This is a genomic window from Desulfomicrobium salsuginis, from assembly GCF_054657795.1.
Map to the genome: position 1 here is coordinate 846,981 of NZ_BAAHYA010000002.1, position 57,671 is coordinate 904,651.

At 58.9% G+C, this 57,671-nt stretch carries 39 protein-coding genes, 2 tRNA genes and 2 pseudogenes (2 of these 43 cut by a window edge); 21 read left to right on the forward strand and 22 right to left on the reverse strand.

Annotation, left to right across the window (positions count from 1 at the left end):
* Nucleotides 1–205: the 5' portion of a colicin Z C-terminal domain-related protein gene (locus tag ACYQ3G_RS11045; RefSeq protein WP_459825834.1), read on the reverse strand. It extends 128 nt beyond the left edge of the window; the window shows 205 of its 333 coding nt (coding positions 1–205); it begins with the start codon at nucleotides 203–205; its stop codon lies off the left edge, out of view.
* A 620-nt stretch (nucleotides 206–825) separates the two neighbouring features.
* Between ACYQ3G_RS11045 and ACYQ3G_RS11050 the strand changes: the two are divergent.
* Nucleotides 826–1,986: pseudogene (locus tag ACYQ3G_RS11050) on the forward strand (transposase); the annotation flags it as partial.
* A gap of 137 nt (nucleotides 1,987–2,123) precedes the next feature.
* Nucleotides 2,124–3,794, forward strand: coding sequence for an IS1634 family transposase (locus tag ACYQ3G_RS11055; RefSeq protein ID WP_459825835.1), 1,671 nt, complete (start codon nucleotides 2,124–2,126; stop codon nucleotides 3,792–3,794).
* A 392-nt stretch (nucleotides 3,795–4,186) separates the two neighbouring features.
* On the opposite strand, the gene ACYQ3G_RS11060 is transcribed toward ACYQ3G_RS11055, so the two are convergent.
* The 8 genes and pseudogenes from ACYQ3G_RS11060 to ACYQ3G_RS18165 form a co-directional block, all read right to left on the reverse strand.
* Complete coding sequence (locus ACYQ3G_RS11060) at nucleotides 4,187–5,803, reverse strand: ATP-dependent nuclease (RefSeq protein WP_459825837.1); 1,617 nt, start codon at nucleotides 5,801–5,803, stop codon at nucleotides 4,187–4,189.
* Nucleotides 5,804–5,921: 118 nt separating this feature from the next.
* Entirely contained in the window at nucleotides 5,922–6,770 is an 849-nt protein-coding gene (locus tag ACYQ3G_RS11065; protein WP_459825839.1) for a toll/interleukin-1 receptor domain-containing protein, read from the reverse strand.
* Nucleotides 6,742–7,965, reverse strand: a complete 1,224-nt coding sequence (locus tag ACYQ3G_RS11070; RefSeq protein ID WP_459825841.1) for an AlbA family DNA-binding domain-containing protein — start codon at nucleotides 7,963–7,965, stop codon at nucleotides 6,742–6,744. Before ACYQ3G_RS11070 ends, ACYQ3G_RS11065 begins: the two co-directional genes overlap by 29 nt.
* A 143-nt stretch (nucleotides 7,966–8,108) precedes the next feature.
* On the reverse strand, nucleotides 8,109–8,780 hold the full coding sequence (locus ACYQ3G_RS11075) for a YEATS-associated helix-containing protein (protein ID WP_459825843.1): 672 nt from the start codon (nucleotides 8,778–8,780) through the stop codon (nucleotides 8,109–8,111).
* Nucleotides 8,781–9,063: 283 nt separating this feature from the next.
* Complete coding sequence (locus ACYQ3G_RS11080; protein ID WP_459825844.1) at nucleotides 9,064–9,330, reverse strand: hypothetical protein; 267 nt, start codon at nucleotides 9,328–9,330, stop codon at nucleotides 9,064–9,066.
* Complete coding sequence (locus ACYQ3G_RS11085; protein WP_459825846.1) at nucleotides 9,314–11,641, reverse strand: PHP domain-containing protein; 2,328 nt, start codon at nucleotides 11,639–11,641, stop codon at nucleotides 9,314–9,316. The genes ACYQ3G_RS11080 and ACYQ3G_RS11085 overlap by 17 nt, the downstream gene beginning before the upstream one ends.
* Before the next feature lie 302 nt (nucleotides 11,642–11,943).
* The gene (proA, locus tag ACYQ3G_RS11090) at nucleotides 11,944–17,823 is read right to left on the reverse strand and encodes an anti-phage protein ProA (protein ID WP_459825848.1); all 5,880 of its coding nucleotides are present in this window, start codon (nucleotides 17,821–17,823) and stop codon (nucleotides 11,944–11,946) included.
* 539 nt (nucleotides 17,824–18,362) lie between these two features.
* Nucleotides 18,363–18,587, reverse strand: a pseudogene (locus ACYQ3G_RS18165) (DUF4143 domain-containing protein); the annotation flags it as partial.
* Nucleotides 18,588–18,811: 224 nt separating this feature from the next.
* Here ACYQ3G_RS18165 and ACYQ3G_RS11095 point away from each other — a divergent pair.
* Nucleotides 18,812–19,195: a DUF6973 domain-containing protein gene (locus tag ACYQ3G_RS11095; RefSeq protein ID WP_459825850.1), complete on the forward strand. Its 384-nt coding sequence runs from the start codon at nucleotides 18,812–18,814 to the stop codon at nucleotides 19,193–19,195.
* A gap of 40 nt (nucleotides 19,196–19,235) precedes the next feature.
* On the forward strand, nucleotides 19,236–19,580 hold the full coding sequence (locus ACYQ3G_RS11100; protein ID WP_459825852.1) for a hypothetical protein: 345 nt from the start codon (nucleotides 19,236–19,238) through the stop codon (nucleotides 19,578–19,580).
* A gap of 285 nt (nucleotides 19,581–19,865) precedes the next feature.
* Here ACYQ3G_RS11100 and ACYQ3G_RS11105 read toward each other — a convergent pair.
* The 6 genes from ACYQ3G_RS11105 to ACYQ3G_RS11130 all read right to left on the reverse strand — a co-directional run bounded on the left by ACYQ3G_RS11105 (nucleotide 19,866) and on the right by ACYQ3G_RS11130 (nucleotide 25,561).
* A tRNA-Asp gene (locus ACYQ3G_RS11105) sits at nucleotides 19,866–19,942 on the reverse strand.
* A gap of 12 nt (nucleotides 19,943–19,954) precedes the next feature.
* Nucleotides 19,955–20,030: transfer RNA gene (locus ACYQ3G_RS11110), tRNA-Val, on the reverse strand.
* A 115-nt stretch (nucleotides 20,031–20,145) separates the two neighbouring features.
* The gene (locus ACYQ3G_RS11115; protein WP_459825854.1) at nucleotides 20,146–20,571 is read right to left on the reverse strand and encodes a PGPGW domain-containing protein; all 426 of its coding nucleotides are present in this window, start codon (nucleotides 20,569–20,571) and stop codon (nucleotides 20,146–20,148) included.
* A gap of 31 nt (nucleotides 20,572–20,602) precedes the next feature.
* Nucleotides 20,603–21,601 carry an adenosine kinase gene (locus ACYQ3G_RS11120; protein ID WP_459825856.1) on the reverse strand — a complete coding sequence of 333 codons (999 nt, stop codon included), beginning with the start codon at nucleotides 21,599–21,601 and terminating at the stop codon, nucleotides 20,603–20,605.
* A 61-nt stretch (nucleotides 21,602–21,662) separates the two neighbouring features.
* Nucleotides 21,663–22,727, reverse strand: a complete 1,065-nt coding sequence (locus tag ACYQ3G_RS11125) for an AI-2E family transporter (protein ID WP_459825858.1) — start codon at nucleotides 22,725–22,727, stop codon at nucleotides 21,663–21,665.
* Nucleotides 22,728–23,377: 650 nt separating this feature from the next.
* Nucleotides 23,378–25,561, reverse strand: a complete 2,184-nt coding sequence (locus ACYQ3G_RS11130) for a glutamine synthetase III family protein (RefSeq protein WP_459825860.1) — start codon at nucleotides 25,559–25,561, stop codon at nucleotides 23,378–23,380.
* A 417-nt stretch (nucleotides 25,562–25,978) separates the two neighbouring features.
* Here ACYQ3G_RS11130 and ACYQ3G_RS11135 point away from each other — a divergent pair, with 417 nt between their 5' ends.
* Nucleotides 25,979–27,223, forward strand: a complete 1,245-nt coding sequence (locus ACYQ3G_RS11135; RefSeq protein ID WP_459825862.1) for an EAL and HDOD domain-containing protein — start codon at nucleotides 25,979–25,981, stop codon at nucleotides 27,221–27,223.
* 4 nt (nucleotides 27,224–27,227) lie between these two features.
* Here the strand turns inward: ACYQ3G_RS11135 and ACYQ3G_RS11140 are convergent, their stop codons facing one another.
* Nucleotides 27,228–29,678 carry a glycogen/starch/alpha-glucan phosphorylase gene (locus tag ACYQ3G_RS11140; RefSeq protein ID WP_459825864.1) on the reverse strand — a complete coding sequence of 817 codons (2,451 nt, stop codon included), beginning with the start codon at nucleotides 29,676–29,678 and terminating at the stop codon, nucleotides 27,228–27,230.
* 209 nt (nucleotides 29,679–29,887) lie between these two features.
* On the opposite strand from ACYQ3G_RS11140, the gene msrB reads away from it, so the two are divergent.
* Entirely contained in the window at nucleotides 29,888–30,289 is a 402-nt protein-coding gene (msrB, locus tag ACYQ3G_RS11145; RefSeq protein ID WP_028577560.1) for a peptide-methionine (R)-S-oxide reductase MsrB, read from the forward strand.
* Between the two features lie 221 nt (nucleotides 30,290–30,510).
* Complete coding sequence (locus ACYQ3G_RS11150) at nucleotides 30,511–30,993, forward strand: 3D domain-containing protein (RefSeq protein WP_051307102.1); 483 nt, start codon at nucleotides 30,511–30,513, stop codon at nucleotides 30,991–30,993.
* 61 nt (nucleotides 30,994–31,054) lie between these two features.
* Here ACYQ3G_RS11150 and ACYQ3G_RS11155 read toward each other — a convergent pair whose 3' ends face one another.
* Genes ACYQ3G_RS11155 through ACYQ3G_RS11165 form a run of 3 tightly spaced genes read right to left on the reverse strand, consistent with a single transcriptional unit; the run spans nucleotide 31,055 to nucleotide 33,294 of the window.
* Nucleotides 31,055–31,357 carry a Dabb family protein gene (locus ACYQ3G_RS11155; RefSeq protein WP_459825867.1) on the reverse strand — a complete coding sequence of 101 codons (303 nt, stop codon included), beginning with the start codon at nucleotides 31,355–31,357 and terminating at the stop codon, nucleotides 31,055–31,057.
* Nucleotides 31,358–31,367: 10 nt separating this feature from the next.
* Nucleotides 31,368–32,042 (reverse strand): nicotinate-nicotinamide nucleotide adenylyltransferase, encoded by a 675-nt coding sequence (locus tag ACYQ3G_RS11160; RefSeq protein WP_459825868.1) that lies wholly within the window; start codon nucleotides 32,040–32,042, stop codon nucleotides 31,368–31,370.
* Nucleotides 32,035–33,294, reverse strand: coding sequence for a glutamate-5-semialdehyde dehydrogenase (locus ACYQ3G_RS11165; RefSeq protein WP_459825870.1), 1,260 nt, complete (start codon nucleotides 33,292–33,294; stop codon nucleotides 32,035–32,037). The genes ACYQ3G_RS11160 and ACYQ3G_RS11165 overlap by 8 nt, the downstream gene beginning before the upstream one ends.
* A gap of 238 nt (nucleotides 33,295–33,532) precedes the next feature.
* Here ACYQ3G_RS11165 and ACYQ3G_RS11170 point away from each other — a divergent pair, with 238 nt between their 5' ends.
* The 8 genes from ACYQ3G_RS11170 to ACYQ3G_RS11205 all read left to right on the forward strand — a co-directional run bounded on the left by ACYQ3G_RS11170 (nucleotide 33,533) and on the right by ACYQ3G_RS11205 (nucleotide 46,657).
* Nucleotides 33,533–34,186, forward strand: coding sequence for a tetratricopeptide repeat protein (locus ACYQ3G_RS11170; protein ID WP_459825872.1), 654 nt, complete (start codon nucleotides 33,533–33,535; stop codon nucleotides 34,184–34,186).
* 82 nt (nucleotides 34,187–34,268) lie between these two features.
* Nucleotides 34,269–35,837: a sigma 54-interacting transcriptional regulator gene (locus ACYQ3G_RS11175; RefSeq protein ID WP_459825874.1), complete on the forward strand. Its 1,569-nt coding sequence runs from the start codon at nucleotides 34,269–34,271 to the stop codon at nucleotides 35,835–35,837.
* Between the two features lie 64 nt (nucleotides 35,838–35,901).
* On the forward strand, nucleotides 35,902–37,209 hold the full coding sequence (locus tag ACYQ3G_RS11180; protein WP_459825876.1) for a sensor histidine kinase: 1,308 nt from the start codon (nucleotides 35,902–35,904) through the stop codon (nucleotides 37,207–37,209).
* 25 nt (nucleotides 37,210–37,234) lie between these two features.
* On the forward strand, nucleotides 37,235–38,647 hold the full coding sequence (locus ACYQ3G_RS11185) for a response regulator (RefSeq protein ID WP_459825878.1): 1,413 nt from the start codon (nucleotides 37,235–37,237) through the stop codon (nucleotides 38,645–38,647).
* A 193-nt stretch (nucleotides 38,648–38,840) separates the two neighbouring features.
* Nucleotides 38,841–40,289, forward strand: coding sequence for a UTP--glucose-1-phosphate uridylyltransferase (locus ACYQ3G_RS11190; RefSeq protein ID WP_459825880.1), 1,449 nt, complete (start codon nucleotides 38,841–38,843; stop codon nucleotides 40,287–40,289).
* Nucleotides 40,282–42,825, forward strand: a complete 2,544-nt coding sequence (locus ACYQ3G_RS11195) for a diguanylate cyclase domain-containing protein (RefSeq protein ID WP_459825882.1) — start codon at nucleotides 40,282–40,284, stop codon at nucleotides 42,823–42,825. Before ACYQ3G_RS11190 ends, ACYQ3G_RS11195 begins: the two co-directional genes overlap by 8 nt.
* A gap of 126 nt (nucleotides 42,826–42,951) precedes the next feature.
* On the forward strand, nucleotides 42,952–44,676 hold the full coding sequence (locus ACYQ3G_RS11200; protein ID WP_459825884.1) for a methyl-accepting chemotaxis protein: 1,725 nt from the start codon (nucleotides 42,952–42,954) through the stop codon (nucleotides 44,674–44,676).
* A gap of 256 nt (nucleotides 44,677–44,932) precedes the next feature.
* The gene (locus ACYQ3G_RS11205; RefSeq protein ID WP_459825886.1) at nucleotides 44,933–46,657 is read left to right on the forward strand and encodes a methyl-accepting chemotaxis protein; all 1,725 of its coding nucleotides are present in this window, start codon (nucleotides 44,933–44,935) and stop codon (nucleotides 46,655–46,657) included.
* Nucleotides 46,658–46,754: 97 nt separating this feature from the next.
* Here ACYQ3G_RS11205 and ACYQ3G_RS11210 read toward each other — a convergent pair whose 3' ends face one another.
* Nucleotides 46,755–49,883 (reverse strand): EAL domain-containing protein, encoded by a 3,129-nt coding sequence (locus ACYQ3G_RS11210; protein ID WP_459825888.1) that lies wholly within the window; start codon nucleotides 49,881–49,883, stop codon nucleotides 46,755–46,757.
* Between the two features lie 205 nt (nucleotides 49,884–50,088).
* Here ACYQ3G_RS11210 and ACYQ3G_RS11215 point away from each other — a divergent pair, with 205 nt between their 5' ends.
* Both ACYQ3G_RS11215 and ACYQ3G_RS11220 read left to right on the forward strand, forming a co-directional pair.
* Complete coding sequence (locus ACYQ3G_RS11215) at nucleotides 50,089–50,550, forward strand: YehS family protein (RefSeq protein WP_459825890.1); 462 nt, start codon at nucleotides 50,089–50,091, stop codon at nucleotides 50,548–50,550.
* Nucleotides 50,547–51,380 carry a CvfB family protein gene (locus ACYQ3G_RS11220; RefSeq protein ID WP_459825892.1) on the forward strand — a complete coding sequence of 278 codons (834 nt, stop codon included), beginning with the start codon at nucleotides 50,547–50,549 and terminating at the stop codon, nucleotides 51,378–51,380. The genes ACYQ3G_RS11215 and ACYQ3G_RS11220 overlap by 4 nt, the downstream gene beginning before the upstream one ends.
* Nucleotides 51,381–51,604: 224 nt before the next feature.
* On the opposite strand, the gene ACYQ3G_RS11225 is transcribed toward ACYQ3G_RS11220, so the two are convergent.
* Nucleotides 51,605–52,144 (reverse strand): hypothetical protein, encoded by a 540-nt coding sequence (locus tag ACYQ3G_RS11225; RefSeq protein ID WP_459825894.1) that lies wholly within the window; start codon nucleotides 52,142–52,144, stop codon nucleotides 51,605–51,607.
* Between the two features lie 157 nt (nucleotides 52,145–52,301).
* Between ACYQ3G_RS11225 and gcvH the strand changes: the two genes are divergently transcribed.
* The 4 genes from gcvH to ACYQ3G_RS11245 all read left to right on the forward strand — a co-directional run bounded on the left by gcvH (nucleotide 52,302) and on the right by ACYQ3G_RS11245 (nucleotide 56,993).
* A complete protein-coding gene (gcvH, locus tag ACYQ3G_RS11230) occupies nucleotides 52,302–52,682 on the forward strand; it encodes a glycine cleavage system protein GcvH (protein WP_459825896.1) in 381 nt (126 codons plus the stop codon).
* Between the two features lie 102 nt (nucleotides 52,683–52,784).
* Nucleotides 52,785–54,113 (forward strand): aminomethyl-transferring glycine dehydrogenase subunit GcvPA, encoded by a 1,329-nt coding sequence (gene gcvPA / locus ACYQ3G_RS11235; protein WP_459825898.1) that lies wholly within the window; start codon nucleotides 52,785–52,787, stop codon nucleotides 54,111–54,113.
* Nucleotides 54,110–55,561 (forward strand): aminomethyl-transferring glycine dehydrogenase subunit GcvPB, encoded by a 1,452-nt coding sequence (gene gcvPB, locus ACYQ3G_RS11240; RefSeq protein WP_459825900.1) that lies wholly within the window; start codon nucleotides 54,110–54,112, stop codon nucleotides 55,559–55,561. The genes gcvPA and gcvPB overlap by 4 nt, the downstream gene beginning before the upstream one ends.
* 481 nt (nucleotides 55,562–56,042) lie before the next feature.
* A complete protein-coding gene (locus ACYQ3G_RS11245) occupies nucleotides 56,043–56,993 on the forward strand; it encodes an HDOD domain-containing protein (protein ID WP_459825902.1) in 951 nt (316 codons plus the stop codon).
* On the opposite strand, the gene ACYQ3G_RS11250 is transcribed toward ACYQ3G_RS11245, so the two are convergent.
* Nucleotides 56,990–57,671: the 3' portion of a DUF3999 domain-containing protein gene (locus tag ACYQ3G_RS11250; RefSeq protein WP_459825904.1), read on the reverse strand. The gene runs 584 nt beyond the window's last position; 682 of the gene's 1,266 nt are visible here — the last part of the coding sequence; its start codon lies beyond the right edge, outside the window; the stop codon is at nucleotides 56,990–56,992. The two genes, ACYQ3G_RS11245 and ACYQ3G_RS11250, sit on opposite strands and share 4 nt — an antisense overlap.

Below are 57,671 nucleotides of genomic sequence, written 5' to 3' on the forward strand. Positions count from 1 at the left end.
GCGATGGTCCCTTCCAGTATTGAATTTCGGCATCAAACGTCGAAGGTGCGCTTGATATGGTATCAAAATCAACTCGATACGTAAGCGGCCCACCCGTCAACTTAGCTAATTCAACCCATGGCCCCCACACTCTTGCAGGTGGTGCCCAACCTTCAAAACTTCGCATCGTCTGGTCCTCCATATGATTTTGGTTGAATAAAAACATGAAGGACTCATTTAGCAATATGCGGCGACACGTCATATTCGGATTGGACTGTATTTGTAAAAAATTGAATACTTATTTCTTGATTCACGACCGCCGGAGATGAATCAGAAATATGAGAACTCTCCATAGAGAAGCATAGAGAGACGAGGCTCAGCGCGCGAATCATATTCAGCGTCAGCTTTCTTTTCCAGCCAGCACCTCGGAAACTTTACTTTTTGAACCAAGAAACGGGACAAGGTCTTTTTGTTTCAGACCCCGCAGGTCCATGGCAAATTCAATAGCCTCAAGTGGGGTCGGCGACGGAACAGGATAATTCTCATTTTCATATGCATTAGGCGGGTTGACTTACAGCGGGCACTCCGTCTTGGAGCTGAATGATGAAATATGAAGGAACGTAGCGCGAGTTTTTGTTTGTAATAGCAGGTTATTAGATGAAGAATATGGCTGATTTTGAGCAGGAGAGGCGATTCTAAGGCTGAAAAATGAGCCTTTTTAAAGAAAAAATATCAGAAAATTAGACTGTTATTGGTCTCAGAGACCCTGGATCTTGTCAAGGCAGCTTAGCTGACTGTTGAAAAATTATCAGAAATATAGAAGGTTGCCATAAACAAGGAGTTGTTATGGGGCTTGGCAACCAGGGTGATGATCAGGGTCAGGTATTTGTCATGTGTGCGGATTTACCGCGTTCACCTGGCCACATTTTTTATGATCGATTGCAGTCCGTCTTGATCAAGAGTGGCTTTGACCGCTTTGTCGAAAAGCTCTGCGAGCCGTATTATGCGTCTGGTCCTGGCAGGAAATCCATTCCTCCGGGGCGATATTTCAGGATGCACCTGGTTGGTTATTTCGAAGGCATCGAGAGTGAGCGCGGACTTGAGTGGCGATGTTCCGACTCCTTGTCGTTGCGAAAGTTCCTGCGGCTCTCCCTGACCCAGCGGGTGCCGGATCACTCCAGTCTGAGCAGGATCAGGCAGCGACTACCCTTGGAAGTCCATCAGGACGTGTTCAGTTGGGTGTTGCAGGCACTGAGCAAGTCCGGCTTGGTAGTTGGAGAACGCCTCGGCATTGATGGCTCGACCATGGAAGCCAACGCGGCCATGCGCTCGATTGTGCGTCGGGATACGGGCGAAACGTATCAGCAGATGCTTGAGCGTATCGCCAAGGACAGCGGGATCAAGACGCCAACCCGTGAAGAACTGGCCCGCATGGATCGAAAGCGCAAAGGGAAAAAGCTTTCGAACAAGGACTGGAAGTCGGAGAGCGACGAGGACGCGCGGATCACCAAGATGAAGGACGGCCGCACCCACCTTGCCTACAAGCCCGAGCACGCCGTGGACCTGGACACCGGAGCGATTGTCTCCGCCGATATCCACAAGGCCGACCAAGGGGACACGACGACGATCGGCAAGACGCTGGAATCCGCCCGGAAGAATCTATCCGACGTTGGATGCACGCCGATAACCACGGCTCCGACGGAGGTCATTGCGGACAAAGGCTACCATTCTCGGGAAGTAGTGAAAGAATTGGATGGCGGATTCTGGAAGACAAGGATCGCTGAGCCGAAGGCGAACGGGCTGTACAACTGGAAGGGTGACCACGAGGCACGGCGGGCCGTTTACAACAACCGCGCTCGGTTGAAGTCAGCAAAAGGGCGCGAACTGGCAAAGCGACGAACGGAATTGGTCGAGCGAAGTTTCCAGCATGTGCTTGATCGTGGAGGCATGCGCCGAACGCACCTTCGAGGGCAGGAAAACGTCCACAAACGATACCTGCTGTGCGTGGCCGCCCAAGTTTGACAGCGACTTGAAGCCAACTACTCGTACTTATGGCCTTTATTTGTTTTCCACACCCAATTTGTAGTACGTACAAAATCTATAAAATTATTGCTATTCATAAATAATCCAGTTATTAGTAGTTTATGTTTGTACGAATAGCTAAGCAGAAACGAGGCGACAAAGTCTACCGCCATCTCCAGATCGCGGAATCTTTCCGTGATCCCGAGAAAGGCGGATCTCCGCGTACACGGATTCTGGCTCATCTCGGCACTATCGAGAGTTTAGGCGAAGACCAGGTCGAGCGACTCATCGCCGGCTTCCAGAAAGCTCTCGGTCGAGATCCGGCTCAGGCCGGCCCGCCACTCCTCACGTTTGCACGTGATTTCGGACATGTTCACGCGGTCCAACATCTTTGGGAAATTTTGGGGCTCTCCAAAACCCTGGCCCGCGCAGGGGTAAAGACTGGGGCTGGGTTGGATTATGCTGAACTGATCAAGTTGCTGGTCGTCAATCGCCTCTGCGATCCGTGCTCCAAACTGGCGCTGCTGGAGTGGCTGGACGGCGTCTGGCTTTCTGGATTTGAGCAACACCGCCCGGCCTATCACCATCTCTTGCGCGCCATGGACAGGTTACTGGACGCAAAGGAAGCCTTGGAGCCTTTGATAGCCAAGCGCTTCATGCCCAAGGCGCAGTGGGAAGGCGATCTGCTTTTCTATGACATCACGTCCACATGGTTCGACGGGGATCGGTCGTTGGCGGAGGATGACATTCGGCGCTTCGGATACAGTCGCGATGGCCGGTTTGATCGGCGCCAAATCACCATCGGCGTGGTTATGGGCAAGGAAGGCATACCGCTTTGCCACCATGTCTTTCCGGGGAACACCGTGGATAAGACCACTGTGGTCGAGGTGGTGAAGGATCTGAAGACTCGTTTCAAGTTGCGTAGTGTGGTGTTTGTCGGGGACAGGGGAATGCTCTCGGACCAAAATCTGGAGACATTGCTGGCCGAGGAGTTCGGCTTCATCGTGGCGCATCCATTGCGGCGTGGAGAGGAGGCGCGGAGCGTGATCGAAGCTCTGCGTCTAAAGATCTCGTTTGACGGGCAGGACGAGGAGATTGTCGAGGAAGTTCGCAGCGGGGTCCGGTTCGTTATGGCCCATTCCCCGAAGATCGCAGCCGAAACCAGGGCGAACCGCCAGGAGCGCCTTGCCAAGGCCGACGCCAAGATCCAGGAAATACTTGCTCCACGATCAGGCAAGGGGCGCAAGCCAAGCCCACAGGGTCAATACGACCGCATCAGGGATTACCTGCGTGACAAGGGCTTGCTCTCATTGTTCCAGGTTGCGCTCACCCAGGATCAGGTCATCGTCAAGGCGGACAAGAAACGCAGGGCTTGGGAAGAAAAGATAGATGGCGTCTTGCTCCTCGAAACCACCGATATGAATGCGCCATGCGCAGATATTATCAAACATTACAAAGAGCTTGCAGAAATTGAACGAGGCTGGAGAGCGCTCAAAAGCACCTTGGAACTACGCCCTGTGTATCACTGGACCGAGGAGCGAATCCGGGCGCATGTGTTTGTTTGCGTAATTGCATTGCAGTTGGAGCGTTGGATGCGAAACAGGCTCAAGGAAATGGCTGTGACTGTGCCGACAGCCATTCGTCTTCTGCGTCAGATCAAGATGGGGGAGATCATGGTCGGAGAACAGAAGCTGATGACTCCCAGTCGTCCCGCGGACGCACAAAAAAAGATCCTACGCGCCTTGGGCGCCCCACCGATCCCGACCAATGGGGAACAAGCAAATGTAGTGTAAACTCAGGGTGTCGCTGAAGGACTAATGTCCTAATTTAAAAAGAATAAGCTCGATATTGCTGTCAAACTTGAGTGGCCGGGTTCAATCTCGGCCTGCTGATGCGCCAGTTGATAGGTTTCGGGACCCCGAAGGGGTATTTTTACCTCAATTCAGCGCAGATTATTGTTTTTGCTTGGGGACGGATGGTCGTTTTGATGATTTTGGTCGAGATGAAGAGCGAGATCGGCGAAAAATTCGTCGGAGCGCAGATTACCGTAGAACGGTGTTGATCATGAATTAATCAACGGGCTGTTAGCCGATGCCGGATACATGACTGCATTCGATCTCTAAGCCATGAGAACATCCTTGACATCGGGGCGGGTCCATACATGGGTGACCCCATTCCCCCAGTTTCAAAACGATAACTCCCATGCGCGTACAAGTGTCTCAAATACAGATTTCATTTCCGTTTCGAATTGTTCTTTCGTAATTTCATCACCAACTCGTTTTGATAGACTTGTTTTCTGCTTGCCCGTCATACTTGCAACTTGCTGCTCCGTTCTTTTCCAGTCCAAGTGATTTGGATAGCATTCCTCCAATGAGCCGTGGGCTAAGACTTTAATTTGCCCTCTATCATTAAATCTTCTAAACTCCTTCATGAACTCATCAAAGCCGCCTTGCGCCTTTTGAGTTGGAGCATCGCACAAGACAACTATCTTTTCTTCGAATATAGAACTCTCAAGAGGCTTAAATGACTTTTTTATAGCATTAATTGAGCGCTTAGCTTGATGAGTATCGCCTTCAGCAGAAATTATTTGAATTGTCGGTTTATCGGAATAGAAGCGTTTAATTACACGGGTTAAAAATTCGACCTCACTCGGTCCTTCTACTATTAAAAAGTTACGAGGAAGCAATAGATCAGACGGGCTTCCACCTAGTAATTCAAAGACAACGTAGGGCTTATCCAGTTGATCGACATACCTAAAGTGAGTGATGCTATCTTCTTTCTCAACTTTATAAATTTTTTGAGATGGATGCTCGTCTGCTACAAATACCGATGAATGGGTATTTATAAATACTTGATCTAGATCAGCGCTCAATGTCAGGAGTACTTCTTTTAATTTCCGCTGTGCGGTTGGGTGTAAATGAAGCTCTGCTTCATCAATGAAGAATAAAAACGACTTGCCAGCATCTTCTCTACCTTTTCTGTAATCTGCATACGCCTGGATAATGGCAAGCATAAGAGCCCTCTGCATGCCATCACCTTTTTCGGATGCGTATGTTTCTACACCATCATCAACTCTAGTCTGGAAATTTTTTAGCAAGTCATTGAATTCAGGACTTGTGACTTCAAAACTAACCTTTGTGCATTCGGCAAATTGTTTTTCCAAATGAGTTTTAACATTGTCGCCCAAACGATCAAACTCCACCTTTACAGCTGAACCATCATCATCAAACAACTCATCAAACTTGTCTCTAAAAGCTCTGTATTGAGGATTGTCTTGCAGAATTTCTTCAAGAACAGAAGACAGCATAATGCCAACCGGAGTCTTCGCAGAATATTTTGCCACTTCATCAAAATATTGCTTGGTATGTATATATTCAAATTTTGGTAGAAAATCGTTAAACGCTTTATCAAACCCTGCTGGATTTTTAGCTAACTCTTCTCCATTTATTATTATTTTTCTTTTGCTAGGCTCTTCGCTTGATCTTTCAACAACTAACTTGTCGTTACCGTCTAACACACCTAACATTTTAGTCTTATTGGCTTCATTGCGCATATTTTCAGCGCCATGCAAAGCACCCGTAAACTCTATTTTTACTGAAATGGTTTTTAATGTATCTCCTTTTGGGTGTAAATCCTTCATAGACACACCTTTAGAAGTTCCATTGAAAAACCATTCAACCGCTTCAAAGAAATTGGTCTTGCCTGCGTTATTTTGACCTACAAAGATATTGAAGTTATCACAATCAAAATGAGCTTCGCCGATAGACCTGAAATTGCTTATAGATACTTTAGATATTTTCATCGTTCCCTGACCTCTGATTGAAACTTAGAAGTGGCCCCGGAAATTTGTACAAGCTTTTTGGTGGGAACGGTGGAGCCAGTTGGCTGTCCCCTCGATGGAATGGTTAGACATCGCCCCTCTACTTACCGGCTTCACAAAAAGCGCGAAGATCCCCTGCATAGGAGTAATGAGGAAACGCCTGAACGTTAAGTCGCTCCGCAATCGTATCAATGAGCTGAGAGACATCAGATTCCGATTTAGCTGGAATGGCATTTAAGGACGACAAGGGCTGTCTGAGGGCAGCCACCACCGTGCCACGAACGAGAACCGGCGCAAGGTACTTCTGCGCGCCCCAACGCGCGCCAAGTTCGAAGAGTGTGTACGTAGAGTTGAGGCTCGACGCGCTCAGCAATGCCACAAGAACGGTGGCATCAAAGACCTCCGATCTCAACTGCTCGTTGAAGCTTGATCCAGCAGGAAGCCGGTACCCCTCAACGCTTGTGCATCGGATTCGAGTTGGATCGATAGGAAGTGCAGCCCGGAGAAGTGATATGAAGCCCGCAGCCAGTTCGCTGTCATCGGTGCTATGGCTGATGAAGATGTCCAAGGTAACGACCTCTTTTGTTGTGCTCTGCGGTATGGATGGTTCTGATTCGAGAAACTTTTCACCCTGATAGGTTAGCCCTCCGAGCACGACAGCCGCACGGAAGGACATATTGCCACGAGCGCTGGCCTTCAGGAACCTCGCGTCGTGGATAAGGCTCTGCTGCTTCGCCTCAAGCAGACGATTTGCGACCTTCTGGAAAGCCTGTAGATCGCTCTCAGATTCGCTTGCTGGCTCGAAGTTTGATTCTCCAGATCGCACCCTCTCAAGTGTTTGTCGTAGAAGCTGCATACGATACCTTTCGGCGTCTAAAATAAGAATTATTTCGCCAAGTTGAGTTGTTAAGTGTTTTCCTCTACTTAAATTTATCAGTATGTCTTTCAAGAAACCTTTTATATTCATCTGAATTTCGAAAGCGTTCACTCTCTAATTCTATAATGATATCCAGAGAAGCGTCTATCTTCTCCGAGTCTATTTTTATGAGTAGATTTTTTGTAGTTGGCTCAGGAAGATTGTCAGAATATATTGTAGTTTCAATACAAAACTCAACTTTCTCTAACGCTCCAATGTGGAGACAGCTTTCTATCCATGCGGTACTTTGAGGTTGAACTTTTTCAACACTGGTTTCAACTAACCAATAATCTGAAATCCTTTTCACTGTTAAGTCACGCGATGCTACTACTCCTTGTAATTTATAGCTGATATCGCGCAGAGGGGAGTAGCTATATTGGGGCACCTTAGGCATTCCATATTCATCAAGTGCCTGTATGATATTTTTGGAGTCTTGAATTTTAATTTCAACCCTGACGTCATTAGCAACTCCGGAACCAGAGTTTTTTATTGCAAAATAGATGGGGAAAGTGAGTCGATGAATAGAGGTGAACCGGGTCAGTTCTCTATAGTAGTCTGAGTTAGTACGATCAAGGTCAAAACTATATCCCAAAGCTGGCCTCTGTTTGTTTCCTTTATAGTCAGGAATATCTTTCTGTCGTGGAACGTTTAATACCAAAGAAGATGATGAATATGTATCTGGCAGAATTTCTCTTTTTTCTTTATCGACGAAATAAATTTCTAAGATAGGGCTCTTCTCTTCAGACACAAATGAATTAATACCCATTTTCGAAATTTCGTCCAATTTAGCAATATCTGTAGAGCTTCCACGCTTAATATATACAGTTTCTTTTTTTAAATTTCCGTAATCCTTTTTGAGATAGAAGGGGCGATTCTGAATTGGGATATGGATTACCCCAATATGTTTGTTTTTGAAATCAAGGTTTCGATAAGAAAATGTAATTGGTTTTTGGGTCTTACTATTTACAAACTGTTGGATTTGGGCATCATCTAATTTCTCAGAAATACCTTCAACTTCGCTTTTCCCTCCTTTTACTTCTTTTATACCTATTAGGATAAAGGCATCAGTTCTACGCCATGAATTTGAAAAGGCCAAAATATCCTTAAGCAACTCACATTTCTCTTCATCCGATGCTTTTGTAAATTTATACTGATCACGCTTAAAATCTAAATCGACGCCTTCTTCTCCATAAAGCAATATGTCAATTAATGCAGTGTCAATTTTCATATTGTCTCGTGATGCATCGTATGCTTTAGTGGTTATTGGTCTCAGGGGCCCAGACATTATAGGGCTTGAACTCACGGCACAAAGAAAAGTAAAGGCAGACAAGCCCCCTTTTCAGCTCACATTATTGAGCGTATTTTTAAAAATTAATGTATCATGCCTTTAAAAATAGCTCGACCTTTTTGAGTTAAGCTCCAATAATTGTTTGGTTCTCCAGTAGTTATGGCAAGTCCATTCATGTGGAGCCACGAGAGTAATTCATAAACTTTTTCTATTTTAACTTTTGTTTCTTTTTTTATACCCTGTACTGTTCGTCTTGAATATTCGCTTGAACCTAAAGCTTTTATTATTTTTTGGTGTTCATTACCTACAACTGCAAAACCTTCAATTCTAATGCCACCGTTTGCTTGCTCTCCCATATCATGTTCTTCAATATCTGGTTCTGTTTCCTTAATAACTATCGGATCAATTTCTTCTTTTAATTTTTCAACTTCACGCTTAGCTTCTTCTGCAGTTTTGAGAATTTTTTGAGTAAGTGTTTGAATCATTGATCTGGAAGATATTGCTCCAAGGAGGCAAAACCCAAAAAAAACATAGTAATCAACATGTTTTGATGTACCGTCTAATATTCCAGATAGCAAAGTGCTAGAAATTGTGTTTAAAAATAATGGAACTAAAAAAGAAGCCCCTAACCCAATAAGAATAGACCAAAAAATTTCGTATAGTTTATTTTCTGGACTCCTAACTAGCGCATAATTAATACATCCGCCGAATATTCCTGCGATAATAATAAGTAACATTATAATTTCATTATTCATTTTTATTTATTTAGCATATATATTGTTATTGGTCTCAGAGACACAGGCAGTTAGATTGTGTCGCTTGCTTCGATTGATCGCCTTTGGCTTCGGATGTCTGTGCAGGAACACCTGGCGGAGATGCCATAGAAATTGGAGAAAGTAGGGCTAGAAAAAGAACAAGTGTTTTCATTGTAAATATCCGTCGCATGGGCTTCCTTTCTATCTAACGTGCCGGTGACTGGCCGGGGGACAATCAGAGCCGAGGCGCCGGCAGTTTTCCCAGTCCGTGTCCACTGGGTGGTTAGGGGGCGGGATTGCCATCCGATTTCTCAACTCCAACGATTGCCGTCATCGCTTCTTTTGTCTCCCTGTTGATTTCGCTTACCATGTTGTCGATACTGCGCTTCTCTTCCTCAGTGAACGTGCCTTCAAGAACAGGCACCTCCAGCGCGCCATCTTTGAGGAGCGCCTTGATCATGTCAGTGTAGACAAAAGCGTGTTCAATACCGTCGTGAGACTGAAGAACGGTGATTTCCTCTTGTTCGTTTTTTCTAAACACGAGCTTCATCTGTCCCCCTGAACCGTTTGAGATTGTACTTCTTGACACGCTTCTTGATTGACGCCTTTCCGCCATCCGTTGTTGCTGCTATCACATCTACAACATCGACGTCTCCCAGAACACCTTCGAGCGGGCTCGATCGGATCGTCATGAACTTGTCCTTACTCGTGCACACAATCACGTTTTGAGCGTCGCCTAACATCGGTATCGTTGCGTTGTGCGAGACAAGGATGATCTGCCGTGAAGCCTTGCACTGCTTGATTGCCTTGAGGAGACCTGCATTGATGTAGGAAGTCGCCAGATTGTCTTCTGGCTGATCAATGATCAACGGAGCTGTATCCGTTGAACAGCCAAGTACAAGGTCGAGAATCACCGAGGTCTTCCAGCCAGCACTCAGTTGATCGAAGTCCTTCCCTTCGCTGGTGGTGATGCGGTACTTCTTCTGATTCATCGCCTGGAAACGCGTTATCACCTCACGCCGAAGATCAGCATAGTTCATGACCTTTGGCGACCTCTTACGGAATCCGTCCGAGGACAAGGCAGAAGGAGTGATTGCATCGAAGCTGCTAATCTGACAGTCAGATTTAAGGGTCTGGTTCAGGATCTCCAGGAACTTGCCGGGGCTGAGTTCGAATGCGTTCTCAATGAAGAGCTTGTGCCCCATAGACTCGACTAATCTGGTGCTGCACTTGATGGCGAACCTGGCTATCCGATCACGTGAGGTGTAGAAAACATTGGTGTACCGCAGATAGTTCCGAATCACCCCCAGCAAAAGGCCAAACTGACGACTCTTGGTCTTGGTTTCTCGATCCTCAAGCGTCTGTCGTTGGTTTATGGCTTCGGCGTGACTACTCACAACCTGACGGATGGCTTCTTCAAACACGGACGCCGACCGCGCCGCATCAAGCTCTTCCTTTAGCCTTTCGACGAGGGTCCTATCGTGGTCGACGAAGGGGTTGGCAGCAAGGAACTTATCGATTTCATCCAACGACTTCTTGTGCTTCGAATATGTAGGTTCGGAATACTCAAACGTTTCCACAAGTGAGTCTTTGGGCTTAAGGTACTTCAGGGGGTTGCGCTTAATGAGTTTGGTGACTACGAGTCGGGACAGTATCGGAATTGTCTTCAACTCGCCTTCGAGTTGTTCAATCTTCTCTGCGGCTTCCACCATGTGGTTTAGATTTTCGGTCAGGTCTGCTAATCCGGCGTCAATAGCAGCTCTTTCAACCTTGTCACCAGGGAAAAGCTTCCTCAGCAGGTCGATGTGGTCGATCGTGTTGTCGTGGTCTTTCTGATCGCAGACTTTTACGATATAGTTCTGCTCCAAGTAGTGCGGCACCTGCCCTGTGGGACAGTCAACTGATATCTGATCAACGCCATATGCGCGATAATTGCTGTCTTCGAACGTGCCAAGGAGCTTCCGGTACAGGGAGTCGACAAATAGCGTCTTCCCACTTGACGACCCACCAATGACGACATTGAGTCCCGGCGTAAGAGCCGCGTCGATATGCAGGTAGTCATTAGATAGTGATACGTGCCGTATGAACTCGGCCCAAGTATCTGGTCGGGTTCCGTAGACAAGTCGAGCCGACTCCGACAGTGACAAGCGCAGACCATTGAAAGTCGGACCCGCGAGCATCCACGTTGGTACGAAAGGCTCGGCCTCCGAATTTTTTGATTCAGGATACTTGTCCGGATTGTAGTTATCGGTCGAGGTGATCAGGTTGACGAATTCTGCGATTCCAAGGCGCCGAAAGTAGTCTTGAGTACTCTCCAGACCTGAGTTGCTACGAGCAGTGAACCCGTCGAAATGGTTGTAGTAGATGCTGCGCTCGATAGTGGTGTCGAACTGGACACCTTTTGGAATCGATTTGTCGAAGGTGGAATGCGACTGGCCACCGTGGGGCAGGAGGACGAATTCGTATGCATCAAAGTGCTTTGCGATCTCCTCAATGGTCGGGATCGAGTCGGAAGCGCAGACTCTCTTTTTGGGGTACAGCGCGTCAAGAATCTTGTTTAATGCTTCGATGGCGTCTGCGGAGACTGGAGAGCGAAAGAATATGTGGCAATGGTAGGGCTGCTCTGTGCTGTAGTTCCGTACGTGCAGTTCGGCCCCTATCAGCAAATTGGGAAACAAGGACGCGGCGTTGAGGTAGGCGGCCTTGTTTATGGTGTTGTGATCAGTCAGTGAGATGAGATACGCAGATCCTGCCGCGCATGCCTGTATCTTATCGTTTAGTTTTGCCACATCATAGGCATGGTCAAGCTTGTCGGGATGCTTAGAAGTGTGGATATGGAGGTCAACGTATACTGGTTTCATGGGTTCCACGCTCCTTTCAATTTAAGTCAATATCGCTAACAATTAAGTCGCCCGCGCGGTGCTATCGTTATGGATGCCGCCATGCGAGAGACTAACTCGAAAAAGGACGCGGTTCCGCGTCGGGTGCATTTGCTCAAAGGCAATGGGTCAGGTCTGCTTTTGACGAAAGCTTGCAGACTAACATTCAGCCCATAAGCCTAATACGTTTTATGCTGTATTCCTGTATTATTGAGTCAGAAAAAAAGAAAACCCAATTTATATTTTTGAACATTGTCGACTTCTGGAAATCACTCGTTATTACTTTAACTGTCACGCATGAAATACATGGAAAGACAATTCTCAAGATAACTCTTCACCGTTGCTGTCAGCCGCTTGATATCTAACATTCCCGCTAAATCGCGAATTCGGTCCTCGCTCGCCTCTAGTTCCGGGTGAGCTGCAATGAGCCCGAATAGCTCGTGACGTGAAATTTCCATGGTGCTGCGGCCTTCGATGGGCCTGTAGGGAACTTCTTCCCGGTATGTTCCAGGGGCCCATATAAACGTCGTTTCACCTTCCTGGTGAGATTCGTTTTCGCCCATACAAGCATCGATTTGCTGTCGAATTTTGGCACCGGTTCTTTGCCAGCCATGGGCCTTGCAGATAGTGCGGGCCAGCCTATTGGCCTCAACGGGGCCTTCCTTTTCAACGAGATAGTCAATCATTTTGGTAAGGACCGGCTGATATTCTGGATCAAAAAAGCGGTCTGCGTTCGGTTGGACAGGCCAATCTATGTTGACACCCTCCCCCGTATTGTCCTCCAAAGCTATTTGGGCGCCCCTGGCATAGCGGGAACTGGAGTCCTGCGTAACCGGATTTAAGGGGAGCGACGTTGCTGAACCACTCTCTACTGAAAGTAGGAGTTGTGGAGCGGCCATCGTGTCTTCCTGTCTTGCCTTGTCAGCGATGAGCTCTTGCGGGACTGCGCGCCAATCATCCTGTTTTTCAGGACCATTTTGGGCTTTTATCACTTCTTCGTTTTCCCGTGTTCGAGAGGCATTAAGCAAACCTTCCAGTTCGTCATGGACCCGTTTGAGTGCGTTCGTCGGATTCATAAACCAGTCCGTCGACCAGATGCGGATGATGCTCCAACCGAGGTTGCGCAGCACTCCCTCCCGGATTTTGTCTCGGTCCCTGGCGCTTGCTGAGCTATGGTAGCTGGCACCGTCGCATTCGATACCTGCAAGGTAGGCTCCGGCGTGGTCTGGATGGACTACTCCGAGATCGATGCGATAGCCGGAGACGCCGATTTGAGGCCTCACTTCCCATCCTTTGTCGCGAAGCGCGTCAATCACAGCTTCTTCAAATGGGCTTTCGGCATCTCCTAGCGAATCTGAATTCATGGCTGGCAATGCAATCGATCCCTTTTTTGCGTAGTCCAGAAAATTCTTGAGGTGAGCAACGCCGAGGGACTTTGTCCTTGATGTGTCGATATCGTCGCCTTCAATCGATGAAAAAACATGCATCTCGGACCGGGCTCGCGTCACGGCAACATTGAGTCGCTTTTCGCCACCGTCCAAGTTGAGCGCGCCGAAGCTCATCGACATCTTACCAGCATTGTCCTTTCCGAACGTGATGGAAAAGCACATGATGTCGCGTTCGTCTCCCTGAATATTCTCCAGGTTTTTAACGATTACCGGTTCCTCCCGATCATCGCTGAAATACCACTCCAGATTCGGGTTGGCCGTCCTGGCTTCGTCGAACAGGTTGAGGATCAACTCCTGTTGTTGGATGTTGAATGTGATGACTCCGAGAGTCGGGCGATTTTCTTCGGGGTATTCGAGCCAGGCTTCCAGGCGAGATTTGGCGAACGCCACAATCTCCCGTGCTTCTTCGATGTTGGTACGCCCAGTTCCTCTGGCATAGACGCCATTGTTCTTGTGGAAAACGAGAGCGTCCGATTCAGTTTTCGGCGACGGGAAGGTGATGAGCCTGCCCCCGTAATAATGGTGGTTGGAAAAGGATATCAGCGATTCGTCGCGACTGCGGTAGTGCCAGTTCAATTGGATCGGCGGAAGGCCCGCCGCTTCGGCTTCTTCAAGGATGCTGGGGAGGTCCTTTTCGTATTCAGCCAGGTCATCCAAGTCTTCGTCGTCGGTACGCCCGAAGAAGTTTGTGGGGGGCAACTGTTTCGGGTCACCCACGATAATGGACTGCTTCGCCCTGGCTATGGCGCCAACCGCATCCCAGGTCGTGATCTGGGATGCCTCGTCGAAGATGACCACATCGAACTGGGTCTGGTCGGCAGGCAGGTATTGCGCCACGGACAGCGGGGACATCAACATGCACGGCGCAAGCTTGGTGAATGTAGTCGGCATCTCCTCGATGAGTTTACGGATGGAGAGGCTGGGGCGTTGCAGGCCAAGTTGGTGCCGCAGAGTTCCCAACTCGGACCGGCGGGGAACGGCGTCCTTGTTCGGCAGTCCATGAGTGGCCTTCCTCAAGATTTGATCGGAAGCCAACTCCTGTACTTTCTTGTCGCGTATCCTGAATTCCTTGATCAAATCTTCGTGTGACCAATGACGGAATCCACGAAGTTCGGAACTGTCGTCCAGGGCAAGTGGTATCCACCAATTGAAGTAGGCTACACGGAAATCGACTTTAGCGTTATCGATTTCTCCCGATTTGAGTGCATCCAGAAAAGGAGCAAGCCCCAAAGCCTGAGCTTGCTCTCTGACAAGCACCCACGGGACCCAGTTCACGAGCTGCGTTTTATTGTCGATAATGTGGCGAAGATCTTTTGCTAGCGATTCAATGGAAGTAAAATGCAGTTTTCCCCCGGCGTGAATCAAATATGCATCGCAGGCGTCTTTGAATGTTTTCAAGGCCGATTGGAATTCTTCAGCCAAGATAGCCACTTCCGGTTTACCCTGTTGTTTTTTCAGCAAGGCTTCCAAGGTGGCGCTGAAATGATCCACATCCGCCGCATACCGGCGCACTTCATTGAGCGCCTGCTGCAATCTGCCAGCTTGTTCCAAGTATTCGGAAACTGCCTTCCCGTCGGTTGCCTCATCCTGAAATACAGGAAGTTCCACCAATTCACTTTGAGAGACGACTTCAAGATTATTCTGAAGCTGACGTAACGGAACGATTTCTTTGGCGACATCCACTTTGCCATTTGCAGCGTAACTCTGGAGAAGCTTTGTTACCCGTCGACGGCCAAAGGCGGAGAAAGGCCACATCTTGGCATTGGCCTCCCGCCACTGCCGGTCTATGTCGTCTATAGGAATTCGTTTTAATTCAGTATTCTCATAACTGGCCGACAAGTTGGAGCGCGCTTGCTGGATGGTTGTTATTGCCGTGCCCAAAGAAGCGGCGGCTTTTTCCAACTGGTTTAATTCCTTGTCGATGACGTTGCGATAGTCCTGCTCGGCAGTGATTTGGCAAACTTCGTAGAATTGATGTAATTTTTTTATACGCTCGAGATTGATTTCCTCGACCTCGGGTAGTCCGATTTCATCTGCGAGAGCATCTGCCGTTTCCTTGAGATGAGGAATTGCGACAAGAACGGCTTCGGCACGTTCAATCAGATCAGTCTCCCATTTGTAAGACCAATCCTTCGTCTCGACGCTTTCGAATCCTTCGCAATCGCGAACAATGGAATAGATTCGGGCTGCCTGGATGACAGTGTCTTCGAGTCTATCAAACATTGCCGGGTCATGCGACCGAAGGTTGTCAAATTTCAGTGAAAATTTCTGGCGTTGTCCCACAACCATGCCGATTGCTTGAAATATGCTGAAACCATGGCTCCCTGGGGCATGTAGTTGCTCGACATACTGGTTGAGCCGGTCTCGGGTATCCTTGAGCCGCTCTGTTTCAAGTTGCCAGGCACTTGTTGAATAAATTTCGCTTCGCTCCCATGCGGCTCCCAACTGTGCCAATACCTCTTTTCGGTTTGTCTTGTTGGAATGAAGTTCAAGGCAGACGTTGCCCAGACCGTATGCCTTGAGCCTTCGGTAAACGACGTTGAGCGCGGCTGACTTCTCAGCAACAAAGAGGACTCGTTTTCCTACGGACAGGCATTGGGCGATCATGTTCGCGATAGTTTGGCTTTTTCCTGTGCCGGGGGGGCCTATCACGATGAAGTCATACCCCTTCATTGCCGCGACAACGGCGGCAAGTTGCGAACTGTCGGCCGGGAGCGGCGTCAGCAATTCCCGGGGGGAAATGGTTTTGTCGATTTCGTTTGGGAGGGGGAGGCAAGCTTGACCACAAGCCTGCTCGAAAGGCGTTTCGGGCGAGTCGATGAGATGTTTGACCAACCGATTGTTTTTCAGATCGTTGGTCCGATCGACCAAGTCTTTCCACATCAAGTATTTTGCAAAAGAGAATGTAGAGAGTGCCGCGTCCTCGACTACTTCGAATCCTGGGACGTCTCTCACCGCCTGACGCATATGGGCGAATATCAGTGGGACATCAATGCCAGCGTCATCGGTGGGGAGTTCCCCCTCAAGCTTGTGCACCTTGAGCCCGAGATCCCGCTGCAGGAATTGCAGGAGGGTGGCGTTAATCCGAATGTCGTCTTCGTGGTGCGTCAGATAAAAGTGGGATTGCGCCGAGCGACGTTTGAGTGAAACCGGAAGCAGCAGAATGGGTGCCCGATAAATGGTGGGATCATTTTCCGCCTTTTTCCACCTGAGAAAGCCGACAGCGAGGTACAGGGTATTGGCCCCTCCCTCGATCATTTCACTGTTGGCCTTGCGAAAAAGGGTGATTAGCCTGTTGCGCATCTCATTCCCAGGAAGCGGAATGCAAAGCTGCTTTCGTTCCATGGCGTCCTTGGCGAACGCTTCATGGATATCCTTACCATGCTGTTGAAGGTAAAGTTCAGGGTCGCGAGCACCAATTGGATTCTCGTCCTTCAGCGAGATGATGCGCAGGGAATTTCCCTCCGCCAGCATGTCCTCAAGCTTTGGCAGGTCTGGGCACAGGACGGGAATGGTTTGCCTGGTTTCCTTGAAGTTGAGCAAACGGTTGCGCAGGGTGAGGTCGAGCAGTTTCCGTTGCCAGCGGTCGATTCTTCCTTGGGGCGTTTGCGGTCTCTCGTCGACGACTTCGCCTGGAAGCAAGCCGAAATCCGGTTCAGGGGGAAGCGCGGCAGGAGCTACCTCCTCGCTCGCTCCTTCCGAAGCCCCTCCCGTTTGATGCGAAGCCAGAGGCGTGATTCCAGCAAAGCGTGCCCGTCGTATGTCGATGGCCCGTTCGAAATTATTTTCGTTTTCTTCGGCGAGTTGGCCCTTGGCGTTCTTTACGGCTTGGTTGAAGTCTGCAACGGGCCGCATCGTGACGAGCGTTGTTTCAAAAACGACGAATTCTCTGGCGGCAATGGCTTTGCGCAGTTCAATGACATCAGGTTCTTCAATAGCGGGAAGAGTCTTGTCTACAAGCCATACACCAGCGAAGGCGTGCCCTTTGGTAAATACAATGACAGGATTGAGCCCCGCAGCCTCTAAAGCACCAGCGAAGAGCAGCGCTCCGTCAAGGCATGTGACGAGCCCTTCGTCCTGGATGCGTTTGGGGTTTCGGATCTTTTGCCCTGCGATCTCGAACGAAGCTGGCGGCTCTGCATAGCTCAAGGCCATCCCCGTAATGGCGGACCAGATTGAGGCCGCAAGCATGTATGCTCTTTTGGGGTCTCTGCTTTGATAACCGTCCAACGCCCCCCTTCGGTCGCTTTTCTCCAGCAGCATGCTTGCCTGCTTGCAAATCCGTGCGATGACTGGATCGTTAGGCGAGACGAATGCCGCAAGAATACTCGCCATCCCCACACCGCCCCATTCATCGCGAGCAAGAAGGCGCAGTGGCAAAATTTGTTCTTCAAGAACTTTGTCGAACTGTTTAAGTCGGAAGTTGAGTTGCCCCTGTTCTGCCTCGTTGAGGCCATCGAATAATGCGAAATCATAATTCAGACGCAAATCGGAAAGCGTTACTTCGCTTTGGGCACCTATCCTGTCGACAGTCCATGTCCTATTTCGGCAAAATTGAGGGTGGGCAATGAGTTCCAGCGTCAGATTTTCTAAAGGAGTATCTGAACTATTTTGAATCACTATACTCTGGAGGATTGGCACCGAATTCTGAGTGGAGGCGAAGTTGACGCACTCGGCAGAGGATATTTTTAGGTTCAAGATCGTGGTTGTGTCCATGTCTCTCTCAATGATCAATCAGGTCTAGAAAGAAAAAACTGGGCTGAGCCAGCCTAGACAAAGGGGGGCAAGTCCCGGTTTGACTTTTCTTGATGCCACCCGAACAGACATCTTCCCCACCAAAGCGCAATTTGGGCCAGATTTGGAGCCAGAATCATCCAATTAAGGCAGTGGCACCAGATCTCCCCTTGAAAAAAGCGACTTTCATTGACCACCAATCGCAGTCACAATTTTTTCCGTACCGTCGTTACAAGAAAAGTTGCACACACGGCAACTACTTCTTTTGTCATACATAATCCACGTAAGAACTACCGAACAATACGTGCATGATGCCAACAAAAAGGCCACCCGCACGGATGGCTACTCCCTGATTCGTAAGACACAACACGCAAACCCACACCAAAACCCACAAACAGAAAAAAGGGATCCCAGTCTTTCGACCAAAATCCCTTGTTCTCTAATGGCGGGGCCGATGGGACTCGAACCACGGCCTCCGGCTTCACAGGAAGATGATTACCTCTAGGTACGCTTCTGTCGAATCACCGCCCCCATAGAGTAGACAGCGGCGTGGCCAAAAGGTCTGGCCCCAGTGAGAATGTTTCCGCACCGTCGTAAAGAATCACAACAAGGCGCATTTTGTCGCCCGCCGTTTCCGCAAAACGTCGTATCCCCTGTAGGGCACGCTCGTTGACCGAAGCCGCAGCTTTCACTTCCGCCCCGACACGTTGGCCCTGGGCATTCTCGATGACCAAATCCACTTCAAACTTGGCGCGGTCCGAAGAAGAGTCAAAAGCAGACTCGGCCCCTTATTCTCCGCGCATTCTGCGCTGAACTGCCTTTCAATGTTTGATACAGATACATGACTACATATCTGTACCCAACTGTTTAAGGAAATTTGTCAGTCATTATGGGTATTTCATATCGTGATTTCGCGTTGTAATTGTCGTGAATTCAATTACATCTATATAGTAATGGAGGGTGAAAATTCGTGACAAGCTATTCCAGACTCAATGAAGAAGAGAAAAAGTATGTCCTGATGAATCCTGTCCGGAGTTTTGTGATCAAGGAATGTCAGGATGACGCTGAGCGTGAAACGGAACAGCGTTTTGGATACAATGGTCGTAATGATGAGACAGATGCTTTTCGGCATTGTATGTGGTCAGGCCTGATATCCAAGCGCATCAGCCACAGTGAGGCAATAAAATTTACGACCATGCACGAAATGCAGGACGGAAATGACTTTGCCGAGAAGAGTATGGATCTCCATAACAACAAGGTTGGAGCGGAAATTGGTCAGAATGTTGGAAGCGAGAGGTCAATCGCCGATGAATGTTACAAAGCTCTTCAGCAAGGTAAACTCAAGTTTTACTAATTATCTTAGCCGGTTTTTTTGTTGTTTGTCGATCATTGCAATGGCGGCTTCATGCTCTTCGCTGGATAATCGACAGGAGTCATTGGCAAAACTTGGCAACGCCGAATTCAATCCGGATGTATGGGCAATTTCGAATGAGTATGTTCGTGGGACAATGATTCATGATTTTCTAGTAAAGAATTCACCAATTACAGACAAAGACAGGTCGTTCATCATACATCAGTTGGGGAACAGCACGGCATACTTCGAGTATGACGTGAATCCGGCATACTACATCGGGAACAGTCCGAAAGTTGGCCACCTCAAGGCGTATCTTGTTGCGTTCATCATCGATCAGCAGACTGGAAAAGTGCGCGACATTCAGGTTTATCCAGAGTTGGAATGAGCACTTTCTTTTATCGGGATTTTAAGCTCTTACAATTGGGATTGAACAGGCACCGCTCCACGTGTCTCGCATCGCTTCGATACGTTCATGGCGCCTGGTCCAATCACGTCCCCGCATGCACCCCCCCCCAATCCGCTCCCTCAAGAAACAGCTCAAGGCCACCCGTTACCGGATAGCCTTGTTTGTCTTCCACATGGAAGAGCACGTCAAAACAGCCAACCCACACCCAAACCCACAAACAGAAAAAAGGGTCCCAGTCTTTCGACTGGAACCCTTGTTCTCTAATGGCGGGGCCGATGGGACTCGAACCCACGGCCTCCGGCGTGACAGGCCGGCGTTATAACCGTCTTAACTACGACCCCGCATGGTCTTCTTGGTGGGCGGTACAGGGATCGAACCTATGACCCTCGGCTTGTAAGGCCGACGCTCTCCCAGCTGAGCTAACCGCCCTGTCCCGTCCAACGAGAAACCGCTTTTATGGGGACATCCGCCTCATGTCAAAGACTTTTTTCAAAAAAATCCAAGTCCGAGAAAAATTCTCGGAAAACGCCCGGCCGGCGCGGATTCACGCGGCCTTGTCCCGGCTTTCTCCTTCGGTTTCGAGCTCGCGGACATCGGCCTTTCTGCGGATCCAGTTGATACCTTTGAGCACCGGACCGCGGGCGATGAGGTAGCGTTCCAGACTGAACTTGCCGGGGAAGTCCATGAGCATGATGCCCAAGAACATGGTCAGCAGGCCCTGTCCCGGCAGGAAGAGCATGATGAAACCGCCCAGGATCAGGACCGCGCCCAGGGCGTTCTTGAGCACGAGCACGGCCAGGCGCAGGACCGGATGCCTTCTTCGCCACGGCGTGGGGCCGCGACGTTCCCGGCGGAAGTAGTCCGCCGGGATGCGCACGGCCAGAATGGGGACCACGGCCAGGGACCCGACGAAGGTCACGGCCGAGACCGCCGCCAGCCACCAGCCCCAGTCCTCGATGCCGGCGAACACGCTCAGGCTCCCGCGCGGTTCATGGGTTGGCTCACCGCCCTCCCCGGAACTCGGCCAGGGTGCGAGGGTACTCCTCGGGCTTCAGGCGCGGGCCGAAGACCGTGACGACCTTGGATGCCGCCAGGCTCGCGAAGCGGCCGGCCTCGGCGTAGGTCATGCCGTGGGCGATGCCGTGCAGGAAGGCCCCGGCGAACATGTCTCCGGCGCCGTTGGTGTCCACGGGCGCGACCGGGAACGGGTCGACCTCGTGCAGGGCGTAGCCGTCGAAGATCAGAGCCCCCTCCCCGCCCAGGGTGACGACGAAGCTCCCTGCGATGCGGCGCAGGCTGTCCACGGCCTTGGCCAGGGTCCGGCACTCGCCCCACAGCAGGGCCTCCTCGCGGTTGCAGAACAGCAGGTCCACCCCTTCGCCGATGATCTCCTCAAGGCCGAGACGGAAATACTTGACCATGGACGGGTCCGAGAAGCTGAGCGCCGTCTTCACCCCGGCCTCGCGGGCCAGGCGCATGGCCTCGGCCACAGCCGGGCGCGCCGTGGGCGAGGTGACCAGGTAGCCCTCGGAATAGACGAACTCGGAGTCGCGCAGGGCCTCTGGGCGCAGTTCGGCCGCAGACAGGGACTCGGAGATGCCCAGGAACGTGTTCATGGTCCGCTCGGCGTCGGGCGTGACCATAACCAGGCACTTGCCCGTCACGCCCTCGGCGCGGCGCTCGGCCAGGTTGGTGTCCACACCGGCTCTGGCCAGCTCCTGGGTGTAGAAATCGCCCATCTCGTCGTTGCTGACCAGACAGGTGTAGAAGGAGCTGCCGCCGAACAGGGCGTTGGCCACGATGGTGTTGGCCGCCGAGCCGCCGCCCGAGCGGTTGCTGCGCTCGCCGCGCAGGTATTCGAGGAGTTCGAACTGGCGCTCTTCGTCGACCAGGGTCATGAAGCCCTTCTCCACGCCCATGGTCTGCAGGAAGGCGTCTGAGACTTCGAATTCCATATCCACCAGGGCGTTGCCCATGCCGTAGACGTCGTATTTCTTCATTGGTTGTCCTTGATTGAAGGGTGAGTGTCCAGAGGACGCAAACCTATGGGGCCGACTTTGGTCAGGCCTGCATCCCCGTGCCCAGCCGCTGGGACTTCCATGCCCCCAGCACCGACTGCGCCAGGGTGGCCAGGGGGATGGCGAAAAAGACGCCCCACACGCCCCACACGCCGCCGAAGACGAGGATGGCGGTAATGGAGGCGATGGGATGCAGGTTCACGGCCTCCGAGAGGAGCAGCGGCACGAGCAGGTTGGCGTCGAGGAGCTGGATGGCCAGGTAGGCGATCATGGCCCAGGTGAACTGTGCGCCCGGCCCCCACTGGATGAAGGAGATGATGACCACGGGCACGGTCACCACCACGGCTCCGATGTAGGGGATGATGACGGACAGGCCCACCAGCAAGCTGAGGAGCATGGCGTAGTCCAGGCCGAAGAGCAGAAAGCTGGCGTAGGTCGCGGCCCAGACGATGAGCACTTCCCAGATCCTGCCGCGCACGTAGTTGCCGGCCTGGGTCTTGAAGTCCGTCCAGACCTTGCTGGCCAGGGTGTGGTCCGCGGGCAGGAAACCGCTCAGCCATTCGAGGATGACCCGTTTGTCCTTGAGAAAAAAGAACACGAGGATGGGCATCAGCACGAGATAGACCACGAAGGAGAAGACCGAGCGCACCGACGAGAGCGAGAAGGCCAGGACCTTCTGGCCGATCTGGGAGAACTGCACGGTCAGGGAATCCACGATGGCCTGGATCTGCGACTCGGTGAAGAACGGGTACTTCCGGGGCAGATACTCAAGCAGGGTCTGTCCCTGCGCCACGATGGCCGGGATGTTCGCGATGAGGTCCGTGATCTGCGAGGCCAGCAGCGGGATGAGGGCCAGCAGCAGCACGGCCAGGAAGAGCATGAAGAGCCCGAACACGACGCCCACGGCCAGCAGACGCGGACAGCGGAACCGCTCCAGGATGCGCACCAGCCCCTCCAGCAGGAAGGCGATGACCACGCTGGCGATGACCGGCGCCAGGAGATTGCCGACGGACAGGATGACGGCCGTACAGATGGCCAGGACCAGCAGAAGGATGACCAGCTGCGTGTCCGAGAAGACCGTGTTCAGCCACTTGCGCAGGATTTCCATGGTGTTCGCTCGTTCGGGGTGGAAATGGGCTTCCGCTTATCTAGACACAGCCGTGCGCGCCGTCAACGCGGGGCCGGGACCACGAAAAAGTTTCGGCAAGGTGGCTCCCCCATGAGGCATATGAGTCGCGACAGGTCAGCTTTTACCTCGCTCAAAATATGGATGGAGCAACCCGTCATTGCAAGGAGTCTTCGACGAACGTTGGGCTATGCGCGGGCAATCCAGATAGTTGAAGAGTTTTGTGTCCGAAGCATGGATCGCCGCGGCGAAGACGCCTCGCGATGACGACGGGGGCACCTTTGACGGAGCGCCGGGCTCAACGTTCAACGACTGCGTGAGAATCCAACGACAGATGGAACGCTTCAGAATGCGCCGAAAAAAACGGCCGCCCCGTGAAGGGCGGCCTAAGGAGGAGTTTCCGGAACCGGCCGGTTTTCGGCAAAGAACCTGGCGAGGGGAGGATGCGCTTCGACAGGCCGGTTCGGCGGAAAAGTGTCAATGGCCTGTTGAAGAATCCATATTCGCAGGCCGTTCGAAAATGGTAAGATGCAAGGAAGCGAAAAAAGCCAGGACGCGAAGTGTATTTTCGCATACATAAGCGGTCTGGCTTTTTTCGCTGACGCCGCAGATCGCCGTTTTGGGGCGGCCTGCTAGCGGATGAAGAGCATCTCCATGTAGCTCGGCAGGGTCCAGAGGTCGTCGGCGACGAGGGTCTCCAGAATGTCGGCGTGCTTCCGCACTTCGCCCATGGCCGGCAGGATGGTCTTCTGGAAGTACTTGGCGTGCTCCATGGTCGAAGAGCCCTTGTCGGCTTCGAGCAAGGCTTCGAGTTCGTAGGTGACCTTCTGCATGGCGCGCAGGTTGGTGGTCAGTTGGTCGAGGGTCGTGGTGCCGAATTCCTTGCCGATGGCCTTCAGGTTCGCGCAGGCCGTGGCCAGTTCGCTCTGATAACGGAAGGAGGCCGGGAAGATGACGGTCTTGGCCATGCGCAACATGAGGTTGGCTTCGGTCTCGACGGTCTTGCAGTACTGCTCCAGGTAAATCTCCTCGCGGGAACGCAGCTCGGCCTCGGTCAGCACTCCGAACTTGGTGAAGAGCTCGATGGTCGAAGGCGCGGACAGCATGGGCAGCGCGTCGGGGGTGGCCTTCAGGTTGGCCAGGCCGCGACGCTCGGCTTCCTTGTGCCATTTCTCGGAGTAGCCGTCGCCGTTGAAGATGACGGCTTCGTGCTCGACCATGAGCTTCTGCAGCAGTTCCTGCACGGCGGCGTTGAGCTTGGTCTTCTTGCCGCCAGTGGCCTTTTCCAGCTCCGTGGCGATGTAGTCCAGGGACTCGGCCATCATGGTGTTCAGGGCCACCTGGGAGCCGGCGATGGACATGGAGGAACCTACGGCGCGAAACTCGAAGCGGTTGCCGGTGAAGGCGAAGGGGCTGGTGCGGTTGCGGTCGCCCGGGTCCATGGGCAGCGGGGGCAGCGTGTCGACGCCGATGTGCATGACGCCCTTCTGCTTGGAGCTCTTGACCTCGCCCTTCTTGAACTGCTCGAAGACGTCGGTCAGCTGTTCGCCGAGGTAGACGGACATGATGGCCGGCGGGGCCTCGTTGGCGCCGAGGCGGTGGTCGTTGGAGGCGCTGGCCACGGTGGCGCGCAGCAGCGGGCCGTACTTGTGCACGGCGCGGATGGCGGCGGCGCAGAAGACCAGGAACTGGGCGTTGTCATGGGGCGTGTCGCCGGGATCGAACAGGCAGCCGACCTCGTCGTTGCCGATGGAGTAGTTGAGGTGCTTGCCCGAGCCGTTGATGCCGGCGAAGGGCTTTTCGTGCAGCAGGCAGACCATGCCGTAGCGCTTGGCCACGCTGCGCAGCACGGTCATGACCAGCTGGTTGTGGTCCGTGGCCAGGTTGCCCTGCTCGTAGATGGGCGCGATCTCGAACTGGCTGGGGGCCACCTCGTTGTGGCGGGTCTTGACCGGGACGCCCAGCTTGAAGAGCTCGCGGTCCACTTCCATCATGAAGGACAGGACGCGGCGCGGCACGACTCCGAAATACTGGTCTTCGAACTCCTGGCCCTTGGGCGGCTTGGCGCCGAACAGGCTGCGGCCGGCGATGAGCAGGTCGGGACGGGCGAAGACGAAGTTGCGGTCGATGAGGAAATATTCCTGCTCGGGACCGGCGTAGCTGGTGATGGGCAGCTTGGTGTCGACGCCGAAGAGCTTCAGGACGCGCTTGGCCTGCTTGTTCAGGGCCTGCATGGATCTGAGCAGCGGGGTCTTCTTGTCCAGGGCCTCGCCGGTCCAGGACACGAAGGCCGTGGGGATGCACAGGACGGTGCCGTTGGGGTTCTCGAGGATGTAGGCCGGGCTGGTCACGTCCCAGGCGGTGTAGCCGCGGGCTTCGAACGTGGCGCGCAGGCCGCCGGAGGGGAAGCTGGAGGCGTCGGGTTCGCCCTGGATGAGCAGCTTGCCGCTGAACTCGGCGATGGCGCCGCCCTTGCCGTCGGGCACCAGGAAGGAGTCGTGCTTCTCGGCGGTCAGGCCCGTCAGGGGGAAGAAGACGTGGGTGAAGTGGGTGGCGCCCTTCTCGATGGCCCAGTCCTTCATGGTGTTGGCCACGACGTCGGCCACGGAGGCGTCGAGCTTCTCGCCCAGCTCGATGGTCTTCTTCAGGGACTTGTAGATGTTCTTGGGCAGGCGCTCACGCATGACGCTGTCGTTGAACACGTTGCTGCCGAAAACCTCGGTCGGGGAGGTTTCCTTGAAATTCAGGGGGGCATGCGTGGGTTTATAGTCGGTGATGGCCTTGATGGCGTCCCGACGGGCCGTTAATCCGTTCATGATATCCTCCAGGGCAAGTTGGTGTATGCAGTTTCCGGCATGAGCCGTGCTCAGGTTCGCGAGGTACTAAGCAATCCAAGTGCCACTTCGGCAACACCCTGAAATATATACCCCAGCCGAACTGGATAGTTAAATAGGTTACATTTTTGAAATATGCAACCGAATTATTTCCCCGGATGATCATAACAAAATTACAATTTTGCAAATCATATATCAGGACTGGATACATCCTTGTACCCAGCAGCCACCGCAAAGAGAGCGTGCGAACCGCGCGCGACCGCATCGGCAGCCTCGCGAGGCCTGCTTTGTCGTGTACATTAATGTCAACAATCCCTCCGGACCTTGATTTAAAGATCATACGCGTGCACGCTCTCCGGCAGAGCGACCTTCTCCCCACCGCAACCCGGAGTCCGTCCGATGCAAGCACCCGGCGCCGACAATCTGCATCTGCTGTCCCGCAATCCGGTTTTCACCTCCGCAAAATCCGTCTGGGGCTACGAGATCCAGGCCGCTTCGGGCCAGGCCGGCCTCCCGCCCGACCGGGAAGGCGTCGGCACGGTTGTGATCGCCGGGGATTACGTGGGCCTGAAGAACATCCTGGCCCGCAACAAGAAAATGCTCCTGGCCTATTCCCGGGAGCAGCTGGAACAGGCCGTACCCCGGGCCATACCTGCACAGTCGTCCGTCATCCTCCTCGGCCCCGACTGCCAGCGGGACAAGGGCCTGGACCAGTCACTGGCCCTGCTGGTCCGAGAGGGCCACACCCTGGCTCTGGAGTGGGACCCGCAGGTTACGCCCGGCGCCTCGTGCCTGGACGCGGCATCCTTACTCTGCCTGGACAGGCCCGGCATGATCGCCGACGCCGGCCTGCCCGAAGCCCTGAAGCGCGGCGCCGCGGCGAAGGATTGCCTGGTCCGCAACGTCGTCACGCGCTGCGAGGCGGAGAGCCTGCTCGGCCTCGGAGCGACCCTCTTCCAGGGGCCCTTTTTCAAGACCGCGGAAATCATCCCCGGCCGCCGGCTGTCCTCCCACCAGAACTCGCGCCTGCAGTTGCTGCGCGTCGTCGAGGGAGAAAATCCGGACCTCGACGCCCTGGCCAGGACCATCCAGGCCGACGTGAGCCTGTCCTACCGCCTCCTGTCGTACCTGAATTCCCCGGCCTTCGGCTTCATGCGCAAGATCGACTCCATCCGCCAGGCCATCACGCTGCTGGGCTGGATCAACGTCCGCAACTGGCTGCGCGCCGTACTCATGGCAGACATGGCCCAGGGCGAGATCCAGGGCGAGGTCCTGCACGTCTCCCTGTGGCGGGGCCGGTTCCTCGAACAGCTCGTGGCGCAGAACGATTTCTGGGATTTCAGACCCGACGAGATGTTTTTGATGGGCATGTTTTCGCTGCTCGACGCCATCCTCGGCGTGAACATGTCCGATGCCTTGGCCTGCCTGCCCCTGACCGAAGCCCAGAAAAAGGCACTCATGGCGGCGGGACCCACGGAATACGCCCCGCTGCTGAACCTGCTGCCCGCACTGGAAGACGGTGAAGGCCAGGGCCCCGACAGGATGCTCCAAGACCTGAGCCTGGACGCGGACCAGGCGCGCCGGCTCCATCTCGAAGCCGGCGCCTGGGCCGCGGCGATCCTGGATCTGGGACCCAGGAGCTGACGGATCACGCCAGGGGCGTCACCTGCCAGATGTTCCGAGCGTATTCCATAATGGCCCGGTCGCTGGAGAACCGCCCCATGTGGGCCGTGTTCAGGATGGACATGCGCGTCCACCGCTCCTGGTCCTCATAGGACCGCGAGACCTCTTCCTGGGCGTGTACGTAACTCTCGTAGTCGGCCAGGACCATGTAGTAGTCGCCCTGGTTCAGCAGGGAATCGACGATGGGCCTGAACAGGTCCGGCGCCTCGGGCGAGAACGCGCCCGTGGCGATCATGTCCAGGGCCTTCTTCAGTTCCAGGGAACGTTCGAAGTACTGGCGCGGGTCGTACCCGTCCGTGCGCATCCCCACCACCTCTTCCTCGGTCAGACCGAAAAGGAAGAAATTCTCCTCCCCCACCGCCTCCCGGATCTCGATGTTCGCGCCGTCCAGGGTGCCGATGGTCAGGGCCCCGTTCAGGGAGAATTTCATGTTGCCCGTGCCCGAGGCTTCCATGCCCGCCGTGGAGATCTGTTCCGAGAGGTCCGCCGCGGGGATGAGTTTTTCGGCCTGGGACACGCAGTAGTTGGGCAGGAAGACCACGCGCAGGTCGCTGCCCACGGCCGGGTCCGCGTTGACCACGGCGGCCACGGAGTTGATGAGCTTGATGATCAGCTTGGCCTGGAAATACCCCGGCGCCGCCTTGCCCCCGAAGAAGACGGTGCGCGGCGTGTGGTGGCCTCCGGCCTCGGTGCGGATGCGGTTGTAGAGGGTGATGACGTGCAGGACGTTCAGGAGCTGGCGCTTGTACTCGTGGATGCGCTTGACGTGCATGTCGAAGAGGGTCGCGGGGTTCAGGCCCACGCCCAGCTTGCGCAGCACGTAGCGGGCCAGGAGTTTCTTGTTGCGCCGCCGCACCTCCTGCCAGCGTTGCCGGAAATCGGGGTCCTCGGCATGGGGCGCCAGGGCGTCGAGCCGGTCCAGATCCATGATCCACTCGTCGCCGATGACGGAGGTGATGAGCTCGGACAGGGCCGGGTTGGCCTGCAGGATCCACCGGCGCGGCGTGATGCCGTTGGTCACGTTGATGAAGCGCCCCGGATAGAACTCGTCGAAGTCCCGGAACAGCCTGTTCTTCAGGATGTTCGAGTGCAGCTGCGCCACGCCGTTGACCTTGTGGCTGCCGACGATGGCTAGGTGGGCCATGCGCACCTGCTTGCGGTCCCCTTCGGCGATGAGGGACAGGGCGCGCAGCAGGTCCGTGCGGCCGGGGCGCCTGCGGTCGACCTCGTCCAGGAAGCGACGGTTGATCTCGAAGATGATCTGCATGTGCCGCGGCAGGACGTTCCCCACGAGGTCCACGGACCATGTCTCCAGGGCCTCGGGCAGGACGGTGTGGTTGGTGTAGGAGAAGGTCCGCTGGCAGATGCCCCAGGCCCGCTCCCAGTCCAGGGCCTCGTCGTCGACCAGCAGGCGCATGAGCTCGGCGATGCTGATGGCCGGGTGCGTGTCGTTGAGCTGCACGGCCACCTGGTCCGGGAAGCAGTCGAAGGATGAGTAGTTGTTCTTGCGGAAGCGGCGCAGGATGTCCTGAAAGGTCGCGGCCACGAAGAAATACTGCTGCCGCAGGCGCAGCTCCTTGCCGCGGGCGCTCTGATCGTTGGGATAGAGGACCTTGGAGATATTCTCGCTCTCGGCCTTGGCCTGCACCGCGCCGATGTAGTCGCCGCGGTTGAAGACTTCCAGCTCGAAATCGCGGGTGGAGATGGCTTTCCACAGGCGCATGTTGGTCACGTTGCCGTTCAGGTACCCCGGGACCATGATGTCGCAGGCCATGGCCATGACCGAGTCCGTGTCGACCCAGCGGAACCGCTCCAGGCCGGCGCTGTCCTGATAGACTTCACTGCGTCCGTAAAAATGAATGCGATACATGAAGTTTACGCGACGCAGGACCCACGGCGAGTCCTGCCGCAGCCAGTTGTCCGCGCACTCGTGCTGGTAGCCGTTCACGATGGTCTGATAAAAGATGCCGTAATCATAGAGGATGCCGTACCCGTAAGCCGGAATCCTGCACGTCGCCATGGAATCCATGTAACAGGACGCGAGCCGCCCCAGGCCGCCGTTGCCCAGGCCCGGATTCCACTCCTCCTCCAGCAGCTCGTCCAGATCCAGACCGAAATCGCGCACGGCCTCCCGGCATTCGTCCTCGATGCCCAGAGCCTGGATGTAGTTCATCAGGAACCTGCCGGGCAAAAATTCCAGGGACATGTAGTAGACCCGCTTGGCGATGGAGTCGTAGTAGGAGCGCTGGGTCTCCAGCCACTTGCTGACCAGGCGGTCGCGCACGCTGTAGCACAGGCCGAGGAAGTAGTGCATCTGCCGGGGCGGGAAGGGGTCGCTGCCGAGGGTCAGGGCAACATGCCGCTGGATGTCGTCCTTGAGCACTTCCACGGTCTGGTTGATCTCCGGGCTGTTCATGAATCCTCCTGCTTTTGATGCTGTCCGTACCCCGAACGGGAAAACATTCCAACTGGAATGTGCTCCTTTACAGGTTCAGCGCCGGCATTAGAAAACCTGAAACAAGGAGAACGGCAATGTCTGTCGCCCACGCTAAAGGGCCGCGAGCCCTGCTCTTGACAATTATGGTGCTGGCACTGGCCGCAAGCTGGCCGGCCGGAGGAGAGGCCATGGAAAAGATCATCAAGACCGACGCCCAGTGGCGCGAGTCCCTGACGCCCGAGCAGTACCATGTGCTGCGCGAAAAGGGCACGGAACCCGCCTTCACGGGCCTGTATCACGACCATCACGAGACCGGGGTCTATGCCTGCGCCGGCTGCGGCACCCCCCTCTTCGCTTCGGACGCCAAATTCGACTCCGGAACGGGATGGCCGAGTTTCTTCCAGCCCATCGACGAGACGCATGTCTCCACGCACGAGGACCGCTCCTGGTTCATGGTCCGCACGGAAGTGGTCTGCGCCGTCTGCGACGGGCACCTCGGACATGTCTTCCCGGACGGGCCCAAGCCCACCGGCCTGCGCTACTGCATCAATTCGGCTGCCCTGAACTTCGTACCCCAAAATACCAAGTAATCATCCCACCCCCCAGGAAGGAAAGACTTTTCCTTCCTGGGCCACCCCAAATCCAACGCCCTTCCCCTGGGGTTGCCTCCCTTCGCTTCATCGGTTACATGCAAAATCGTTATGGACTCTCTTGTGTCATGCGGCCGGCATTTCCCGCTCCCCTTTCTCCTGCCCGTCTCCCCTCTCCCGATTCCCGCCGGCGGCATCAACTGAAGCATCATGAGGTATATATGAACGGTCACGGCTCTTTTGTCGTCACCTCCCTCTTCTTCGCCATGTTTTCCACTCTGGTGGGATTCGGGGTGCAGAAGACGGCCGAGTCGGAAGCGCGGCAACAGTACCTGCCCCGCATCCAGGCCCTCGACGAGGAACGGCAGGAACTGACCCGCCAGGTGGCGGAACTCGAACAGATGAAGATCAAGGAGGTCACGGTCACGGCCTACAGCCCGACCGAGGCCGAATGCGGACCCGATCCGCATGTCACCGCAAGTATGGTCAAGGCTCGGCCCGGCATCGTCGCCGTCAGCCGCGACCTCTTCGACCAGGGCTGGGTCTTCGGAAAGAAGGTCTACGTCAAAGGGCACGGAATCTTCGAGATTGCCGATCTCATGTCCAAGCGCCACACGCAGCGCGTGGACATCTTCTTCCCGGACACCGAGAAAGCCAAGAACTTCGGCGTCAAACAGGTCAAGGTGGCCCTGCTGGCAGGGTAGGGCAACGAAAAACCCCGTCTCGCGACGGGGTTTTTCATTTCAAAGGGAGCGAGGCGGAAGGCTAGAAGTTGTAGTCCACCACCCTTCTCTCGGCCGCGACGGCGGAGACGAAGGCCACGCATTTCTGGTGTTCGGGGTGGACCTGGTAGGTCTGCAGGTCTTCGGGGGAGTCGAAGACGGTATACAGCACGACCTGGGTCTCCGGGATGGAGGCGAACACGTCCGCGCTCACGACCAGGGTGCGCAGCTCGGGGATGAGCCCAGGCAGGGCGGACAGCATGTCCTTCATGATCTTCGCGTTTTCGGCCGCGGTCTTGCCCTCGGCGCTGTCCTTCAGTTTCCACATCACGATATGTCCGACCATGATTCCTCCGTCAGGGTTGTGATTGCCAGCAGTCCAGGAAGACGCGGGGTTCGCCCCGCAACCTTCGCCTGACCGCCTCGGGCACGAGCCCGGATGTCTCCAGGCCCGCGCAAAACTTGTCCCGCACCATGCTCGCGCTGATGTCTTGCCGCGGCATGCTCACGAAGGCCACAAGCCGGCCGCCGGCGATGCGCCGCAGGCCGGGCCCCTCCTTCTCAAAACGCCAGTGTTCGTCCAGAAAGCCGTCGACCCTGTCAAGCCCTATGCCCATGCGGTCCACCACGGCCAGATCCGCCAGCAGGGGCAGTTCGAGCCCGCGGTGCCATTCGGGCAGGGTCAACAAATCCGTGCTGCCGAGGATGAAGACGTGGTTCACGTTCGGGGCGAGCTCGCGCAGGCGGGTCAGCGTGGCGAAGGAGTAGGACGGAACCGGCATTCCGCCCTCGAAGTCGCTCGCCCCCAGGCCGTCCACGCCTTCGACCGCCTCGCGCAGCAGGCCCAGGCGTGTGTCGAAATCCAGCAGGCCCACCTCGCCCTTGTGCGGCGGGATGCGGGCGGGCATCAGGTCCACCCGCGCCAGGCCCAGGGCCTCCCGGGCCTCCAGGGCCATGCGCAGGTGGCCGTTATGCACGGGGTTGAACGTGCCGCCGAGTATCCCGACCGATCCGGCCAGGGGGTTAGGCACGCACCTGTCCTTCGCCGAAGACGATGAACTTCAGGCTCGTCAGTTCCTTCACGCCCATGGGGCCGTAGGAATGGATCTTGGAGGTGCTGATGCCGATCTCGGCCCCCAGGCCCAGTTCGCCGCCGTCGTTGAAGCGCGTGGACGCGTTGATGAGCACGCATGAGGCGTCCACCGTGCGCAGGAAGCGCATGGCGCGGTCGTGGGTGCGGGTCAGGATGGCTTCCGAATGGCCGGAGCCGTGGGCGGCGATGTGCTCCTCGGCCTCGCGCTGGGTGTCCACGACCTTGACGGCCAGGGTCAGAGCCAGGAATTCACGGCCGTAGTCGTCGGCCGCCGCAGGCTGGGCCGAGTGGCCAAGCAGGGCCAGGGAGCGGGGGCAGGCCCGGAAGGTCACACCCTGGGGCGCGAGGCGCTCGGCCAGGCGCGGCAGGAAGGACTGCGCAGCCTCGCGGTGGACCAGCAGGCACTCCAGGGCGTTGCACACGCCGGGGCGCTGGACCTTGGCGTTCTCGATGATGGCCAGGGCCTGGTCCTGGTCCGCGTCGGCGTGGACGTAGATGTGGCAGACGCCCTTGTAGTGCTTGAGCACGGGCATGGTCGCGTCCTTGACCACGGCCCGGATGAGACCCTCGCCGCCGCGCGGGATGACCACGTCGATATACTCGTCCAGGGACAGGAGATGCTTGACCGCGGCCCGGTCCGTGGTCGGGACCATCTGCACGCAGCCCTCGGGCAGCCCGGCCGTGTCCAGGGCCCTGCGCAGGAGGCCGCCCAGGATCTGGTTGGAGTGGTAGGCCTCGGAGCCGCCGCGCAGGATGACGCTGTTGCCGGCCTTGAGGCAGAGGATGGCCGCGTCGACCGTCACGTTGGGCCGGGACTCGTAGATGATGGCGATGACGCCCAGGGGGATGCGCATGCGGCCCACGAGCAGGCCGTTGGGGCGCTTGATCATGCCCTCGACCTCGCCCACGGGGTCGGACAGCCCGGCCACGTGCCGGCAGGCCGCGGCCATGGAGTCGACGCCCTTGTCGGTGATGCGCAGGCGGTCGATGCGGGCCTCGTCGAGGCCCGCCGCCCTGGCGGCGTCGAGGTCCTTGGCGTTGGCCGCGAAAATCTCACCGCGGGTCTCTTCGAGAAGGCCCGCCAGGACCGTCAGCGCCGTGTCACGCTGACATCCAGTGGCCGTGGCCAGTGTCCGCGACGCGGCCCGGGCCGACGCGGCCAGTTCGCGCATTTGCGTTTCCAGATTCATCCGTCACTCCTGTCTGCTGGGGGTCCAAAGCCGAATCGTGAAAATGATGTTCATCAAAGACTATACCAAGGCCGCCCGCCAGGCAAGAAACGGTCGGGGCGCAGGCCCCATTTTCGCCAAAAACTCATTGATCTCAATATATTTTTCCCCGCAGCATTCCCTTTGACCTTTTTCCTGATTCCGCATACACAGGCAGAGCTTTTACAATAATGGCAATTCGAAATTTAAGGAGCCTTCCATGGACGAACGCACCCCCCAGCTCGATATCCTCAAGACCATCGAACAGGAAATGGACTCGGACATCCATCCACTGTTGAAAAAGATCCTCGACAACATCCGTCCCATCGGCATCGCCGTCGGCGGCATCGTGGCCGCCGTGGCCGTGTACTCCGGTGTCACCTCCTACCAGTCTTCCCAGCAGGAGAAGGCCGTGAGCCAGCTCGGCTCCATCATGGTCCTGGACGACCAGGCCGCGCGCACCGAAAAGCTCCAGTCCTTTGTCCAGACCGGTCCCGCAAGCCTGCGGCCCGCTGCCCAGCTCGAACTGGCCCGGATCTTCATGGACGCAGGCGACTACGACAAGGCCGCCGCCGCCTGGAAGGCCCTGGCCCCGAGCGCGAACATGAAGATTGTGGCCGGGCTCGGCGAAGCCAAGGCCCTGGTCTTCAAGGGCGACTACGCCGGCGCCGTGACCATCCTGTCCGCCCTGAAGAAGGACGCCGGCGAGGAGTTCGCCGGGGCCATCTCCGCCAATCTGGCCTTCGCCGCGGAAAAGGCCGGGCAGTCCGACCTGGCCATCGCCGAATACGAGGCCCTGAAGACCAAGGACAGCGGGAACGACGCCTTTCTCGACTACAAGATCGGCAAGCTCAAGGCCAAGACCCAGGGCTAGAGACCGATGCACGGCCCGCCGCCGCAACCGCGCGGCGGCCGGCTTCGCCCGCACCAACTTCGGGATATCGGACGCAATCCTCATGACAACCGACGATTTTCTGCACTACCTGCAGACCCTGCACGCCACGGTGCAGCAGCTCGACCCCCTGAGCCCCCTCCAGTCGAGCCTGGACAGCCTGCTGTCCATGACGGCCGAGGCCATGAAGTACAAGCGCATGGCCCTGGCCATCTTCGACCCCAAGACCAATACCATCCGCTTCGACCTGACGTACGGGCACAAGGGGCCGGTCAAGGCCACCTACACGCCCGGCCAGGGCGTCACGGGGCAGGTCCTCGACAGCGGCAAGCCCATCATCGTCGAGGCCATGGAGCGTGACGAGCGGTTCCTGAACAAGGCCATGGGGCGTTCCCCCAAGGAACTGGCCGAGCTGTCCTTCATCTGCGTGCCCATTTCGCGCATCAACGCCGACGGCTTGACCGAGGCCCTGGGCGTGCTGAGCGCCGACATCCCCTGCCAGCCCCTGGACGTCCTGCGCATGCACTGCGCCTTTCTGGAGGTGCTGGCCGCGGTCATCGCCCGCCAGACCGCCTACCTGCAGGAGAACATGGCCCAGAAGGAGCTGTGGGCCTCCATGGGTTTCCTGGGCGAGACCATGGACCGCGAGAAGGCCCTCATGCAGGCCAAGATCGTGGCCACCTCCAAGGCCATGGCCTTCGTCATGGGGCAGATCATGCAGGTCGCGTCCAGCAAGGCCTCTGTTTTGCTGCGCGGCGAATCCGGCACCGGCAAGGAGCTGCTGGCCGAGGCCATCCACAACGCCAGCTCCCGCCGCACCAAGCCCCTGGTGCGCCTGAACTGCGCCGCCCTGCCCTCTGAACTGCTGGAGAGCGAACTCTTCGGCCACGAACGCGGGGCCTTCACCGGCGCCGTGGGCACCAAGAAGGGCCGCTTCGAGCTGGCCCACACGGGCACCCTCTTCCTCGACGAGATCGGCGAACTGAGCGCCGAGGCCCAGGCCAAGCTGCTGCGCGCCCTGCAGGAGGGCGAGATACAGCGCCTGGGCAGCGAGAAGAGCATCAAGGTCGACGTGCGCATCATCTGCGCCACGCACCAGCCCCTGGAGAACCTCATCCAGTCGGGCCGCTTCCGCGAAGACCTCTACTACCGCATCAACGTCTTCCCCATCTTCATTCCGCCCCTGCGCGAGCGCCGGGAGGACATCCTGCCCCTGGCCGAGTACTTCCTGGAGTTCTTCTCCAAGGAATACGCCAAGAACATCAAGCGCATCTCCATGCCGGCCATCGACCTCCTGACCCAGTACCAGTGGCCCGGCAACGTGCGCGAACTGCGCAACTGCATGGAGCGCGCGGCGCTGATCTGCAACGAGGAGGCCATCCGCACCTACCATCTGCCCCCGACCCTGCAGACGGCCGAGAGTTCGGCCACGGACAACCAGCTGTCCTTCGGCGAGGCCGTGGGCAAGTTCGAGCAGGAGATCCTCGTGGAGGCCCTGCAAAAGTGCGGCGGCAACATGCTGCAGGTGGCCCGGGAGCTGCGCGCCAGCTACCGGATCATCAACTACAAGATCAAGAAATACAACCTCGACCCGAAAAAGTACGACGTGCGGGGCAAAACGCGCAAACCCTGATTGCGGGAGGGCTGCGCCTGGGCTATGCTGATGACGTTCGGCCCAGCCCGGCAAGGAGTGTTCCATGCAGCCCGCGCCGCCAAAACGCGCCCACATCCGCACCAGCATCCTCGAACGTCTCGCCCGCCGCAAGGATGAGGGGCTTCCTGCGGACAGGCTCACGGCGCTGTACATCTTCTACGAACTGGGCCTGGAATTCGAATCCCTGCGCGACTTCAAGTCCCTCTGCGTGCTCGTTCCCGATATCTGCCTGGGAACGCCCGCCTCCCTGTACATGCGCGGCCCCAAAGGGGACCTGCGCCTGCGCCGGACCACCAGCGCCCAGGGATCGAAGGTGTTCAGCCTGCCCGACCCGCCGTGCCCCCAGTCTCCGGGCATCGTCCGTACCGACGGGGCCACCATCGTGACCATCTGCGACGCCGAACAGGAGCCGACGCTGCTCGGCGCCCTGTCCCTGCACCGCGAAGTGCCGCCGGACGAGGACGCGTTCTGGCTGGAGTACGCGCGCGGGGCCGCCCGCATCATGGCCGTCAAGCTGACGGCCGTGAGCAACCGCAAGCGCCTCACCTTCATCAACAACCTGGTTCGCGACATCGGGCACAACGTCATCGTGCCCAACATCCAGTTCAAACTTCTCTTCCTGCAGCTCGAACGCCAGCTGACCCAGCTGCAGCGCAGGATCGACGGGCTCACCCCGCCCAGGCGCGACGCCCCGGACAGCGACGCGCGCCTCGAACTGCCCGTCCTGGCCCGGGACCTGCTGGCCCTGCAGAAGACCATCTCCAGACGCTTCCAGCATTCGAGCCTGTTCCTGGAAAGCCTGCTGCGGCGCAGCCATTTCGAGAAAGGCGGCTACGACCTCCTCCTCAAGCCGTGCCGTTTCAAGAGCCAGATCTTCGAACCCCAGATCGAGCGCTTCCTGTCCATGTTCCGCGCCCAGGGCATCCGCATCGAGGTCGCCCCGGACGTGCGCATTGACGAGGACGTCGTGCTGCAGGCGGATTTGGGGCTCTTTTCCCAAGTCTTTGCCAACCTGCTGGCCAACGCCATCAAGTACACCAGGCCAGCCGGCCCGAACGGCGGGACCGGCGAGAAGCTCATGCGCTACGGATGGGAGACCGTGCCGGACTCCTTCGGTCAGGGCAGGGAAGGGGTCCGCGTCTTCGTGGCCACCACGGGTCCCGAGATTCCCCCCGCGGAGCAGGCCCGCCTCTTCGACGAGGGGTTCCGGTCGGCGGAGACGGACAGCGTGGACGGAAGCGGCCACGGCCTGTCCTTCGTCAAGCAGATCGTCGAACTCCACCGCGGCCGAGTCGGCTACGCCTACGAAGCGCCCATGAACATCTTTTCCATCATCATGCCCCGCGCGTAGGGCGCCGGACGGCAGAGGCTTGAACATGGCCGATTCCATACTGATCATCGAGGACGAGGCGACCTTCCGCGAGGCGCTGCGCCATTTCCTGCAGGACGCCGGCTTCGCCGTATGCGAGGCCGCGCAGGCCCACCAGGCCCTGGAGCTGTTCGAGCTGGGGCCTGCGGACTTGGTCCTGCTGGACCTCGGCATCCCCGGCGGCGACGGCCTCGAACTGCTCTCGGCCATGAAAAGGCTCCGCCCGGCCACGCCCGTCATCATCGTCTCGGGCCGGACGCACATCGACGCGGCCATCGAAGCCTTCAAGACCGGCGCCTGGGACTACGTCACCAAGCCCATCGCCAGCATGGACGTCTTTCTCAACGCCGTGCGCAACTGCCTGGCCCAGGCCCGACTCACGCAACGGGTGCAGGACAGCCAGGAGCACCTTTTCCGTCTCGTGCAGAACCTGCCGGTCATCATCTTCAGCATCAACCGCAACCGGGAGTTCGAGTTCCTGAACCGCGCCACCCTGGACATCCTTGGCTACACGCCCGAAGAGATACAGCAGGAGCCCATGGCCTTCCTGAAGCGCATCGCGCCTGCGGACCGAAGGAAGTTCACGGCCGGCCTGAAGAACGGTTTCAAAGCCAACGCCACGGAGTTCCGGCTGGATTTCCGATTTCTGCACAAAAAGGGGTACGAAATCGAGCTGCGCATCCAGTCCATACCCAGCCCGCACCGCGGGGACGACGCCCCGGACCGCATGGAGGGCATGATCCAGGACGTGACCCGCAATGCCTACATGGACAAGGTGCTCATTCAGAACGAGCGTCTGAACATGCTGCGCAGCATGACCGAAGAGGTGGCTCACGAGATCCGCAACCCCCTCGTCTCCCTGGGTGGCTTCGCCCGGCAGCTGCGGGCCAGGTACCCCGATGCCCGCGAGACCGAGGTCATCATGGACGAATGCAACCGCCTCGAACGTCTGGTGCAGCGCGTCAACGCCTACCTCGAACCCCTGGCCGTGACCCTGGCGCGCTGCTCCGTGCCCGCCACTCTCGATTTCGTCATGCGCCTGCTGTCCATCCGCCTGGAGCACAAGTCCATCTCCTGCCGAAACGAAATCGACGACGACCTGCCGCCCGTCCTGGCGGACCAGGAATTCCTGCACCGCATCTTCATCTACCTCATCGGGCACGGCGCCGACGTCGTGGCCGAGTCGGGCTCCATCCACATCACGGCGTCCGCGGCCGCAGGCCTGCTCCACGTGACCCTGGCCATGAGCCCCGTCGGGGACGCGGCCGTGGACGAATACCGCCTGTTCATGCCCTTCGAGGACGAGGAGGTGAACCTGGCCATGTGCTCCCGCCTGGTGGAGCGCATAGGCGGCCATCTCCTGCTGACCCGCGCGGAAGGCCGGGCGATCATGACCGTCAGCCTCCCCGTCCACCCCTGACGGAGGCGGGTGGGCTCCCGTCTGGCAGCTTTTTTTGCGCAAACGAAGAAAAATGTTCCACTTTCGTCCTTCGGCCATATGGACGAACCGACTTTGTTGAACTATTTCTGGCACACATCCGCGACCCGAATCGGGATGCTCGCGCATCGGCCCGGACGTGCGCACGCGAAACCTCAATCACCAAGGAAACCTCATGGCAAAGGATATAAGCTGCGTCAGCGTCGACGACCCCAAGCTCTCCACCCTCTTCCGCCCCTTCGCCCTGAAGATGGAACAGCAGGGACTGCCGCCCATCGTCATCAACACCTTCAAGTGCTACTTCAACCAGTTCCTCTACGGCGCCCAGGGCAAGCTCTCGGACCGCGACATCCTGCCCGTCGAGGACGTCGAACTGGCCGATTACGACGCCATGGACCAGTTCAAGGACGTCGGTGAGAAGGCCCTGGAGCAGACCGCGGTCATCAAGCTCAACGGCGGCCTGGGCACGAGCATGGGCCTGGAGTCGGCCAAGTCCCTCATCCCGGTCAAGGACGGCCTGAGCTTCCTGGACCTCATCCTCCTGCAGGCCAAGACCGTGCGCGCCCACTACGGCGTGGAGTTCCCGCAGATCTTCATGAACAGCTTCAAGACCCACATGGACACCATGCTCAAGGTCGGGAACTTCAACAACGGCACCACCGGCATCGACCTGGCCTTTCTCCAGCACCGCTACCCAAAGATCATGGCCAAGGACCACGCCCCGGCCTCCTGGCCCCAGAACCCCGAGCTGGAGTGGAACCCCCCCGGCCACGGCGACATCTACACGGCCATGATCACCTCGGGCATTCTCGACGCCCTGCTGGACAAGGGCTACAACTACGCCTTCATCTCCAACTCCGACAACCTCGGGGCCATCATGAACCGCCGGCTGCTGGGCTACATGGTCCACCACAAGCTGCCCTTCCTCATGGAGGTGGCCCGGCGCACGGAGCAGGACAAGAAGGGAGGCCACCTCTGCCGCCTGAAGAAGAACAACCAACTGGCCCTGCGCGAGGTGGCCCAGTGCCCGGACCAGGAGATGGACTCCTTCGGCGACATCGGCAAGTACCGCTTCTTCAACACCAATTCCATCTGGGTCGACCTGCGCGTGCTGCAGTCGGTCTTCGTGTCCCACCGCATGATGCCGCTGGACCTCATCATCAACCCCAAGACCCTGGACCCGCGCGACCCTGCCTCGCCCAAGGTCTTCCAGCTGGAGACGGCCATGGGCTCGGCCATCACCAACTTCCTGAACGCCCAGGCCGTCATCGTGCCCCGCAAGCGCTTCGCCCCGGTCAAGACCACGAACGACCTGCTGCTGGTCATGTCCGACTGCTTCATTCGCACGGAGCGTGACACCATCGTGCCCAACCCGCTGCGCAAGGACGCCATGCCGGAGGTTTCCCTCGACGGGAAGTTCTTCAAGAAGATCGACGCCTTTCTCGAGCGCTTCCCCCAGACCCCGCCGTCCCTGCTGGATTGCGCGAGCCTGAAGGTCGAAGGGGACGTGCGCTTCGAGGAGGGGGTGCGCTGCGTCGGCGACGTGCGCATCGTCAACAAAGGGCCGGTCCAGGCCGTGGTGCCCGCCGGAAGCGTGCTGCAGGGAGAGACGCTCCTTGGCTGATCCCGGAACGGCCGCCTGGAGCCCCTTCCGCTGCACGCTGCTGTCCATCCTGGCGGTCGTTTTCCTCGCCCTGTGCCCCTTGCGGGCACAGGGCGCCGGCCAGGTGCTTGTCCTCAATTCCTACCATCCCGGCTACAAGTGGTCCGACGACATCCTGCACGCCCTGGAGACCAGCCTGCATCAGTTCGACCCGGAGCTCGTCATCAGGGTCGAGCACCTGGACACCAAGCGCAACCTCGACCAAACCTACATTGACAGCCTGCCGGACTGTTTGAAGCGCAAATACGCCTTCATGCGTCCGGACCTCGTAGTGGCTGTGGACGAAGCAGCCTTCAAGCTGATGCTGGGGCGCGGCGAGGAAATGTTCGGGAGCGTCCCGACGGTCTTCTGCGGCGTCAACGCCAGCCCCCTGCCGGCCGTGCCGCCCTGGATGACGGGAGTCCGCGAGCACGCGGACCTTGCGGCGACCATCCGCCTCATGCGCAGCCTGAAGCCGAACCTGCGCGAGGTGGCCGTGATCGTGGACCGCACCGACACCGGACAGGCCATCCTCGCGGACCTGCGCACCGTCTTTCCCGCGGATCTCTCCCTCCGGGTCCTCGACGACCTGCCCCTGCCGCAGCTGGCGCGCGAGGTGTCCGGCCTGCGGCCGGAAACGGGCCTGCTTTTCCTGCTCTACTCCAGCGACCGCAACGGCAACGTCTACGAACCCGCAGAGGCCATGGGCGTCGTCTCCAAGGCCAGCCCGACGCCGGTCTTCGGCGCCTGGAACTTCCTCATGGGCCACGGGCTTCTGGGCGGCTACCTGACGAGCGGGTACGCTCAGGGGCGCATCGCCGGAAACCTGGCGGCGCGCATCCTGTCGGGGGAAGGCCCGTCACGGATTCCCGTGGTCGTCGACGATGTCGTCGCTCTCGAAGTCGACGTCCGGGAGATGGCGCGTTTCGGCCTCTCCACCATCCAGTTTCCCGAGGAAACCCGTTTCTTCAACGTCGGGCAGGGAACGCGCCGGGACATTCTGGTCCTGCACTCCTACAATGCGGGCTTCCGCTGGACGGACGACATCCTGCGCGGCATCACGGAAAGCCTGGCGAATTTTCCGGGCGGCACGGAACTGCATGTCGAGTACATGGACACCAAACGCCATCCCGAAGCCGAATTCACCTACCTGACCTACCTCCTGCTGCGCGAAAAGTACCGCTTCACGAAATTTTCGGCGGTCCTGACCTCCGACGACAACGCCTTCAACTTCGCCCGTCAGTACCGCAAGGCCCTTTTCCCGGGCGCCCCCATCGTCTTCTGCGGGGTCAACTACCTCGAAAACCCGCCGGCCATGGCCGCCGAGAACATCACCGGGGTGCTCGAATCCTACGACATCGTCGACACCGTGAAGGCCGCGACGGATCTGGTGCCCGGCGCCCGGCACCTCGTCGTCATCAACGACGCCACGCCCACGGGCCTGGGCAACCTGAAGCGCTTCGAGGAGGTGCGCCCCCTCCTGCCCGAACGGTTGCGGGTGGAAATGCTTCAGAACATGTCCATGACCCGCCTGCTGGAACGGCTGGCATCCCTGCCTCCCGACGCCATCATCCTGCTCATGAGCATGAACCGGGACAAGGACGGCAACACCTTCACCTACGATGAAAGCTGCGCGAAAATCGTCGGGGCCAGCCCCGTACCGGTCTTCTCCTTCTGGGACTTCTACCTCGGGGCGGGGACCGTGGGCGGCGTCGTGACCAGCGGGTACCATCAGGGGCTGTCGGCCGGCTCCCTGGCCCGGCAAATCCTGTCCGGCAAGAGCGCCCGCGACCTGCCCGTCATCGTGGAAAGCCCCAAAAGCCTCATCTTCGACGCCGGCGTCATGCGGCGCTTCGGCCTGAATCGCCGTCTGCTGCCCCAGGACGCAGTCCTCATCAACGACGACGCGGAATCGGCCCGCTACACCCGGGCCGTCTGGACCATCGCGATCCTCATGGCCATCATCGTCCTGCTCCTGATGGCGTTCCTCGGCTTTTACGGTTGGCAGCGGCGCAAACGCCGCCACCTGGAGCGCACGGTGCGCATCGATCCCCTGACCGGGGCCTTCACGCGCGCAGCCTTCGAGTCGGAGATGCCCCGCACGATCGCCTCGTCCACGGAGCGCGGGGAGCGATTCATGCTCTGCTTCGTGGACGTGGACAAGCTCAAGCACGTCAACGACACCCACGGCCATCTGCACGGGGACACCTACCTCAAGGAGGTTGTGGCCGTCCTGCGCTCCTCGATCCGTTCCAGCGACGAAATCTTCCGCGTCGGAGGGGACGAGTTTGTCGTCGTCTTCCCCGGTTGCGGCGAAGCCGAGGCAAAACGGATCTGGAACCAAATCGACGAACGCATCGTCGCCATCAATCTCGAAGGCCGCCTACCCTTCACCATGGGCATCACCCACGGCTGCGTGGGCTTCGACCCCGAATCGCCCCAGGACATGGCCACGCTTCTCCGCCTGGCCGACCTGTCCATGTACGGGCGCAAGAGCGCTGCGCCCGAAAATCCCTGAGCCCTGCCGCCGGTCGCCGTCCCGCCCGTGGACGGAACGCACGTGTGACGTCTTACATTTCCTTGCCAACAACTCCCGAGTTCGCATATTGTATGACAAACCCTTCCTCAAACCCCGGGGGATGCCATGAGCTTCAGGCTGGGAATCCGCAACAGGCTGCTCTTGCTGGTTGGAATCATGCTTGTATTTCTCGGCGGCGTGGTGACCTTCTTCGTCTACCAAGCGTCCGACACCAAGGAGAAAATGATCGAACGCGTCGGACAAATCATGACCGAGGACGCCAAAGACAAGATCATGGTGCTGACCAAGTCCGTATCCGCCAGCGTCGCGGCCGGCATCAAGGACGTCGCCGACCCTGACGAGCGCCTGGCGATCATCAAGAAGCTGGTCTACGACATCCGTTTCGAGGCGGACAAGTCGGGCTACATGTTCGTCTACCAGGGCACGACGAACAGGGTCATGCCGCCCAAGCCCTCCATGGAAGGAACCGATCTGGGCGACCTCAAGGACCCCAACGGCCTCTTCCTCATCCGGGAACTCCGCGACGCGGCCTCTGCCGGAGGCGGCTTCGTCACCTACATCTTCGACAAACCCGGCAAGGGAGTCCAGCCCAAGGTCAGCTACTCTGAAATGATACCGGGCACGGAGCTGTGGATCGGCACGGGGGTGTACATCGACAACATCGCCGAGGCCCAGGGCAAGGTGGCCGCCGACCTGGAGGCCGCGGCCTCGCACTCCCTGAACATCGCCCTGTCCTTCATCGGCGCGGGCTTCGCCCTTCTCATCCTGCCCCTGACCATCTTCCTCGTCCGCTCCATCATCGCGCCGCTGAAACGCATGATCGTCATGCTCAAGGACATCGCCGAGGGCGAAGGCGACCTGCGGGCCCGTCTCAAGGATTCCTCCGGTACGGAAACCCAGGAGCTGGCAGAATGGTTCAACACGTTCATCGGCCAGGTCCACGGCATCATCCGTGAGGTGGCTGGCAACTCGACCCAGGTCGACCAGGCGTCCCATGGCCTGCTCGGCCTGGCCACGCAGCTGCGCGGAGCGGCCGGTGACCTGACCGCCAAGTCCAACACCGTGGCCACGGCCACGGAGGAAATGAGCGTGAACATGAACTCCGTGGCTTCGGCCATGGAGGAGTTCTCGACCAACATCTCCACCGTGGCTTCGGCTTCGGAGGAAATGACCGCGACCATCTCCGAGATCTCCCAGAACGCCTCCAAGGCCAAGGAGATCACCGGACACGCCGTGGGCAAGGCCGGCGAGGCCTCGCGCCGCGTGAACGAACTGGGCGCGGCCGCCCAGGAAATCGGCAAGGTCACCGAGGCCATCACGGCCATCTCGTCCCAGACCAACCTCCTGGCCCTGAACGCGACCATCGAGGCGGCCAGGGCGGGCGAGGCCGGCCGCGGCTTCGCCGTGGTGGCCAACGAGATCAAGGAACTGGCCCAGCAGACCGCTAGGGCCACGGAGGAGATCAGGGACAGGATTCAAGGCATCCAGGGAGCCACGGGCGTGACGGTTGCGGAGATCAGGGAGGTCTCGCAGGTCATTGGCGAGGTTGACGCCATCGTCGGCAGCATCGCCGCGGCCGTGGAGGAGCAGTCGGTCACGACCCGCGACATCGCCGACAATGTTGGACAGGCCGCCCAGGGCGTGCAGGAGGTCAACGAGAACGTCTCCCAGGCCGACACCGTGACCCGCGACATCGCCAGGGAGGTGGCCGACGTCAACGCCGCATCGGCCGGCATCGCATCTTCGGCGGAAGCCGTGCAGCAAAGCTCCGAGAACCTGAGCGGCCTGGCCCGCGACCTGAACGGTATGGTCGGGAAGTTCAAGATCTAGGCCGACCGCAAGGCTCCAGGAGCCCACATCTGCCGGGGGCGATGATCGCCCCGCCGGCTCGCACCATGACGGACTGAAACGTCGTGACGCGGGGCACGGCGGACGGGACGAAAAAAGATGATCGCCTCGCCTGGCCCCGCGTCATCCCGGCGAACGGAAAATGCGACACAAGGGCCCATGATTTCTTGCCAAAATCCATGAAATCGGACTATGATCACACGAATTCTTCATAACGACCCAGAGAGGGAGGAACTTCATGGGCATTCGCTTCGGAATCCGCAACCGGCTGCTGTTCCTGACCGGCATCATGCTGCTCTTCATGGGCGTAGTAGTGGCCTTCTTCGTCTATCAGGCGCGCGGCACCAAGGAGGACATGATCGCCACGGTGGGCCGCATCATGAACGAGGACGCCCGCGACAAGATCATGGTCGCCACGAAGAACATGGCCACGAGCATCGGCGCGGCCATTCAGGGCGAGAGCGACAACGACCGGCGCATCGGCATCATCAAGAAGCTCATCGGCGACATCCGCTTCGAAGCAGACAAATCGGGCTACTTCTTCGTCTACCAGGGCACCATATGCCGGGTGCTGCCGACCAAGCCCGAATCCGAAGGCAAGGACCTCGGAGGCCTCAAAGACGTGGGCGGAATCCTTTTCGTGCAGGAACTGCAGAAGCAGGCCCAGGCCGGCGGCGGTTTCGTCGAGTACGTCTTCGCCAAGCCGAACAAGGGCGACCAACCCAAGCTCAGCTACTCGACCATGATCCCCGGCACGGACATGTGGATCGGCACGGGCGTGTACATCGACAACATCGCCGAGGCCCAGGCCGCGGTGGCCGCCGACCTGGAGGCCGCGGCCGCGCGGTCCCTGACCATCGCCCTGTCCTTCATCGGCGCGGGCTTCGCCTTCCTCATCCTGCCCCTGACGGTCTTCCTCATCCGCTCCATCATCGCCCCGCTGAAACGCATGATCGGGATGCTCAAGGACATCGCCGAGGGCGAGGGTGACCTCACGGCGCGCCTCAAGGACACCTCCGGCACCGAGACCCAGGAACTGGCCGAATGGTTCAACACCTTCGTCGAACAGGTCCACGGCATCATCCGCGAGGTCGTCGGCAATTCGAACCAGCTGAGCCAGGCCTCCCAGGGCCTGCTCGGACTGGCCACGCAGCTGCGCCGGGCCTCGGGCGACATGACCTCCAAGTCCACCACCGTCGCCGCCGCCACCGAGCAGATGAGCTCGAACATGAACTCCGTGGCCTCGGCCATGGAGGAGTTCTCGACCAACATCTCCACCGTGGCCTCGGCTTCGGAGGAAATGACCGCGACCATCTCCGAGATCTCCCAGAACGCCTCCAAGGCCAAGGAGATCACCGGTCACGCCGTGGGCAAGGCCGGCGAGGCATCACGCCGCGTTAACGAACTGGGCGCGGCCGCCCAGGAAATCGGCAAGGTCACCGAGGCCATCACGGCCATCTCGTCCCAGACCAACCTCCTGGCCCTGAACGCGACCATCGAGGCGGCCAGGGCGGGCGAGGCCGGCCGCGGCTTCGCCGTGGTGGCCAACGAGATCAAGGAGCTGGCCCAGCAGACCGCCAGGGCCACTGAGGAGATCAGGGACAAGATCCAGGGCATTCAGGGCGCCACGGGCGTGACGGTTTCGGAGATCCAGCAGGTCACCCAGGTCATCGACGAGGTCGACGCCATCGTCGGCAGCATCGCCGCGGCCGTGGAGGAGCAGTCCGTGACCACGCGCGACATCGCCGACAACGTCGGACAGGCCGCCCAGGGCGTGCAGGAGGTCAACACCAACGTGTCCCAGGCCGACACCGTGACCCGCGACATCGCCAGGGAGGTGGCCTCCGTCAACGCCGCCTCGGGCGACATCGCCTCTTCGGCCGAAGCCGTGCAGCAAAGCTCCGAGGGTCTGAGCGGCCTGGCCCGCGATCTGAACGCCATGGTCGGAAAGTTCAGGATATAGCGCCCCGGGTGCGTGCGAAAAAACGGGCCCCTGCGAGGACGCGGCGCGTCCTCGCAGGGGCCTTTTCGTTGTGCGGCGGATTCGGTCGCGGTGAGATTCAGGACGCCAGGGCCGGCAGCAGCGCGCCGCGGGCCAGGAGCTTTTCGCATTCAGCGGCCGGCACGGGCCGGCTGGCCAGATAGCCCTGCATGCTCATGGGGCCCAAGCCGGCCAGGATGCGGCGCTGGGCCTCGGTCTCCACGCCTTCGGCCACGATGCGCAGGTTGAGGGTCCGGGCCATGGACACGATGGCCGTGACAATGGCCAGGCTGTCCTGGTCCTCGGTGATGTCGCGGATGAAGGAACGGTCGATCTTGAGCCCGTCGATGGGCAGGCGCTTGAGGTACGACAGGGAGGAGTAGCCCGTCCCGAAGTCGTCGAGAAAGAAGGTCCCGCCTGCCGCCCGCAGGGAATTGAGGGTCGCCTCGGCCTTGGCCACGTCGCCCATGAGCATGGACTCGGTGATCTCGAAATACAGCCTGCCGGGCTGCAGTCCCGTGTCCGCGAGCACCTCGCCCAGAGTCTGGGCCAGCCCGGCCCCCGCGAACTGCCGCGAGGAGATGTTCACGGACATGCCCAGCTCGAATCCGGCGTCCTGCCAGAGCTTGGCCTGGCGGGCCGCCGTGCGCAGGACCCACTCGCCCAGAGGGAGGATCAGGCCCGAATCCTCGGCCAGGGGGATGAACTCGGCCGGGGAGACGAGGGTGTCGCCGTCGCGCCAGCGCACCAGGGCCTCGACCCCGACGATGCGGCCCGTGTCCATGCGCACCAGCGGCTGGTAGTGCAGTTCGAAGCGCTCCCCTTCGATGGCCTTGCGCAGCTTCGATTCCAGAGAGATGCGCCGGTGCGCCGCCGCGTCCATTTCGGGCGTGAAAAATTGGTAGTTGTTGCGGCCCAGGTTCTTGGCCCGGTACATGGCCATGTCGGCGTTCTTGATCAGCTTGCCGGCCTCGTCCCCATCGTCCGGGGCGATGGTCACGCCCAGACTCGCCGTGACGAAGAACTCCACGTCGCCGAGGCTGAAGGGCCGGCCCAGGGCCTCCAGGATGCGGGTCGCGATGTGGCTCACGCCCTCGACGGCGTCGACTTCCGGCAGCAGGATGAGGAACTCGTCCCCGCCCAACCTGGCCAAGGTGTCGCCGGCGCGCAGGAGGCCTTCCAGCCGGCGCGAGAGCTCCACCAGCAGGGCGTCGCCGGCCCCGTGGCCGAGGCCGTCGTTGATGTTCTTGAAGTTGTCGAGGTCCAGGAACAGCAGCGCCAACTTTTCCCCGCTGCGCCCCAGCTGCGCCAGGGCCATGCGCAGCCGGTCGTCCAGCAGCATGCGGTTGGGCAGCCCGGTCAGGGCGTCGTGCTGGGCCTGGTATTTGAGGGCGTCCTCCTGGCGCTTGAGCTCCGTGATGTCGTGAAAGATGGACACGTAGTTGGTGGTCAGTCCGGCCTCGTTCCTCACGGCGCTGATGGTCAGCCACTCCGGGTAGGACTCCCCGTTCTTGCGGCGGTTCCAGATCTCCCCGGCCCAATGCCCTTCATGCACCAGTTGGGTCCACATGTGATGGTAGAAATGCTGGGGGTGCCGATCGGACTTGAGGATGCGCGGGTTGTGGCCGATGGCCTCCTCGGCCGCGTACCCGGTGATGGCCGTGAATCCGGGGTTGACCTGCACGATCTGCCCCTTGGGGTCCGTGACCACGATGCCTTCGATGGTGTTCTCGAACACCTTGTTGGCCAGCAGGAGCTTTTCCTCGGCGTCCTTGCGGGCCGAGATGTCGCGCACCACGATGAGGTAGAACTCCGGCCTGTCGCCATCGGCCCACAGGGCCGAGACGGTGACCATGCCCCAGAACGGGGACGCGTCCCTGCGCACGATGCGGACCTCCAGCGTGGTCTCCATGAGCCGTTCGGCCAGCAGCGTGTCCAGGGCGCCTTCAAGCATCCCGAGGTCGCTGGGGCGGACCAAGTCGCGCCAGGTCATGACGCTCAACTCCCGCGCCGTGCAGCCCGTCAGTTCCCGGAACTTCTCGTTGGCCTTGCAGAAGTTCCCCGTGACGCCGTCGATCTGTGCGACGCCCATGCCCGCCATTTCGAAAAAGACCCGGAAACTCCGCTCGCTGGCCGTCAGGGCCGCGGTCTGTTCCTGCACTTTCCGGCCCAGCCTCGCATTGAAGAGAAAAAGAACTCCCGCAACGCAGCACCCGATACAGACGGCAGCCAGCAGGACAACCACCGAAACGCGGACCAGTCTCTCCCTTCTGGCCAGCACGTCGTCCTTGATCTCCGAATAGATGAACCCCGACAGGTCGGCATCCTCCGCGACCAGCCCCAGCCGGGCGTACGTCCCGGCCATCTGCCTCCAGCGCGCGGGGTTCATGTGCCCGATCTCGACGAGGTCGGCCCTGACCAGATCGCGCATGGCCTCGGCCTCGAAGAAGAGCTGTTCCTTGGGGATGTCCGGCGCGTACCTGGCGTGGATCAGGTCCACCATCTCGCCCGGGTGCGACATGGCGTAGGCCCAGCCGCGCCTGACGGCGCGCAGGAAGCCTTCCACGCCTTCGGGGTCTTCGCTGATGCGCCCTTCGGTCGTGACCAGGCAGTCCCCGTAAAAATCGACGCCGTAGTGGGAGGGCCGCATGATCAGAGGCGCCAGGCCCATGCGCCGCAGCAGGTACGGTTCGCTCGTCATGTAGGCGCTCATGGCGTCGACGCGGCCCGCGGCAAGGTCATCCACGCTCCACGAGTGGGGCACGACCTCGAAGGCGTCCGGGTTCATGCCCTCGGCCGCGATCATGGCCGAAACCTCCACGTCGAATTCCGGTTCGAACATGACACGCTTGCCGACCAGATCGTGGGGCATGCCGATGCCCGCGCCGCGCACGGCCATGAGCATGCTCGGGGAGTGCTGGAAAATGGCGGCCAGGACCACCAGCGGATCGCCCTTCAAGCGCCGGACAAGGACCGACGGCGAATCAACGGCGAATTCGGCACGACCCGCGAGAAGGCTGTCCGAAGGTTCGGTGCCGGCAGAGCGCTCCAGGAAGGCGACATCGAGCCCTTCCTCGCGAAAATAGCCTTTCTCCAGGGCAGCGTAATAGCCGGCGAACTGAAATTGATGACGCCACTTGAGCTGCAGCCTGATCTTCGGCGTGGGGGCCGCCCAGACGCCTTCGGGCGACCAGGCGACAAGAGTCATTGCCAGGATTGCGGCCACCGCAGCGACGAAGACGCCTTGCGGCAGGTGTGGACGTGTAAGACGAGCCGTATGACAGCGCATGACGTATGCCCTACCAGCAGAAACCACGGGGTCAAGGGCCAATATGGCCTGCAGCGCCCCATTTTTCAGATGACCGCCGGACCCATCCCGTGTACTCGGTGGGGCACCAAAAGGAAACACGTACATGACCAACAACGACATCCTGCGCAGACTGCGCTATGCCCTGAACCTGGACAACGCCGCCCTCCTGCGCCTCTTCGACCTCGGCGGACACTCCTTGAGCCCCGGCGACCTCGACCTGCTGCTGAAAAAGGACGAGGAGCCCGGCTTCGTCGACTGTCCCGACATCCTGCTGCTGGCCTTTCTCGACGGCCTCGTCATCTCCCGTCGCGGTCCCCGCGACCAGGACACGGCCGAGTCCGGGGAGCTGAACAACAATCTCGTCCTGCGCAAGCTGCGCATCGCCCTGGAACTCAAGGACGCGGACATGCTGCGCATCCTGGAGGCCGGGGGGATGAAGGCCTCCAAATCGGAGCTGTCGGCGCTGTTCCGCAGCCCCTCGCACCGCAACTACATGCCGTGCCGCGACCAGCTGCTGCGCAGATTCCTGGCCGGACTGGCCGCCATTTCACGGGAGGAGTTATGAGCCGCATCGGCACCACAGCCAGCCTGAAGATCATGAAACTTGTCACGGGCGGGGCGTTCCTCGACGGCGGCGACCTCGGCGAGGTCTTCATGTCCAAGCGGGAGCTGCCGGCGGGTGCCGCCGTCGGCGACGAGGTATCCGTCTTCCTGTACCGCGATTCCGAGGCCGTCCTGACGGGCACCACGGCCCGGCCCAGGGCCGAGCTCGGCCAATGCGCCTTCATGAAGGTCGTGGCCGTGACCAAATCCGGCGTCTTCGTGGACTGGGGCCTGCCCAAGGACCTCTTCGTGCCGGCCTCGGAGCAGTACAAACCCCTGGAAGAGGGTCGCTCCTACGTCATCCTGGTCTACCTCGACGAGCGTACCGGACGCCTGGCCGGGACGGCCAAGCTCCACTCACACCTGAACGAGGACGGTTCGGGCTTCGTGCCGGGCCAGGAGGTGGACCTGCTCATCTGCGGCTTCTCGGACATCGGCTTCAAGGCCGTGGTCGACAACACGCACCTGGGCCTCGTCTTCCGCGACGACGCGCCGGGCGAACTGCGCTACGGCCAGCGCGTCAGGGGCTTCGTCAAGGCCGTGCGGCCCGACAACAAGCTTGACCTGTCTCTGCTGCCCCCCGGACTGTCCGGCGTGGACATGCTCGCCGGGCGCATCGTCGAATACCTGCGCGCCAACGGCGGCGTTGCCCCGCTGACGGACAAGAGCCCCTCCGAACACATCGCCGCCGCCTTCGGGACGAGCAAATCCGCCTTCAAGAAGGCCCTGGGCAGACTCTACAAGGACCGCAAGATCCGCCTGGAGCCCGACCGCATCGTGCTTATCGACTGAACCGGAAACGCCACGACGTGCCAACGTAACCGCGTCGGATTCCGACGCGGGCTGGCAGGCAGGGCCTGAAACACGTACGGCGTGCGATGCTGGATCGCCGGATGGCGGGGATGGTCAGGCAGGCCAGGGCCAGGTGGAACCGGCGACGAAGACTTCCGAAAAAGATGCAGGGGCTGAAAATGCGAATGCCGCCCGAAGGCGGCATCCCATGTACGGACAAGACCTTACTCTTGCCAGTCGAAGATGGTGTCCAGTTGCGGAATGAAAGGCTTGACCGCCTCCTGGTTTTCCGCGGAGGTGGCCAGCGTCTTCTCCATTTCCACCATGCTCTGCTTCATCTGCTCGATCATCTGCGCCTTGGAGTCGGCGGGGATGTCCTTGCTGGCCTGAATCTCGTCCACGGACTGCTGCATCTGGCCCAGCACATTCTCGCCGTCCTTGCCGAGCTTGACGGCCATATAGGCCTGGGTCACCTGCTGGGAGACCTCGCTCCAGCTCTCGACGTTGAAGCCATGCTTTTTAAGCATGCCTTCGACCTCGCGCTGGTCCTTCAGGCTCCTGGCCCAATCGCCCATGAGGCGGGACGTGCTCGTGGCGTCCCCGTCATCCTCGGCCTCGTCGGCATACTGGTCGAAATAGGGCTTGAGCTCCTGCATGGCGCCGATGAACCCTTCCACCTGCTTCGCCCCAAGTCCCGCACACCACGCCCCCTGGGACACGAACAAAAACGCCGGCAACATGACCAACAAACGCCACAACCGCATAGCTTCCTCCTTGCAGTCACGGGCAATGCATAATCGATTTGCACTGCCCCACTTCTCTTCATTGCGCTTTCGTGGCATTATATTTATGTCACCCCGAACTCAAGGGGCTTAGGGGGCAATTCCCCCATATTTTTCCCTACTTCATCTGGAGGCTGGCATGAATCCCAAAGAGCTTATGTATGCAAAATCCCACGAATGGGTCAGAATCGAAGGCGACGAAGCCGTTGTGGGCATCACCCATTTCGCCCAGGAACAGCTCGGCGACCTGACCTTCGTCGAACTGCCCCAGCCCGGCGACCAGGCCCAGGCTGGCACGGAGATCGGCTCCGTCGAATCCGTCAAGGCGGCCAGCGAGATATACTCCCCCGTCAGCGGCGAAGTCGTCGCGGTCAACAGCGAACTCGAGAACGCCCCCGAGCTGATCAACAAGGAGCCCTTCGGCGCCGGCTGGATGTTCAGGGTCAAGCTGTCCGCACAGCCCCAGGGCCTCCTCGACGCCGACGCCTACGCTGAACTCTGCGCGGCCGAGGCCCACTAAACACCACCCCGGCCGCTTTTCCGCTGCGCGAAGGTTCATCGCAGGACCTGACGAACTCCTCGCCTCCGGCTGGATGACCGCGGCCCCATACCCGGAGGCACCATGCCCTTCATTCCGCACACTCCCGAAGAACAGCGGGAGATGCTGGCCGCCATCGGCGTGGACAGCATCGAAGCCCTGTTCGAGGATATTCCCGCAAAATTCCGGGCCGGGGAGCTGAACATTCCCTCCGGCCTCAGCGAGATGGAAGTCCGCCAAAAGCTCGACAAGACAGCGGCCCGGAACCACACGGACCTGACCTCGTTCCTCGGGGCGGGCTTCTACGACCACTACATCCCCAGCGCCGTGGACGCCCTGTGCAGCCGCGGCGAGTTCTACACGGCCTACACCCCCTACCAGGCCGAGGCCTCCCAGGGCATGCTGCAGGCCATCTTCGAGTACCAGACCGCCGTGGCGCGCCTGATGGACCTCGAATACGCCAACGCGTCCCTCTACGACGGCGGCACGGCCCTGTACGAGGCCATCATGATGGCCGTGCGGCACACCAGGCGTTCGCGCATCGTCATCTCCGAGAGCGTGAACCCCATCTACCGGGTCATGCTGGACAGCTACACGACCAATTTGAAGCTCGACCTGGTCACCGTGCCCCACAAGGACTGCACCACGGACATGGACGCCATGCTCGCCGCCCTGAACGACGACACGGCCGCGGTCATCGTCCAGAACCCCAACTTCTTCGGTACGGTCGAGGATTTCACGGCCCTCTTTGAAAAGGCCCGCGAGCGCAAGATCGTGTCCGTCATCTCGACCTACCCCGTCATGCAGTCGATCCTGAAGACGCCCGGCAGCATGGGCGCCGACATCGCCGTGGCCGAGGGCCAGAGCCTGGGCCTGCCCCTGAGCTTCGGCGGGCCGTACCTGGGCATCATGGCCTGCAACAAGCAGCTCATCCGCCAGATGCCCGGCCGCATCGCCGGCCGCACCGTGGACAAGAACGGCAAGACGGGCTTCGTCCTGACCCTGCAGGCCCGCGAGCAGCACATCCGCCGCGAGAAGGCCACGTCCAACATCTGCTCCAACCAGGCCCTGTGCGCCCTGCGCGCCCTGATGTACATCAGCCTGCTGGGGCCCCAGGGCCTGAAGAAGACGGCGCAGACCGGCATCGAGCGCGCCCATTACGCGGCAAACCGCCTGGAGCGGCTGCCCGGCGTGCGCGTGGTCAACCAGCCCTTCGGCAACGAGTTCACGGTCAAGCTGCCCGTGCGCGCCTACGAGGTCATCGACAAGCTCATCGACATGAAGTTCGTGCCGGGCTTCCCCCTGGGCCGCTACTACCAGGGCATGGACAACCACCTCCTGGTGGCCTGCACCGAAAAAACCACGAAGCAGTGCATCGGCATCCTGGCCGAACTGATTGGAGGCGCCCTGTGAAGACCCTTTTCCAAGATTCCTCCAAAGGACGCACCGGCGTGTGGCCCAAGGAACCCAAAGGCAACACCGAGGCCGACATCCCCGCCTACCTGCTGCGCGACACGGCGCCGAAGCTGCCCGAACTGTCGGAGATCGACGTCATCCGCCACTTCACCAGGCTCTCGCGCCTGAATTACAGCGTGGACAGCAATTTCTATCCCCTGGGGTCGTGCACCATGAAGTACAACCCCAAGTTCACCGAAGCCGTGGCCGCCCAGCCGGGCTTCACGAACCTGCACCCCCTCATCCCGCAGCTGAAAGGGGCCGGGCACATGACCCAGGGCGCCCTGGAGGTCCTTTACGAGACCGAGCAGCTTCTGGGCGAGATCACGGGCATGAGCGCCTTCACCCTGCAGCCCATGGCCGGCGCCCACGGCGAACTGACGGGCGTCATGCTCATGGCGGCCTACCACAACGACAAGGGCAACAAGAAGACCAAGATCATCGTGCCCGACTCGGCCCACGGCACCAACCCGGCCTCGGCGGCCATCGCCGGCTACGACGTGGTCTCCATCCAGTCCAAGAACGGCATGATCGACCCCGACGAGCTGGAAAAGGTCCTGGACGACGAGGTGGCGGGCCTGATGATGACCTGCCCCAACACCCTGGGCCTGTTCGAGTGCGGCCTGGAGCGCATCGTCAAGCTGGTCCACGGCGTGGACGGCCTGCTCTACTACGACGGCGCGAACCTGAACGCCATCATGGGCAAGATGCGCGTGGGCGACGTTGGCTTCGACGTCGTGCACCTGAACCTGCACAAGACCTTCGCCACCCCCCACGGCGGCGGCGGGCCGGGCTCCGGGCCCGTGGGCGTCAGCCAGCGCCTGGTCGACTACCTGCCCATCTCGCGCGTGGTGAAGCTGGAGGACGGCCAGTACTACCTGAACTACGACTACCCCAAGTCCATCGGCTACATCGCGCCCTTCTACGGCAACTTCGGGGTCATCCTCAAAGCCTACGCCTACATCCTGCGCCTGGGCCGCGAGGGCATCGTGCGCGCCACGGAGAACGCCGTCCTGGCCGCCAACTACCTCCGCAAGCGCATCGAGGCGCACCTGGAAATCCCCCACGACCGCATCTGCATGCACGAGTTCGTGGCCTCGGCCGCCAGGCAGGCCGAAAAGGGAGTGCGCGCCCTGGACATCGCCAAGGCCCTGCTGGACAAGGGCCACTACGCGCCGACCATCTACTTCCCGCTCATCGTCAAGGAATGCCTCATGTTCGAGCCCACCGAGACCGAGAGCAAGGAAACCCTGGACGGTTTCGTGGACGACCTGATTGAGATCCTCGGACGCGTGGAGACGGACCCCGAGTCCATCCACGACGCCCCGGTGACCACGCCCGTGCAGCGGCTCGACGAAGTGCGCGCCGCACGCAGCATGGAACTAGTGGACGACGCCGGGCTCTAGCAAGCCTGAAAATCAATCTACAAAGAGAACTCAAAGCCCCCGAAAGGGGGCTTTTTTATTGAAAAAATCAAATAATGCCAAAAATTTATATATAATATACTATAATTTTCATTTCAAATTATAATTCATATCTCGAGTATCTAATCACTCAAGACAGCACATAACAATTCGAGTTTTGGATAAATCAGACGAATTTACTAGAGATTAATAAAATTCAGAAAATGACAATGAATAAGAAAGCTCGAAACACGTTGCAAGGCAAATAGAAGTGATATAATTCCCCTGCATCGCTGATCGACTGCATGTAGGAAATTCCATGTCATACACTTTTGTAATACCTGCGCTCTTGACCCTGGCCGGCCTTGGATATGTATTTCTTATGCGCAATACTGCCCCGAAGAATGTTGCAGGGAGTGGCTCCATTTCGACGCATCTGCCTCCGTCATTCGAGGAAAGAAACGCGTTTTCGGAATGGGAACTCGTGCTTTCCCGCGCTCTGGACCACATCTACGGCGGCGCCCATGCCTCCACGGAAGTGCAGATGACCCATGTCTACGAGGCGCCGCCGGCCCTGACCGTCACGGCCATTACCAACCTGGTCAAGGCCTTCGAGAAGGTGGGCACCTTGCATTCCTCCCTGTCGGCCCTGGACAACCCCGACGCCAGCATGAAGGACCTGGGCGACCTCGTGACCCGCGACCCCCTTCTCTCGGGGCGGGTGCTCAAGACCGTCAATTCGCCGTTCTTCCGCACGGCCATGGACGTCAAATCCGTACACACGGCCGTGAACATCCTGGGTCTCGTCAACCTGAAGAATCTCATCGCCTTCGGCGTCCTGCCCTACTCCCTCTACAAGCACCCCGCTCACCGACGCATGTTCAAAAGCATCTGGCAGCACATGAACGCCACGGCCATCACCGCGGCGCACATGGCCAAGGCGCGCCAGGATCTGGACAGCGGCACCCTCTACACTGCCGGCCTCATGCACGACATCGGCAAGCTCGTCCTCGTGTTACTGATGAAGAATCCGGACGAGAACGCCGACTACCCCCAGAACCTGAGCGCCGAATACGAGAGCCTGACGGTCACGCATCTGCAGGCGGCCTGGGTCATGGCCACGTCGGGAAGCATCCCGGGCCAGCTCAAGTCCCTGGTCCTGGACCACCACCTCCCGGCCTTGATCCCGGTCCAGCAGCTGGACTGCAACGCCGAGCACGCCAAGTACCTGACCGTCCTCTTCCTGGCCAATCAGGTGGCCAAGCTCATCGCCCCGGACGGCACCCTGCTCGACGACGTGAGCCGGCTCGATCGCCTGGACCCCAGCTACCGCGAGATCTTCTCCCAGGCCGAAGCCAGGGAAATCCTCCTCTGCCCCGGCCTCATCGACGACATCCTGGCCAACTTCCGGGTGGTGCAGGCGTCCCTGAACTAGGCGCGGCCGGCCCCGTCCATGCCGCGGGCCAGGTGCCAAGCCATGGCCCCGAGCAGGGCCACGCCCAGGCCCAGCACCGCCCACAGGGCGATCTTCGTGTATTCCAGCGGCGGTTTGAGGCGTCCCTCGCCGCCAAGACTCCGCCACTCTCCCAGCACGGCTCGCCCCATGGGCGCATCGGCCCGGCCGCCGGCCAGCGTCGGCGCCAGCAGGTCTGGACCCGGCTGCACGGCGGGGTTGCCGACGGCCAAGGTGAAGGGGCCGGCTCCCTGGGCCATGAACACGAGTTCGTGCGGCAGCCAGCCGGCGCGCAGCGGCGCGGGCGTCCCCTGCATGGCGACCCGCAGCCTCGGCAGCGTCCCGCGCAACGGCAGGCCGGGCCCAGCCAGGCGCTGTCCATCCACCGTCAGCCGGAACAGGGTGCTGCGGGCAGCACTGCGCCAACCGTCCCCTGACGGCGTGAACACCTCCACTCCGACCACGCTGTCCTCGTCACCGCCCAGATCGAGCAGATCGACGGGCAGCCCCGCCGGCAGCGCATATTCGTTCGTCCCTGGCTCCACAGGCGTCCCTGCCAGGGGGATGAAGCGGCGCACGGCCTGTCCCTTCCCCGCTTCACCCGTAGCCGACTCCACACCCGACAAATCCTGATCCGCGGACACGAAATAGTATTTCCAA

Excerpts from the sequence above, each read along its gene's own strand:
- ACYQ3G_RS11135 (WP_459825862.1), top strand. The coding sequence starts at position 25,979 with ATGCAAGCACCCGGCGCCGACAATCTGCATCTGCTGTCCCGCAATCCG.
- proA (WP_459825848.1), bottom strand. The coding sequence starts at position 17,823 with ATGGACACAACCACGATCTTGAACCTAAAAATATCCTCTGCCGAGTGC.
- ACYQ3G_RS11175 (WP_459825874.1), top strand. The coding sequence starts at position 34,269 with ATGACAACCGACGATTTTCTGCACTACCTGCAGACCCTGCACGCCACG.
- ACYQ3G_RS11180 (WP_459825876.1), top strand. The coding sequence starts at position 35,902 with ATGCAGCCCGCGCCGCCAAAACGCGCCCACATCCGCACCAGCATCCTC.
- ACYQ3G_RS11100 (WP_459825852.1), top strand. The coding sequence starts at position 19,236 with ATGGCGGCTTCATGCTCTTCGCTGGATAATCGACAGGAGTCATTGGCA.
- ACYQ3G_RS11125 (WP_459825858.1), bottom strand. The coding sequence starts at position 22,727 with ATGGAAATCCTGCGCAAGTGGCTGAACACGGTCTTCTCGGACACGCAG.
- ACYQ3G_RS11220 (WP_459825892.1), top strand. The coding sequence starts at position 50,547 with ATGAGCCGCATCGGCACCACAGCCAGCCTGAAGATCATGAAACTTGTC.
- gcvH (WP_459825896.1), top strand. The coding sequence starts at position 52,302 with ATGAATCCCAAAGAGCTTATGTATGCAAAATCCCACGAATGGGTCAGA.
- msrB (WP_028577560.1), top strand. The coding sequence starts at position 29,888 with ATGGAAAAGATCATCAAGACCGACGCCCAGTGGCGCGAGTCCCTGACG.
- gcvPA (WP_459825898.1), top strand. The coding sequence starts at position 52,785 with ATGCCCTTCATTCCGCACACTCCCGAAGAACAGCGGGAGATGCTGGCC.
- ACYQ3G_RS11200 (WP_459825884.1), top strand. The coding sequence starts at position 42,952 with ATGAGCTTCAGGCTGGGAATCCGCAACAGGCTGCTCTTGCTGGTTGGA.
- ACYQ3G_RS11085 (WP_459825846.1), bottom strand. The coding sequence starts at position 11,641 with ATGAAACCAGTATACGTTGACCTCCATATCCACACTTCTAAGCATCCC.
- ACYQ3G_RS11060 (WP_459825837.1), bottom strand. The coding sequence starts at position 5,803 with ATGAAAATATCTAAAGTATCTATAAGCAATTTCAGGTCTATCGGCGAA.
- ACYQ3G_RS11075 (WP_459825843.1), bottom strand. The coding sequence starts at position 8,780 with ATGAATAATGAAATTATAATGTTACTTATTATTATCGCAGGAATATTC.
- ACYQ3G_RS11055 (WP_459825835.1), top strand. The coding sequence starts at position 2,124 with ATGTTTGTACGAATAGCTAAGCAGAAACGAGGCGACAAAGTCTACCGC.
- ACYQ3G_RS11140 (WP_459825864.1), bottom strand. The coding sequence starts at position 29,678 with ATGAACAGCCCGGAGATCAACCAGACCGTGGAAGTGCTCAAGGACGAC.
- ACYQ3G_RS11165 (WP_459825870.1), bottom strand. The coding sequence starts at position 33,294 with ATGAATCTGGAAACGCAAATGCGCGAACTGGCCGCGTCGGCCCGGGCC.
- ACYQ3G_RS11080 (WP_459825844.1), bottom strand. The coding sequence starts at position 9,330 with ATGAAGCTCGTGTTTAGAAAAAACGAACAAGAGGAAATCACCGTTCTT.
- ACYQ3G_RS11190 (WP_459825880.1), top strand. The coding sequence starts at position 38,841 with ATGGCAAAGGATATAAGCTGCGTCAGCGTCGACGACCCCAAGCTCTCC.
- ACYQ3G_RS11225 (WP_459825894.1), bottom strand. The coding sequence starts at position 52,144 with ATGCGGTTGTGGCGTTTGTTGGTCATGTTGCCGGCGTTTTTGTTCGTG.
- ACYQ3G_RS11120 (WP_459825856.1), bottom strand. The coding sequence starts at position 21,601 with ATGAAGAAATACGACGTCTACGGCATGGGCAACGCCCTGGTGGATATG.
- ACYQ3G_RS11185 (WP_459825878.1), top strand. The coding sequence starts at position 37,235 with ATGGCCGATTCCATACTGATCATCGAGGACGAGGCGACCTTCCGCGAG.
- ACYQ3G_RS11170 (WP_459825872.1), top strand. The coding sequence starts at position 33,533 with ATGGACGAACGCACCCCCCAGCTCGATATCCTCAAGACCATCGAACAG.
- ACYQ3G_RS11215 (WP_459825890.1), top strand. The coding sequence starts at position 50,089 with ATGACCAACAACGACATCCTGCGCAGACTGCGCTATGCCCTGAACCTG.
- ACYQ3G_RS11210 (WP_459825888.1), bottom strand. The coding sequence starts at position 49,883 with ATGACTCTTGTCGCCTGGTCGCCCGAAGGCGTCTGGGCGGCCCCCACG.
- ACYQ3G_RS11070 (WP_459825841.1), bottom strand. The coding sequence starts at position 7,965 with ATGAAAATTGACACTGCATTAATTGACATATTGCTTTATGGAGAAGAA.
- ACYQ3G_RS11130 (WP_459825860.1), bottom strand. The coding sequence starts at position 25,561 with ATGAACGGATTAACGGCCCGTCGGGACGCCATCAAGGCCATCACCGAC.
- ACYQ3G_RS11155 (WP_459825867.1), bottom strand. The coding sequence starts at position 31,357 with ATGGTCGGACATATCGTGATGTGGAAACTGAAGGACAGCGCCGAGGGC.
- ACYQ3G_RS11205 (WP_459825886.1), top strand. The coding sequence starts at position 44,933 with ATGGGCATTCGCTTCGGAATCCGCAACCGGCTGCTGTTCCTGACCGGC.
- ACYQ3G_RS11150 (WP_051307102.1), top strand. The coding sequence starts at position 30,511 with ATGAACGGTCACGGCTCTTTTGTCGTCACCTCCCTCTTCTTCGCCATG.